The 57,671-nt window shown below is 30.6% G+C and carries 57 protein-coding genes, 1 other RNA gene and 1 riboswitch (2 of these 59 running past the window's edge); of the genes, 23 read left to right on the forward strand and 35 right to left on the reverse strand.

From position 1 onward, the window contains the following. From hisA to L0U72_RS09910, 9 genes are all read right to left on the reverse strand, one after another. Positions 1–58 carry the beginning of a 1-(5-phosphoribosyl)-5-[(5-phosphoribosylamino)methylideneamino]imidazole-4-carboxamide isomerase gene (hisA, locus tag L0U72_RS09870; RefSeq protein ID WP_233899016.1) on the reverse strand. 656 nt of this gene lie to the left of the window's left edge, so only the first 58 of its 714 coding nucleotides appear in the window; its start codon is at positions 56–58; its stop codon lies beyond the left edge, outside the window. 9 nt (positions 59–67) lie between these two features. Next, positions 68–664: an imidazole glycerol phosphate synthase subunit HisH gene (gene hisH / locus L0U72_RS09875; RefSeq protein ID WP_233899017.1), complete on the reverse strand. Its 597-nt coding sequence runs from the start codon at positions 662–664 to the stop codon at positions 68–70. A 65-nt stretch (positions 665–729) separates the two neighbouring features. Continuing rightward, on the reverse strand, positions 730–1,863 hold the full coding sequence (gene hisB / locus L0U72_RS09880; RefSeq protein ID WP_233899018.1) for a bifunctional histidinol-phosphatase/imidazoleglycerol-phosphate dehydratase HisB: 1,134 nt from the start codon (positions 1,861–1,863) through the stop codon (positions 730–732). 53 nt (positions 1,864–1,916) lie between these two features. After that, positions 1,917–2,942: a histidinol-phosphate transaminase gene (hisC, locus tag L0U72_RS09885; protein WP_233899019.1), complete on the reverse strand. Its 1,026-nt coding sequence runs from the start codon at positions 2,940–2,942 to the stop codon at positions 1,917–1,919. Next, entirely contained in the window at positions 2,935–4,224 is a 1,290-nt protein-coding gene (hisD, locus tag L0U72_RS09890) for a histidinol dehydrogenase (RefSeq protein WP_233899020.1), read from the reverse strand. Before hisD ends, hisC begins: the two co-directional genes overlap by 8 nt. Before the next feature lie 17 nt (positions 4,225–4,241). After that, positions 4,242–5,099: an ATP phosphoribosyltransferase gene (hisG, locus tag L0U72_RS09895; RefSeq protein ID WP_233899021.1), complete on the reverse strand. Its 858-nt coding sequence runs from the start codon at positions 5,097–5,099 to the stop codon at positions 4,242–4,244. A gap of 496 nt (positions 5,100–5,595) precedes the next feature. Then, positions 5,596–7,368: a translational GTPase TypA gene (gene typA, locus L0U72_RS09900; RefSeq protein ID WP_233884842.1), complete on the reverse strand. Its 1,773-nt coding sequence runs from the start codon at positions 7,366–7,368 to the stop codon at positions 5,596–5,598. A 70-nt stretch (positions 7,369–7,438) separates the two neighbouring features. Continuing rightward, positions 7,439–7,753 (reverse strand): LETM1 domain-containing protein, encoded by a 315-nt coding sequence (locus L0U72_RS09905; protein ID WP_233899022.1) that lies wholly within the window; start codon positions 7,751–7,753, stop codon positions 7,439–7,441. 141 nt (positions 7,754–7,894) lie between these two features. Next, complete coding sequence (locus tag L0U72_RS09910; protein WP_241426939.1) at positions 7,895–9,058, reverse strand: proline dehydrogenase family protein; 1,164 nt, start codon at positions 9,056–9,058, stop codon at positions 7,895–7,897. 116 nt (positions 9,059–9,174) lie between these two features. Here L0U72_RS09910 and aroB point away from each other — a divergent pair, with 116 nt between their 5' ends. Then, positions 9,175–10,233 carry a 3-dehydroquinate synthase gene (gene aroB, locus L0U72_RS09915; protein ID WP_233899023.1) on the forward strand — a complete coding sequence of 353 codons (1,059 nt, stop codon included), beginning with the start codon at positions 9,175–9,177 and terminating at the stop codon, positions 10,231–10,233. 75 nt (positions 10,234–10,308) lie between these two features. Here aroB and L0U72_RS09920 read toward each other — a convergent pair whose 3' ends face one another. From L0U72_RS09920 to L0U72_RS09935, 4 genes are all read right to left on the reverse strand, one after another. After that, a complete protein-coding gene (locus L0U72_RS09920; RefSeq protein WP_101917179.1) occupies positions 10,309–10,812 on the reverse strand; it encodes a Dps family protein in 504 nt (167 codons plus the stop codon). Between the two features lie 242 nt (positions 10,813–11,054). Next, positions 11,055–11,603, reverse strand: a complete 549-nt coding sequence (locus tag L0U72_RS09925; protein WP_233884841.1) for a hypothetical protein — start codon at positions 11,601–11,603, stop codon at positions 11,055–11,057. A gap of 124 nt (positions 11,604–11,727) precedes the next feature. After that, positions 11,728–11,889 carry a DUF1328 family protein gene (locus tag L0U72_RS09930; protein WP_101917260.1) on the reverse strand — a complete coding sequence of 54 codons (162 nt, stop codon included), beginning with the start codon at positions 11,887–11,889 and terminating at the stop codon, positions 11,728–11,730. Between the two features lie 166 nt (positions 11,890–12,055). Further along, entirely contained in the window at positions 12,056–13,090 is a 1,035-nt protein-coding gene (locus tag L0U72_RS09935) for a helix-turn-helix domain-containing protein (RefSeq protein ID WP_233861952.1), read from the reverse strand. A 481-nt stretch (positions 13,091–13,571) separates the two neighbouring features. Here L0U72_RS09935 and L0U72_RS09940 point away from each other — a divergent pair, with 481 nt between their 5' ends. Then, positions 13,572–14,054, forward strand: coding sequence for a hypothetical protein (locus L0U72_RS09940; protein WP_101917181.1), 483 nt, complete (start codon positions 13,572–13,574; stop codon positions 14,052–14,054). A 58-nt stretch (positions 14,055–14,112) separates the two neighbouring features. On the opposite strand, the gene bshA is transcribed toward L0U72_RS09940, so the two are convergent. The 4 genes from bshA to dnaB all read right to left on the reverse strand — a co-directional run bounded on the left by bshA (position 14,113) and on the right by dnaB (position 19,170). After that, the gene (bshA, locus tag L0U72_RS09945) at positions 14,113–15,240 is read right to left on the reverse strand and encodes an N-acetyl-alpha-D-glucosaminyl L-malate synthase BshA (RefSeq protein WP_101917182.1); all 1,128 of its coding nucleotides are present in this window, start codon (positions 15,238–15,240) and stop codon (positions 14,113–14,115) included. Positions 15,241–15,372: 132 nt separating this feature from the next. Then, on the reverse strand, positions 15,373–16,218 hold the full coding sequence (locus tag L0U72_RS09950) for a transketolase (protein WP_101917183.1): 846 nt from the start codon (positions 16,216–16,218) through the stop codon (positions 15,373–15,375). 84 nt (positions 16,219–16,302) lie between these two features. Continuing rightward, positions 16,303–17,562, reverse strand: coding sequence for an asparagine synthetase B (locus L0U72_RS09955; RefSeq protein WP_233899024.1), 1,260 nt, complete (start codon positions 17,560–17,562; stop codon positions 16,303–16,305). An 84-nt stretch (positions 17,563–17,646) separates the two neighbouring features. Then, complete coding sequence (gene dnaB / locus L0U72_RS09960) at positions 17,647–19,170, reverse strand: replicative DNA helicase (protein WP_101917186.1); 1,524 nt, start codon at positions 19,168–19,170, stop codon at positions 17,647–17,649. Between the two features lie 153 nt (positions 19,171–19,323). Here dnaB and L0U72_RS09965 point away from each other — a divergent pair, with 153 nt between their 5' ends. The 3 genes from L0U72_RS09965 to pepT are packed head-to-tail and all read left to right on the forward strand — an operon-like array spanning position 19,324 to position 22,316. Then, positions 19,324–20,451, forward strand: coding sequence for a DUF3810 domain-containing protein (locus tag L0U72_RS09965; protein WP_233899025.1), 1,128 nt, complete (start codon positions 19,324–19,326; stop codon positions 20,449–20,451). Between the two features lie 14 nt (positions 20,452–20,465). Further along, positions 20,466–21,050 (forward strand): hypothetical protein, encoded by a 585-nt coding sequence (locus tag L0U72_RS09970; RefSeq protein ID WP_233899026.1) that lies wholly within the window; start codon positions 20,466–20,468, stop codon positions 21,048–21,050. A 30-nt stretch (positions 21,051–21,080) separates the two neighbouring features. Beyond that, positions 21,081–22,316 carry a peptidase T gene (pepT, locus tag L0U72_RS09975; RefSeq protein ID WP_233884832.1) on the forward strand — a complete coding sequence of 412 codons (1,236 nt, stop codon included), beginning with the start codon at positions 21,081–21,083 and terminating at the stop codon, positions 22,314–22,316. An 84-nt stretch (positions 22,317–22,400) separates the two neighbouring features. On the opposite strand, the gene L0U72_RS09980 is transcribed toward pepT, so the two are convergent. Beyond that, positions 22,401–23,141 (reverse strand): CDP-alcohol phosphatidyltransferase family protein, encoded by a 741-nt coding sequence (locus tag L0U72_RS09980; RefSeq protein WP_233861962.1) that lies wholly within the window; start codon positions 23,139–23,141, stop codon positions 22,401–22,403. Positions 23,142–23,255: 114 nt separating this feature from the next. On the opposite strand from L0U72_RS09980, the gene L0U72_RS09985 reads away from it, so the two are divergent. Both L0U72_RS09985 and L0U72_RS09990 read left to right on the forward strand, forming a co-directional pair. Then, complete coding sequence (locus L0U72_RS09985; RefSeq protein WP_233899027.1) at positions 23,256–24,317, forward strand: YheT family hydrolase; 1,062 nt, start codon at positions 23,256–23,258, stop codon at positions 24,315–24,317. 99 nt (positions 24,318–24,416) lie between these two features. Then, positions 24,417–25,643, forward strand: a complete 1,227-nt coding sequence (locus tag L0U72_RS09990) for a lipoprotein N-acyltransferase Lnb domain-containing protein (RefSeq protein WP_233899028.1) — start codon at positions 24,417–24,419, stop codon at positions 25,641–25,643. On the opposite strand, the gene aroQ is transcribed toward L0U72_RS09990, so the two are convergent. Then, a complete protein-coding gene (gene aroQ, locus L0U72_RS09995; RefSeq protein WP_233897148.1) occupies positions 25,620–26,036 on the reverse strand; it encodes a type II 3-dehydroquinate dehydratase in 417 nt (138 codons plus the stop codon). The genes L0U72_RS09990 and aroQ overlap by 24 nt on opposite strands. A 135-nt stretch (positions 26,037–26,171) precedes the next feature. On the opposite strand from aroQ, the gene xerA reads away from it, so the two are divergent. Continuing rightward, positions 26,172–27,089 carry a site-specific tyrosine recombinase/integron integrase gene (xerA, locus tag L0U72_RS10000; RefSeq protein WP_233899029.1) on the forward strand — a complete coding sequence of 306 codons (918 nt, stop codon included), beginning with the start codon at positions 26,172–26,174 and terminating at the stop codon, positions 27,087–27,089. A gap of 171 nt (positions 27,090–27,260) precedes the next feature. On the opposite strand, the gene ffs is transcribed toward xerA, so the two are convergent. After that, positions 27,261–27,359, reverse strand: an RNA gene (ffs, locus tag L0U72_RS10005) — signal recognition particle sRNA small type. 185 nt (positions 27,360–27,544) lie between these two features. Between ffs and L0U72_RS10010 the strand changes: the two genes are divergently transcribed. The 4 genes from L0U72_RS10010 (at position 27,545) to L0U72_RS10025 (ending at position 32,688) form a co-directional block, all read left to right on the forward strand. Further along, a complete protein-coding gene (locus L0U72_RS10010; RefSeq protein ID WP_101917195.1) occupies positions 27,545–28,072 on the forward strand; it encodes a DUF4199 domain-containing protein in 528 nt (175 codons plus the stop codon). Between the two features lie 53 nt (positions 28,073–28,125). Further along, positions 28,126–29,082 carry a glycosyltransferase family 2 protein gene (locus L0U72_RS10015; protein ID WP_233899030.1) on the forward strand — a complete coding sequence of 319 codons (957 nt, stop codon included), beginning with the start codon at positions 28,126–28,128 and terminating at the stop codon, positions 29,080–29,082. A 63-nt stretch (positions 29,083–29,145) separates the two neighbouring features. Continuing rightward, positions 29,146–30,855 carry a phospho-sugar mutase gene (locus tag L0U72_RS10020; protein ID WP_233899031.1) on the forward strand — a complete coding sequence of 570 codons (1,710 nt, stop codon included), beginning with the start codon at positions 29,146–29,148 and terminating at the stop codon, positions 30,853–30,855. Beyond that, entirely contained in the window at positions 30,856–32,688 is a 1,833-nt protein-coding gene (locus tag L0U72_RS10025; RefSeq protein WP_233899032.1) for an ABC transporter ATP-binding protein, read from the forward strand. Positions 32,689–32,758: 70 nt separating this feature from the next. On the opposite strand, the gene L0U72_RS10030 is transcribed toward L0U72_RS10025, so the two are convergent. From L0U72_RS10030 to L0U72_RS10045, 4 genes are read right to left on the reverse strand one after another with little or no spacing between them, the layout of a single operon-like run. After that, positions 32,759–34,180, reverse strand: coding sequence for a CCA tRNA nucleotidyltransferase (locus L0U72_RS10030; RefSeq protein ID WP_233899033.1), 1,422 nt, complete (start codon positions 34,178–34,180; stop codon positions 32,759–32,761). A gap of 3 nt (positions 34,181–34,183) precedes the next feature. Next, the gene (locus L0U72_RS10035) at positions 34,184–34,741 is read right to left on the reverse strand and encodes an L-threonylcarbamoyladenylate synthase (RefSeq protein ID WP_233899034.1); all 558 of its coding nucleotides are present in this window, start codon (positions 34,739–34,741) and stop codon (positions 34,184–34,186) included. Beyond that, the gene (locus tag L0U72_RS10040; protein WP_233899035.1) at positions 34,719–35,570 is read right to left on the reverse strand and encodes a hypothetical protein; all 852 of its coding nucleotides are present in this window, start codon (positions 35,568–35,570) and stop codon (positions 34,719–34,721) included. Before L0U72_RS10040 ends, L0U72_RS10035 begins: the two co-directional genes overlap by 23 nt. Next, a complete protein-coding gene (locus tag L0U72_RS10045; protein WP_233899036.1) occupies positions 35,557–36,456 on the reverse strand; it encodes an ATP-grasp fold amidoligase family protein in 900 nt (299 codons plus the stop codon). Before L0U72_RS10045 ends, L0U72_RS10040 begins: the two co-directional genes overlap by 14 nt. Positions 36,457–36,556: 100 nt before the next feature. Here L0U72_RS10045 and L0U72_RS10050 point away from each other — a divergent pair, with 100 nt between their 5' ends. Beyond that, a complete protein-coding gene (locus L0U72_RS10050) occupies positions 36,557–37,384 on the forward strand; it encodes a glycosyltransferase family 2 protein (RefSeq protein ID WP_233899037.1) in 828 nt (275 codons plus the stop codon). A 2-nt stretch (positions 37,385–37,386) separates the two neighbouring features. After that, entirely contained in the window at positions 37,387–38,466 is a 1,080-nt protein-coding gene (locus L0U72_RS10055) for a glycosyltransferase (RefSeq protein WP_233899038.1), read from the forward strand. A gap of 79 nt (positions 38,467–38,545) precedes the next feature. Here L0U72_RS10055 and L0U72_RS10060 read toward each other — a convergent pair whose 3' ends face one another. Then, positions 38,546–39,361, reverse strand: a complete 816-nt coding sequence (locus L0U72_RS10060; RefSeq protein WP_233899039.1) for a 2,3,4,5-tetrahydropyridine-2,6-dicarboxylate N-succinyltransferase — start codon at positions 39,359–39,361, stop codon at positions 38,546–38,548. 201 nt (positions 39,362–39,562) lie between these two features. Between L0U72_RS10060 and ruvX the strand changes: the two genes are divergently transcribed. Genes ruvX through L0U72_RS10085 form a run of 5 tightly spaced genes read left to right on the forward strand, consistent with a single transcriptional unit; the run spans position 39,563 to position 42,606 of the window. Continuing rightward, positions 39,563–39,973, forward strand: a complete 411-nt coding sequence (gene ruvX, locus L0U72_RS10065) for a Holliday junction resolvase RuvX (protein WP_101917204.1) — start codon at positions 39,563–39,565, stop codon at positions 39,971–39,973. Positions 39,974–40,026: 53 nt separating this feature from the next. Next, complete coding sequence (def, locus tag L0U72_RS10070; RefSeq protein WP_233897142.1) at positions 40,027–40,614, forward strand: peptide deformylase; 588 nt, start codon at positions 40,027–40,029, stop codon at positions 40,612–40,614. Between the two features lie 33 nt (positions 40,615–40,647). After that, complete coding sequence (locus L0U72_RS10075; protein ID WP_101917206.1) at positions 40,648–41,067, forward strand: DUF5606 family protein; 420 nt, start codon at positions 40,648–40,650, stop codon at positions 41,065–41,067. Between the two features lie 3 nt (positions 41,068–41,070). Continuing rightward, a complete protein-coding gene (gene mazG / locus L0U72_RS10080) occupies positions 41,071–41,850 on the forward strand; it encodes a nucleoside triphosphate pyrophosphohydrolase (RefSeq protein ID WP_233899040.1) in 780 nt (259 codons plus the stop codon). 30 nt (positions 41,851–41,880) lie between these two features. Continuing rightward, positions 41,881–42,606 carry an SDR family NAD(P)-dependent oxidoreductase gene (locus tag L0U72_RS10085; RefSeq protein ID WP_233899041.1) on the forward strand — a complete coding sequence of 242 codons (726 nt, stop codon included), beginning with the start codon at positions 41,881–41,883 and terminating at the stop codon, positions 42,604–42,606. Here the strand turns inward: L0U72_RS10085 and priA are convergent. The 3 genes from priA to L0U72_RS10100 all read right to left on the reverse strand — a co-directional run bounded on the left by priA (position 42,603) and on the right by L0U72_RS10100 (position 46,087). After that, the gene (gene priA / locus L0U72_RS10090) at positions 42,603–45,044 is read right to left on the reverse strand and encodes a replication restart helicase PriA (protein ID WP_233899042.1); all 2,442 of its coding nucleotides are present in this window, start codon (positions 45,042–45,044) and stop codon (positions 42,603–42,605) included. The genes L0U72_RS10085 and priA overlap by 4 nt on opposite strands. A gap of 224 nt (positions 45,045–45,268) precedes the next feature. Next, entirely contained in the window at positions 45,269–45,487 is a 219-nt protein-coding gene (locus L0U72_RS10095; RefSeq protein WP_101917210.1) for a VF530 family protein, read from the reverse strand. Positions 45,488–45,541: 54 nt separating this feature from the next. After that, entirely contained in the window at positions 45,542–46,087 is a 546-nt protein-coding gene (locus L0U72_RS10100) for a TlpA family protein disulfide reductase (RefSeq protein ID WP_193706472.1), read from the reverse strand. A 180-nt stretch (positions 46,088–46,267) separates the two neighbouring features. Here L0U72_RS10100 and gcvT point away from each other — a divergent pair, with 180 nt between their 5' ends. Then, positions 46,268–47,350, forward strand: coding sequence for a glycine cleavage system aminomethyltransferase GcvT (gene gcvT / locus L0U72_RS10105; protein ID WP_233899043.1), 1,083 nt, complete (start codon positions 46,268–46,270; stop codon positions 47,348–47,350). Between the two features lie 89 nt (positions 47,351–47,439). Here the strand turns inward: gcvT and L0U72_RS10110 are convergent, their stop codons facing one another. From L0U72_RS10110 to L0U72_RS10125, 4 genes are read right to left on the reverse strand one after another with little or no spacing between them, the layout of a single operon-like run. Beyond that, positions 47,440–48,549 carry an efflux RND transporter periplasmic adaptor subunit gene (locus tag L0U72_RS10110; protein WP_233899044.1) on the reverse strand — a complete coding sequence of 370 codons (1,110 nt, stop codon included), beginning with the start codon at positions 48,547–48,549 and terminating at the stop codon, positions 47,440–47,442. Positions 48,550–48,598: 49 nt separating this feature from the next. After that, positions 48,599–49,816, reverse strand: coding sequence for an ABC transporter permease (locus L0U72_RS10115; protein WP_193706468.1), 1,218 nt, complete (start codon positions 49,814–49,816; stop codon positions 48,599–48,601). A gap of 15 nt (positions 49,817–49,831) precedes the next feature. Then, positions 49,832–51,061 (reverse strand): ABC transporter permease, encoded by a 1,230-nt coding sequence (locus L0U72_RS10120; protein WP_101917215.1) that lies wholly within the window; start codon positions 51,059–51,061, stop codon positions 49,832–49,834. A gap of 2 nt (positions 51,062–51,063) precedes the next feature. Beyond that, positions 51,064–51,774 carry an ABC transporter ATP-binding protein gene (locus L0U72_RS10125; protein ID WP_101917216.1) on the reverse strand — a complete coding sequence of 237 codons (711 nt, stop codon included), beginning with the start codon at positions 51,772–51,774 and terminating at the stop codon, positions 51,064–51,066. A 159-nt stretch (positions 51,775–51,933) separates the two neighbouring features. Between L0U72_RS10125 and L0U72_RS10130 the strand changes: the two genes are divergently transcribed. Next, entirely contained in the window at positions 51,934–52,362 is a 429-nt protein-coding gene (locus tag L0U72_RS10130; protein ID WP_193700062.1) for a thiol-disulfide oxidoreductase DCC family protein, read from the forward strand. 170 nt (positions 52,363–52,532) lie between these two features. Here the strand turns inward: L0U72_RS10130 and L0U72_RS10135 are convergent, their stop codons facing one another. The 3 genes from L0U72_RS10135 to L0U72_RS10145 all read right to left on the reverse strand — a co-directional run bounded on the left by L0U72_RS10135 (position 52,533) and on the right by L0U72_RS10145 (position 56,708). Beyond that, a complete protein-coding gene (locus L0U72_RS10135; protein WP_101917218.1) occupies positions 52,533–53,615 on the reverse strand; it encodes a YncE family protein in 1,083 nt (360 codons plus the stop codon). Between the two features lie 5 nt (positions 53,616–53,620). Beyond that, on the reverse strand, positions 53,621–55,531 hold the full coding sequence (locus L0U72_RS10140) for a TonB-dependent receptor plug domain-containing protein (protein ID WP_233899045.1): 1,911 nt from the start codon (positions 55,529–55,531) through the stop codon (positions 53,621–53,623). A 32-nt stretch (positions 55,532–55,563) separates the two neighbouring features. Then, positions 55,564–55,757, reverse strand: a riboswitch (cobalamin riboswitch). 12 nt (positions 55,758–55,769) lie between these two features. After that, complete coding sequence (locus tag L0U72_RS10145) at positions 55,770–56,708, reverse strand: ABC transporter substrate-binding protein (protein ID WP_233899046.1); 939 nt, start codon at positions 56,706–56,708, stop codon at positions 55,770–55,772. Between the two features lie 15 nt (positions 56,709–56,723). Here L0U72_RS10145 and L0U72_RS10150 point away from each other — a divergent pair, with 15 nt between their 5' ends. Together L0U72_RS10150 and cobT are read left to right on the forward strand one after the other, a co-directional pair. After that, positions 56,724–57,311, forward strand: a complete 588-nt coding sequence (locus L0U72_RS10150) for a bifunctional adenosylcobinamide kinase/adenosylcobinamide-phosphate guanylyltransferase (RefSeq protein ID WP_233899047.1) — start codon at positions 56,724–56,726, stop codon at positions 57,309–57,311. Between the two features lie 5 nt (positions 57,312–57,316). Next, positions 57,317–57,671, forward strand: partial view of a nicotinate-nucleotide--dimethylbenzimidazole phosphoribosyltransferase gene (gene cobT, locus L0U72_RS10155; RefSeq protein ID WP_233899048.1) — the beginning only. The gene runs 686 nt beyond the window's last position; 355 of the gene's 1,041 nt are visible here — the first part of the coding sequence; its start codon is at positions 57,317–57,319; its stop codon lies beyond the right edge, outside the window.

Raw genomic sequence — 57,671 nt, forward strand, 5'->3', positions numbered from 1 at the left:
CTTTTGTTAAGCGTACACATTTTCCATCAATAATATCTATAGCAGGTATAATTCTCATTTTCTTATTTTATAATTCTAAAAAGTTTTTCAATAAATTTTCACCTATACTTGCTGATTTTTCTGGGTGAAATTGCATCGCATAAAAATTATCCTTTTGCATAATTGAACTAAATGGCTGTATATAATTACAGGTTGCTATGGTGTTTTCACAAACTTCAGCATAAAAACCGTGTACATAATATACATCATCATTACTATTTAAATTTTTGATGATTTTTGATGGTTTAATTTCAGCAACTTTAATTTCTGAAAAGTTATTCCATCCCATGTGTGGTACTTTTTCTAAAGGCGGAAACTTTTTTGTAACCGTATTAAAAATACCTAAACATTTTGTATCTCCTTCTTCTGAAGATATTCCCATCAATTGTAAACCTAAACAGATACCTAATACAGGTTGGGTTAGCGATACTAAAAGTTCGTCTAATTTACGCTCTTTTAAATATGCCATTGCCGAACTAGCTTCGCCAACACCAGGAAAAATCACTTTTTCTGCTTGTCTTATTTCATCAGGATTATCAGTTATAATACTTTCATATCCTAAACGCGTAATCGCATTTTGAACTGATCGTATATTACCCGCATTATATTTTATAATTGCAATCATATTGTATTTTTCAATTATGAATTTTCAATTACAAACCTTATCTGTAATTGAAAATTCATATTTATTTATAGCATTCCTTTTGTTGATGGTAAAATCATTTTGCTACTATCTCTTTTTACAGCAACTTTTATAGCTTTTGCAAATGTTTTAAAAATAGCTTCTATTTTATGATGTTCATTATCACCTTCAGCCTTTATATTTAAATTACATTTTGCTCCATCGGTAAATGATTTAAAAAAATGAAAAAACATTTCTGTTGGCATTTTACCAATCATTTCTCTTTTAAAATCAGCTTCCCAAACTAGCCAATTTCTACCTCCAAAATCGATAGCTACTTGAGCTAAACAATCATCCATTGGTAAACAAAATCCGTAACGTTCTATTCCTAATTTGTTACCTAAAGCTGTATTAAAAACTTCACCTAACGCAATAGCAGTATCTTCAATTGTGTGATGTTCATCAACTTCTAAATCTCCTTTAACTTGAATATCTAAATCCATTTGCCCATGACGTGCAATTTGATCTAACATATGATCGAAAAAATCAATTCCTGTACTAATCTTACTTTTACCTGTTCCATCAAGATTTAATTTAATATCAATCTTAGTTTCATTGGTGTTTCTAACAATTGCAGATGTTCTTTCTTCTAACTTTAAAAACTCATAAATAGCATTCCAATCGCTACTTTCTAAGGCGATAAAATCATCTAATGCACTTCTTTTAACGGTAATTTCATCAGTACCTAAAAAAGTTTCATCATTTATATAAATCCCTTTTGCTCCTAAATTTTTTGCTAATTCAACATCTGTTAAACGATCTCCAATAACAAATGAGTTTACTAAGTCGTATTCTTCCGAAAAAAACTTTGTTAACAAACCTGTATTTGGTTTTCTTGTAGGCTGATTATCTTTAGCAAAAGTAATATCAATAATTTCTTCTGAAAAAACAATTCCTTCTTCAGCCAATGTACGCATTACAAATTTATGTACAGGCCAAAAAGTATCTTCTGGATACACTTCTGTTCCTAATCCATCTTGATTTGTAACTAAAACCAATTCGAAATCTAATTCTTTAGCTATTTTGCTTAATCCTTGAAATACCTTCGGATAAAACTCTAATTTTTCGAATGAATCTGTTTGTTCGTCTGCTGGTTCTTTAATTAAAGTTCCATCTCTATCTATAAATAATACTTTTTTCATGTGCTGATTTTCAATAAAAATACTCCGTTAATTTATTTTTGAAGTGATTATTATTAAATTGATTTTAATGCTGTGATTAATCGTTTATTTTCGTCTATACTTCCTACCGTAATTCGTAAACAGTTATCTACTAACGTATTTCTGTTTCTTGTAATTATTTTCAAATCTACTAATTTATTGTAAAGAGTATTTGCATCTGCTACCTCTATTAAAATAAAATTAGCTTCAGTTGGATATATTTTTTTTACTAAAGAAAGGTTTTTAAAATCATTAATCAATTTTTCTTTTTCATTGATAATGATATTTTTATTTTCCTCAAACTGAGCTAAATTATCTAAAGATGCTACTACTGCTTCTTGATTTAAAGTACTAACATTATAAGGTGGTTTTACTTTATTATATAAATCGATAACCTCCGAATTTGCGTATGCTGCACCTACTCTTACTCCTGCCAATCCCCAAGCTTTACTGAAAGTTTGACTGACAATTAAATTTGGATACTTTTCTAATTTAGTACTATAAGAAGCTCTTGAACTAAAATCAATATAAGCTTCATCAATAATTACTACTCCATTAAAGTTCTCCAATATATATTCAATTGTTTCGTCATCGAAACAGTTACCTGTTGGATTATTTGGCGAACAAATAAATATAATTTTCACCTCTTCCATATCTAAATATGGTTCTAATTGGTTCAAACTTATTTGAAAATCATTTACCAAAGGTTGTTTAATCAACTCAACATCGTTAATACCTGCAGAAACATCATACATACCATAAGTAGGCGAAAATGTTAAGGCTTTATCTTTTCCTGGTTCACAGAAAATTCTGAATGCTAAATCAATTACTTCATCACTACCATTTCCTATAAAAATTTGATTTTCAGCAACTTTTTTAAGTACTGATAATCGTTCTTTAATTTTTATTTGTCTAGGATCTGGATATCTATTTAAAACTCCAAAAGGATTTTCATTTGCATCTAAATATACTTCGGCAGCTCCTTTAAATTCATCTCTTGCTGATGAGTACGCCTTTAATTTCTGAATATTTGGGCGAACTATTTTATCTAAATTAAACATTTTCAATATCTTTTAATCTTAAAGTAACAGCATTTTTGTGTGCTTGTAAACCTTCGGCTTCTGCCATTAATTCTATTGCTTTTCCGATAGTAGCTATTCCTTGTTTTGTTACTTCCTGAAAAGTAATTTTTTTGATAAAACTATCTAAAGAAACACCGCTATAATTTTTAGCATATCCGTTTGTTGGCAACGTGTGATTTGTACCACTTGCGTAATCACCTGCACTTTCACAACTATAGTTTCCTAAAAATACCGAACCTGCATTGATTATTTTATCAATATATATTGATGCATTTTCAGAAGCAATAATTAAATGTTCTGGTGCATATACATTACTAAAGTCAATCATTTCATCTGAAGAATTTAAAACAACTACAAAACTGTTTTCTAATGCTTTTTCAGCTGTTTCTTTTCTCGGTAATTCTTTTACTTGCTTCGCTACTTCGACAAGTACATTTTCTGAAACCTCTAATGAAGTTGTTACTAAAACTGCTTGACTATCTGCTCCATGTTCTGCTTGCGATAATAAATCAGCAGCTACAAATGCAGCGTTTGATGTTTCATCGGCAATAACTAAAACTTCACTTGGTCCTGCTGGCATATCAATAGAAAGCCCTTCTTGCTGAACTAATTCTTTCGCTTTTGTTACATACTGATTTCCTGGGCCTAATATTTTATACACACTAGGAATAGTTTCTGTACCGTACGCCATTGCTGCAATAGCCTGAGCTCCACCAACTTTAAAAATTTTGGTAACGCCAACTAATGCCGCCGTATATAAAATTGCAGGGTGAACTTTTCCTTCTTTATTTGGAGGCGTACACAATACGATTTCTTTACAACCTGCTATTTTTGCAGGAGTTGCTAGCATTAAAATAGTTGAAAATAAAGGTGCAGATCCTCCTGGAATATACAAACCAACTTTTTCGATAGCAACACTTTTACGCCAACAAGTAACACCTGCAGTAGTAACTACTTTTTTGACTGTTTCTTTTTGAGAATTATGAAAAACTTCAATGTTACTTTTTGCTAATTGAATTGCTTCTTTTAACTCCGAACTAACTAATTTATCAGCTTCTTCGATTTCTGTAGCTGTTACTTCAAAAGAAGAAATTGCTACTTTATCAAATAATGCTGCATATTTTGTTAATGCTTCATTTTTATTGATTTTGACATCATTTAAAACATTTTGAACAGTTTCTTGTAAACTATTTTCGTTAAAAGTTGCTCTTTTACAAAGAGGTTTCCAATATTTTCTTTGAGGATACTGTATAATCTTCATTTTGTTATCTTTGCTTTTTAAACAACCATTTTTTCAATAGGACACACTAAAATACCTTCAGCTCCATTCTTTTTAAGCTCGTCTATAACGTCCCAAAATTCATCTTTATCTAAAACCGAGTGTACCGAACTCCAACCTTTTTCTGATAATGGTAAAACTGTAGGACTTCTCATTCCTGGTAAAATGCTAATAATTTTTTCTAATTTATCGTTAGGAGCGTTTAATAAAATATATTTAGAACGTCTTCCTTTTAAAACCGATTGAATTCTGAATTGTAATTTATCTAAAATTTCTTGCTGTGATGCTTCTAATTTTGGAGAAACAGCTAAAACAGCTTCCGATTTTAAGATAACTTCTACTTCTTTTAAGTTATTTTTAAATAATGTAGATCCGCTTGATACAATATCACAAATACCGTCTGCCAATCCAATATTTGGAGCAATTTCAACAGAACCGTTAATGATGTGTAATTGAGAAGTAATATTTTTTGATTTCAGAAAATTTTGAACTGTATTCGGGTATGATGTTGCTATTCTCTTATCTTGAAAATAAGATAATCCTGTGTATTCATCACCTTTAGGAATTGCTAAAGATACTTTACACTTAGAAAAACCTAATTTTTCGATAAACTCAATATCTCCTCCTTTTTCAATTAATAAATTTTCACCAATAATAGCGATATCTATAACTCCATCTTTTAAATATTGCGGAATATCTCCATTTCTTAGATAAAAAACTTCTAAAGGAAAATTACTTGCAGATGCTTTTAGTTGGTCTTTTCCATTATCGATAGAAATACCACAACTTTTTAAAAGACTTAATGAGTCTTCGTTTAATCTTCCTGATTTCTGAATTGCAATTCTTAATTTGCTCATTTTTTTTATTAATTTAATTTGAGCAAATTTTTAACGTGTAGTTTACTTTATTTTTTAGAAATAAAAAACCCGCTTGATTTGCTCAAACGGGTTTAAAATATATGTTGTTTTTAGTCAATACATCTTTATTTCGCTTGAGTGCAAATATGAAAATGATGATGATGTACTTGATTAAAATTCATGTGTTCTTATTGATGCTACAAATATTTGATTTTTTTTTAAATCTCACAAGGAAAAATTAAAACTAAACAAATTATTAACAATTGTTAAATTTAATAATATTTCAGAACTAATTTTTTAGCTGCTGCATCAAGCGTAATTATTGATATAGAAAGGGCAGACACATAGGTCTGCCCCTACAATAATAATTCCGTAGGGGCGAACCTATGTGTTCGCCCTTTTTGTCTGTTCGCTCTTTTCCCTGCCTATAAAACAACAAAAACCACCTAAAAATAGGTGGTTCTTTATATAAAAATTTTAAAATTTAATTTAAAAATTATGCCTTAAATTGAATCTTACGCATACGTAAGCTTTCAGGAGTAACTTCTAAATATTCATCAGCTTTAATATATTCCATGTTTTCTTCTAAAGAGAAATCAATTTTCGGAGCAATTTTCATAGCGTCATCAGTACCAGATTTACGCATGTTTGTTAATTGCTTTCCTTTAATTAAGTTTACAGCCATATCGTCAGATTTACTGTTCTCTCCAATTACTTGACCAATATAAATTTCTTGATTTACATCAATAAAAAACTTACCTCTATCTTGTAAACGGTTTAATGCATATGCAGTAGCTTTACCTGTTGCAGCAGAAATAATAGCTCCTTTTACCTCTTCAGTAAAATCTCCTTTGTAAGGACCATACTCACTAAATCTGTGGTTAATAATTGCCTGACCTGCTGTTGCAGTTAAAATTTTATTTCTTAAACCAATTAATCCACGAGAAGGAATAGAGAACTCTAAATGTTGTAAATCTCCTTTAGGCTCCATAATTAATAAATCTCCTTTACGTAAAGAAACTAAGTTTACAGCTTTAGAAGCAACATCTTCTGGTACATCAATAGATAATGTTTCCATTGGTTCATGTTTCTTACCATCTACCATTTTAATAATTACTTGTGGTCTTCCCACTTGTAATTCATATCCTTCACGACGCATTGTTTCAATAAGTACAGATAAGTGTAATACACCACGCCCGTAAACATTAAATTTATCTTCAGAATCGGTCGTTTCAACTTTTAATGCTAAGTTTTTCTCTAATTCTTTAAACAGACGATCACGAATGTGACGAGATGTAACAAATTTACCTTCTTTACCGAAGAAAGGAGAATTGTTAATGGTAAACAACATACTCATCGTAGGTTGGTCAATTTCAGTTCTTGGTAATGCTTCTGGATTTTCTAAATCAGCGATAGTATCTCCAATTTCGAATCCTTCAATACCTGTAATAGCACAAATATCTCCACAAGGTACTTTTTCTACTTGAACTTTACCCATTCCCTCGAATACGTGTAATTCTTTAATTCTTACTTTTTTAGTAGAACCATCAGCTTTACATAACATGTAGTCTTTACCTACTTCTAAATCTCCACGAAAAACACGACCAATAGCGATTCTACCTGTAAAAGCAGAAAAATCTAAAGATGTAATTTGCATTTGTGGCGTTCCTTCGTTGTACTTCGTTGCAGGAATAGATTCTAATACAGCATCTAATAAAGGTACAATGTTATCAGTTTCATTTTTCCAATCAGTACTCATCCAGTTGTTCTTTGCAGAACCATAAATGGTAGTAAAGTCTAATTGCTCTTCAGTAGCCTCTAAAGCAAACATTAAATCAAAAACTTTTTCGTGAACGATGTCAGGAGTACAGTTTTCTTTATCAACTTTATTTACAACTACAATAGGAGTTAAACCTAATTCTAAGGCTTTCCCTAATACGAAACGAGTTTGTGGCATCGGTCCTTCAAATGCATCAACTAATAATAAAACACCATCAGCCATTTTTAATACACGCTCTACTTCACCTCCGAAATCGGCGTGACCAGGGGTATCAATTACATTGATTTTTGTGTTCTTATAGTTTACTGATACGTTTTTAGAAAGAATTGTAATTCCTCTTTCACGTTCTAAGTCGTTATTATCTAACAATAAATCAGTACGTTCTTTACGATCGTCTAATACTTTTGCTTGATCTATAATTTTATCAACTAAGGTTGTCTTACCGTGGTCAACGTGGGCTATAATAGCGATATTTCTAATTGGTTGCATTCTTGGTCTTTATTATTAAAGTTGCAAAACTAGTGTTTTATATATAAATATAATATAAATAGGAAGTTATTTATTTTTCTTTATTGAAATTTTCCTTATTTTCCTCTTCATCTTCTCTAAAAGCAGTTGGTAATATATCTGGAATTAATTTTATTAATAACGGGAGTAATAAAGCACCACCTGGCATCATGAACACTGTAAAAGCGGGTATTGCTTTACAAATATCTAAGGTTTGTTGTTTAATTTTACCTTTTTCTTCATCAGATAATTTAGCTGTAAAAGATTTTTTAATCAAAAAAACTAATTCTTTACTTTCTTCTAGTTCTTTTGCTAAGCGTCTTTTATTAACTTTTATAGCATACTTTATTTCTCCAACTGTATTCATGTTGTTTAATTAATTACATTTAAACTATTATCTAAATATTAGATAACATTACCTAAAGTATTACTTAAAGTATTACTTAAAACAGCATTATTCAAATACTGTTTTAAGTATGTTATCAACTAAAAAAATACAGTATTAATACTACAATTTCCTACGTTTTCTTTCTGTTTTTATCAAATTAAGTTCTCTTGAAGTTTGCCCAGCTACTGAGGTATTTTCTTCCGCTCTACGGATTAAATATGGCATCACATCACGTACAGGACCAAAAGGAACATATTTTGCTACATTATAACCTTCTTTGGCTAAGTTAAAACTTATATGATCACTCATTCCGTATAATTGACCAAACCACATACGATAATCATTTGGTTTAATATTATATTCTTTGGCTAAATCCATCAATAATAATGAGCTTTCTTCGTTATGCGTTCCTGCAAAAATTGCCATATTTTTGTGTTCCATCATAAAACGAACTGCTTCATTATAGTTGTCGTCTGTTGCTTGTTTGTCTTTACATATTGGCGATGGATATCCTTTTTCTTCGGCTCTTTCACGTTCTTTTTCCATGTACGCACCACGCACTATTTTCATACCGATATGGTATCCTTTTTGATGCGCTCTTTGATACAAACCACGTAAATAATCCATACGATCATGGCGATACATTTGTAATGTATTAAAAACAATGGCTTTATCTTTATTATATAACTCCATTAATTCTTCAATTAAATCATCAGCGGCATCTTGCATCCAACTTTCTTCGCCATCAATTAACAACGGAACATCTTTTTCTGATGCTGCTTTACAAACCGTATGAAAACGAGTAATAACTCTTTCCCATTCTATTTTTTCATCAGCAGTAAGTTCTTTTTTTTCTGTTAATTTTTGATACAAAGCGAAGCGTCCAAATCCTGTTGGTTTAAAAACGGCATACGGAATTGCTTGTTTTTCTGCAGCGAAATCGATTGTTTTTAAGGTCATTTTAAGAGCGTTATCAAACTGATTTTCGTCTTCTTTTCCTTCTACCGAATAATCTAAAACACTATGCACATTTCCTTTAGTGTACATTTTTTCAATGTTTGGTAAACAATCATCTTCGGTTACTCCGCCACAAAAATGGTCGAATACTGTTGAACGAATTAATCCTTCAACAGGTAAATGTGCTTTTAACGCAAAATTAGTTACCGCCGTACCAATACGTACCATCGGTTGATTTTGAATCATTTTAAATAAGAAATATGCGCGCTCTAACTCTGAGTCAGATTTTAATTTAAAAGCAGTTTCGGTGTTATTAAAAAGTGTCATTATAGGAAGTCCTGTTATATTTATTTGTCAAACACAAATATAAATCTACTGTATGATATATTTTAATTTTTTCTATTTATTTTTGCTATAAATTTTCAAACAAATTTTCAACAAAAATGACTTCTATTCAAGCCGTAACGTATCCAATTGATTTTAATGAAAAAGGATATGACTCACTATCAACTTTAATCAGTAAAAACAACTACTCAACTATTTTTATATTGGTTGATGATAATACTTTTACGGATTGTTATCCTCGTTTTATATCGCTTTTAGCGACCGATAAAAAAATTGAAGTTATTCAAATTGATGCTGGAGAAGTTCATAAAAACATCGAAACTTGCGTAGGAGTTTGGAATGCGATGACCGAATTAGGTGCCGATCGAAAGAGTTTATTAATTACTTTGGGTGGCGGTGTTATTACAGATTTGGGTGGTTTTGTTGCTTCAACTTTTAAGCGAGGTATTGATTTTGTAAATATTCCAACGACATTATTAAGTATGGTTGATGCGTCTGTTGGCGGTAAAACGGGCGTTGATTTAGGTGTTTTAAAGAATCAGATTGGCTTGTTTGCGAATCCTGAAATGGTTCTTTTAGATCCTGAATATTTACAAACGCTTTGTTCAAGAGAAATTAGGTCGGGAACGGCGGAAATTATCAAATACGGAATGACGCACGATGTTCATTTATATAATGAAATCAAAAATAATGCTTCGTTAAATATTGTTGATTTAATTCCTCGTTCTATCGAAATTAAAAATGATGTTGTTTTAGAAGATCCGAAGGAACACGGCGTTCGTAAGGCATTAAATTGGGGACATACGATTGGTCATGGAATTGAATCTTATTTTTTAGAAAGTGAAGCGAAAGAGCGTTTAACCCATGGTGAAGCAATCGCGATTGGTATTATTTGTGAATCGTATATTTCATCAAAATTACTTGGTTTTCCTGCGGATAAAGTAGCCGATGTTAAAAATACAATTCTAACTATTTACGGAAAAACGCCTATTTTAACCGATGATTTTCTACCAATTTTAAATTTCATGAAGCATGATAAGAAAAATATCGGTGGCGAAATTAACTTTGTATTGTTAGAGGAATTTGAAAAATTCAAAATTAACTGTAAAGTTTCGAATGAATTAATTGAAGAGAGTTTAAAGTATTATACTTCTTAATTATATTTTACAAAAAAACAAGAGATTCGAATCTCTTGTTTTTTTGTTTTATGTTGATGTATCGTTATTTTTATATTAAGAAAGTACGATATCTTCTTTTAATTGTTCCACTGTTTTTTTAGACCATGCATTAAGCATCCAGCTTGTTTTTTCTAAGGATGCGATATATCCGCCAATTAAATCGATAGTTCCTTCATCTTCTGCTTGTTCTGCTTTTTTGATAATACAAGTCATTTGAACTAACAAAATTTTATGGTCTGTCAATAGGATATCAATCATATCACTATCGGTTTGAAATGGGCTTTCTTCAGAGATGTTTGATATTTTCAAATACCTACTATATCTACTTATCGGATGATATTGGAGTGTTAAAATTCGTTCTGCGATTTCATCAATTTTGGTTCTAGCATCGCCATACATTTCTTCAAATTTCCCGTGTAATTCAAAAAAGTTTTTGCCTACGATATTCCAGTGAAAATTTCTTAATTTTTGATAATAAATATGATAATCTGCTAACAATTGGTTTAACTCTTTTGCTACGGGTAAAATACTTTCATTCTGCATGTTTAAATAATTCATTTCGTTTATATTTTAGATTAATAATTTATGTACACTACAAAGATAAGTTGTTTACTAGGAGTCGTTTTGCTCATTTAAGATGTTTCCTTGCTCATTTCATTTCTTTTGGTTTTCTTTTGATTTTTAGTTAATTTTCACTTGATTTTTAATCAAAAAAAAGAACGAGATAAGCTTCGTTCTTTTTTTGATTTAATATAAATTTCAGTAGAAATAAGTATCTACTTTACTGATGATTATTTATATTATAACTTGAATGTTTCAAAAATGGCATATTCAAGTTTGTTTGATTTTTTATTCTTGTATTCGATTACAAAATTATTATCTTTATCATAATAACCTACGCCATTAAAATCATTTCCTTCTACAACATAAAAGTTATTATTAATTGATTTTATTGCTTTTGTTGAAGTAATATCTTTGTCATTTACTTTGTAAGTGATTAACAAGTTATTTTCATCAATAAAGAAGCTATACCGAATTCCTTTATATTTATAATATTTAACGCTTGTTTTTGCATCATAATTTGGATCAAGATCGTTATCAACCATAATTGTTTTTTTAATCGCCACAGGACTTTCGACTCTGTTTTGATTTAACTTATGTTTTTGGTTCGGGTCAAATTTTGTTCTTTGTGATTTTTCAGTTGTAACCTTTACTTTTGTTGTGTAATCGACTCCTTTTTTTGTTGTTTTTTGTGCTTTTTTAACTTCAGTTATTTTTATTATATCCGACTGAGAACTAACGGTTTCAACAATTCCTATTAATAATAAACTAACAATTAAATTTTTCATTTTTAATATTATTTTAAATTACAAGTAATTTTAAATGGTGATGATTAAATGATGTATACTTTTAACATCATTTTTATTAATTTTGATTCATTTTGATTCATTTTGATTCGTTTTTGTTTTGTTACTATATTTTCTTACGACCTGTAAACAATGATATTACAAAAAGAATTAAAAAGATGAAGAATGCTATTTTAGCAAATCCTGCTGCGGCACCTGCGATTCCTCCAAATCCTAAAACTCCTGCGATTAAAGCTATAATAATAAATGTGATTGTCCAACGTAACATATTTTTATTTTTTAAGATTAATACTTGATTTAAAGCACTTTTGTTGTGCACTACAAAGTTATGGCTAGTTCTAAAATATGTTTTACTCATTTAAGATTTTTCCTTGCTCATTTCGTTTTTAGTTAATTTTGATTTCGTTTTGAGTTAAATTTTCATGGGGAAAAAATCAGCTTATTTCAAGTTCTTGTTGTTTATTTTTAAGGTATTTACTTGGGCTGATACCGTATTTACGTTTAAAAATTTTAGAGAAATAGCTTCTACTAGAAAATCCGATTGAATATATAATTTGAGAAATATTTCCATCGGTACTACTGATTAAATCTTTTGCTTTTTCTAGTCTTACGTGTCTAATATATTCAATAACGGTTCTTGAGAATAGCAATTTAAATCCTTCTTGCATTTTAGCTTGTGAGATTCCTATTTCTTCGGATAATTTTTCTACATTATATTCATCTGCAACATTTTTAACAATTCGTTGTGCTATTTTTCTAACAAGGCTAATTTCTTTTTTAGTGAGTGATGTTGTAGGTTTTTCGGCTCTTTTAACGTCGTTATTATGTTGTTGCATGTGTTCGGATAGGATTTGATATACAATTCCTTCTTTTATCAAAATCCGAATAATTCCTTTTTGTTTAATTTCGTTATATTGTTTAATTAGGTTTGCTATTTTCAGGTTATAGGTTCCGTAATGTGCAAAAACGTTTTCACATTGTTTGTCGTAAAACACTTCATATAATTTTTGATTTAAGACGGAAGCATCATTTAGGCGTTTATTAATAAATTTAATTCTATTGATTTGTATTAAGTGTATTTGCACTTTTACATTTTTATCAAAATACCCATAATTGTATCCGCCTTCTTTACTTGTAATAATAACGGATTGGTACTCTGCTATTTTTCTTTTTTTATTTTCTCGTTCAAATTGGTGAAAAGAGTATCCTTCTGTGGTGTATACAAAGTGTATTGGATTAAATTCTGAAGCGTCCATTATAAGGGTAATATCATCTAAAAAAACAATATCATATTGCAGAACGCTTCCACCCCATTCGAAATTTAAAAAAGTAATGCTTCCTTTAGCTAAATCACTATCAACGTCTAACACATATTCTCCCCATCTTTCGGTAATAGTACCTCCAATAACGTGCTGTATTTGTTTAACAGTTCCAGCGGTATCAGATGCGGTTATTTTAATTGTAGTCATTTTTTTTTTTATTACTAAAATACATTATTTATCTTTTAGATAAGTTAAAAAATATGTAATAGTCTTGATTCTTTATTTGTAGCTATTTCCCGCTTTCCGCACTCGCTTTTTTTTGAAGAAAAATCAAAAAAAGAGCTCAAACAATTGCTTCAATCGGGGCTAAGTTTATTTATTTTGTGTTGTTTTTCTTTTTAATTATTTTTCATTTATTTAATTTTCGTTAAAATTTCGTTTAGATAAGTTTTATAGTATAAAAATAGAAAATCGCATCCGTCAAACTGAATTTATTTCAGTTTCGCATCCTGATTTGCCACAGTTTTTAGCTTTTTTTGTGATTTTCAGCTCCTTTTAACAAGGGGTTTTAACCCCTTGCCGTCATTTTTTGCCACTATATTTTTTTAGATGAAATTTAAACAGGCTCTAAGTGTTCTAAAACAAGAATTATCGTTTAATTTTGTTATTTAATTTTAAAACGTAGGAGATGAAAATTTTAAGAGTATTATTATTAGGTTTTTTCTTTTTGATAGCATTTAATGCTAGTGGTCAACAGATTTCAGAGAATGCTTTAGGTATTCGGGTTGGTGACAATGATGGATTTGGTGGGGAAATTTCATATCAATATTATGTAAAGGATAACAATCGTTTAGAGTTTGATTTAGGTTTTAGAAACACGGAAAAAGTAGATGCTTTTAAGTTAGTTGGTTTATACCAGTGGGTTCAAAACTTAGATGGAAATTTCAATTGGTTTGTTGGTTTTGGTGCAGGTTTGGGTTCTTTTAACGATACAAGTAAAGATTCGAGTAATGGCTTATTTGCTTTAATAGCGGGTAATTTGGGTATTGAGTATAATTTTGATATTCCGTTATTAGTATCTTTAGATATCAGGCCAGAACTTGGTTTTAACGACAATTACAGTAATGGTTTAGATTTAGATATTGCTTTAGGAATAAGATATCAATTTTAAGTTATTTAAGTGCCTGTTTAAGTTTTTAAACAGGCTTTTTTTTAAGGATTAAAGGATATTATTTCAGGTAACATTTTTTATAAATTTCTTCATATGCGGGCAATATTTTCTCTAGAGAAAACACTTTAATATGTTCTTTTGCATTCTCTTTAAACGCTGCTAAAACAGCATCATTTTTCAATATTTTGATAGCATTTTTCGCCATATCTTTCACGTCAGCTAAATCGCTTAAATAGCCTGTTTTTCCATGGATATTTACTTCAGGCAATCCGCCACAATTTGTAGAGATAACGGGAGTTCCTGCTGCCATTGCTTCTAGGGCTGCTAATCCAAAGCTTTCTGTTTCTGAGGGTAATAAAAAAACATCAGAATAGCATAATATTTTAGCGACTTCGTTACTATTTCCTAGGAATAGTACTTTATCTTCGATGTTGAGTTTTTTGGCTAAGTTTTCGGCTTTTAAGCGTTCAGGACCATCTCCGACCATCAATAATTTTGATGGAATTTCTTTTTGAATTTTATTAAAAATTTTAATAACGTCTTGTGTTCGTTTTACGGGGCGAAAATTACTAACATGTGTTACAATTTTTTCTTGAGGCGTTGCCAAAGCGATACGTTTACATTCTCCTTGATGTGCTTGGTTATATTTTTCACCATCAATAAAATTATAGATAACTTTTATATCTTTTTTGATATTAAATAAACGTAAGGTATCTTCTTTTAAGCTATTGGAAACGGTGGTTACCTCATCGGATTGATTGATACTAAATTCCACAGCAGTTTTATAGGTTGGATGGCTTCCAACAAGCGTAATATCTGTACCGTGCAAAGTAGTTACTACTTTTATATTGATGTTTTTTTCTTGAAGCATTTTCTTTGCCATATAAGCGGCGTAAGCGTGTGGAATTGCATAATGTACGTGCAAAACTTCTAATTGATATTTCTCAACTATTTCGACCATTTTACTTGACAACGCTAATTCATAGGGTTGATATTGAAATAATGGATACTCTTCTAAAACGACTTCATGAAAATGCAAGCGATGCGAGAAAAAGTCTAATCGAACAGGTTGATTATAGGTTATAAAATGAACTTCATGTCCTTTATCGGCAAGTGCCATTCCTAATTCTGTCGCTACTACGCCACTTCCTCCAAAGGTTGGATAACAAACAATTCCTATTCTCATAATTAAATTTGATGATTATAAAGTAAATTTACGGTATTTCTTATATTTTTCTGTGAATAAAAGCATAAAAAAACCCCGCTATAAAGCAGGATTTTAATTTTTAAAATAAATTTATATGTAAAAAAGGATAATTTAATAATCTCCTAATGTTTCAGGATTTTGCGCTAATGATTCCGCTAATTGTGCATCATTTGGAGCTTTACCGTGCCAAGCGTGTGTGTTCATCATAAAATCGATTCCGTTCCCCATTTCTGTATATAATAATATACAAACAGGTTTTCCTTTACCTGTGCGAGATTTTGCATCTGCTAATCCGCTTAAAATAGCCTCTATATTATTTCCTTCTTTGACTTCTAAAACGTCCCATCCAAAAGCTTCGAATTTTGCTTTTAGACTTCCCATTGCTAATACTTGATCGGTTGTACCGTCAATTTGCTTTTCGTTTACATCAATCGTTGAAATTAGATTATCAACTTTTTTTGCTGATGCGTACATTGCTGCTTCCCAGATTTGACCTTCTTGTAATTCTCCATCACCATGTAATGTATATACAATTTTATCATCTTGGTTTAATTTTTTTGCTTGTGCAGCTCCAATAGCCACGCTCATTCCTTGTCCTAAAGAACCCGAAGCAATACGGATACCTGGTAAATGATCGTGTGTTGTTGGGTGTCCTTGTAGTCGTGTATTTAATTTTCTAAAAGTCGCTAATTCTGCTACTGGAAAAAATCCACTGTGTGCTAAAACACTATAAAAAACTGGCGATATATGCCCATTTGATAAAAAGAATAAATCTTCATTATTACCGTCCATTTTAAAATCAGTAGAATACTCCATGACTTCTTGATATAAACAGGTTATAAATTCTGCACATCCTAAAGAACCTCCTGGATGTCCTGAATTTACGGCATGTACCATTCGAACGATATCTCTACGAACTTGTTGTGTAAACTCTTGAAGTTGTTGTGTTGTTGGCATTATTTTTAGTTTTGTCGTGTCTTGTTTGTCTTGTTATCTGTAGGCAAAAGTAACTGTTTATAAAACAATTGCCAATTACTTTTTTTAAGTTTTTTGCTTTTTCTTTTTTGCTGCGGGAAAAAGCACATTATTTAAAATCAAACGATACCCTGCTGATGTTGGGTGTAATTCAAGTTCAGTTTTTGGGTCGCCTATTCTATGTTGATAATCTTCAGGATCGTGTCCTGCGTAAAAGGTGAACATTCCTTTTCCTTTTGTTCCGTGGATATATTTTGCTTCGCTATTGCTGTTATTTTCACCTAAAACAAGCACGGTTGATTTGATTGTTTTGGTATCAAAAGAGGTTGTTTGTCCCATAAAACCTTTGACTAATTGCGTATGATTTTGTGTGAGCATCGTTGGTACTTGATCCCATTTTGCGGAAAATTCTTTTAACGTAAAATAATCTACTTCTTTTTTGATTTTTCTTTTTCGAGTCATATCGATGGATGAAAATTCGTAGGTTGTTGGATTTCGGATTAATTCAAAATCTTTAAAAGCGAATGTTTTATCAAAATTTATTTTTGATTGATAATTAGGTTCTGACGCATCTCCATCAAACATTCCTTCGCAAATATCTACGCCATCGGCGGCTAAAGCAATATCAAAACTATCGGTTGCCGAACACATAGCGAACATAAATCCACCACCGATTACATAATTTTTAATTTTTTTAGCAACAGCACCTTTTTCTTCGGATACTTTTTTATAACCTAATTTTGTGGCTAATTTTTCGGCATCTTTTTTCTGTTGGATATACCAAGGAGCGGTTCTAAAGGCACCATAAAAGCGTCCGTATTGTCCTGTAAAATCTTCGTGATGCAAATGCAACCATTCGTATAATAAGAGTTTATCATTTAAAATTTCTTCATCATAAAGTACATCAAATGGAATTTCGGCATAGGTTAATACCATAGTTACGGCATCGTCCCAGGGCATTTTTCCTTTTGGAGAATAGACGGCTATTTTGGGTGCTTTTTCGAGCGCTACGGCTTCTTGATTTTTAGATGGTGATGAGATTTCTTCTAAAATTAATTGTGCTTTTGTATCTGAAATTATTTGATAGGAAACGCCTCGAATTTTACATTCATTTTCTATGGAATTATTATTTTCGAGTAAAAAAGCACCGCCATCATAATTTAATAACCATTTTGATTTTAAACCATTTTCTAAGGCGTGATAAACAATTCCGTAAGCTTTTAAATGATTTTTCTGATTTTCATAACTCATCGGAATATAGACAAAAGATGCCCAAAGTGAGTTTGAAATCAATAAAAATAATACGATGTGTAGTGTTTTTTTCATCTCCTTTTTATATCAAAAACTAAAAATACACAATTACCAAATAGCAATTGTGTATTTTATATATTTTTATATTTTATTTAAAATTTAAAACGGTACATCATCATCGCTAGGTCCAAAGGCATCTTCTGCGGATGCGAAACTATTGGAAGCTATTTCGTTGTTAAAACCATCACTACCACCGTTCATACTCGATTCAAATTCACTACTAATTCCTTCATCTAAATCAGAAAACAAGGCTAAATGTCCTGTAAATTTCAAACGAATATTATCCATTCCACCGTTACGGTGTTTTGCTACGATAAACTCTCCCTGCCCTTCACATGGCGAGTGGTCGTCGTCGTCCCATTCGGTCATTCCGTAATATTCTGGACGGAAAATAAACGACACAATATCGGCATCTTGCTCAATTGCTCCAGATTCCCGTAAATCGGAAAGTAACGGACGTTTTGAACCTCCACGAGTTTCCACAGCACGTGACAACTGCGATAACGCAATTACAGGAATACTTAATTCCTTTGCCAATGCTTTTAAATTTCGTGAAATGGTCGATATTTCTTGTTCACGATTTCCTCCTGAACCTCCTGCGGTCATTAATTGTAAATAATCAATTACAATTATTTTCACATCGTGTTGCGATACCAATCGTCGTGCTTTTGCTCGTAAATCAAAAATTGATAACGCTGGTGTATCATCAATAAAAATAGGCGCATCAGAGAGTTTTTTAACCTTTACATTTAGCTGTTCCCATTCATGAGGTTCTAAATTTCCTTTTCGTAATTTTTCTGATGTTAGGCCTGTTTCCGAAGAAATCATACGGGTAATTAATTGTACTGATGACATTTCTAATGAAAAAATAGCGACTCCGTGTCCGAAATCAATCGCCATATTTTTTGCCATCGATATTACAAATGCCGTTTTTCCCATACCAGGACGGGCGGCAATAATAATTAAATCGGAAGGTTGCCAACCTGATGTTAAGGCATCTAATTTTGTAAACCCTGTTTGCAAACCGCTCATTCCTTCTTTTCCAGAAATTTCTTGAATTCGGTTTATGGATTGTTGCACTAATGAATCGGCTTTTTCGGCTCCTTTTTTAAGATTTCCTTGTGTTACTTCAAATAATTTCCCTTCGGCATCGTCTAATAAATCAAAAACATCTACGGTTTCGTTATAGGCATTTTCTATGATTTCCGAAGAAATAGTAATTAATTTTCGCTGGATATATTTCTCTAAAATAATACGAGAATGGAACTCAATATGTGCCGAAGAAGCTACTTTTTGCGTTAAACCGATTAAGAAAAAATCACCTCCAGCGAGGTCTAATTTCCCATCTTTTTTAAGTTGTGTTGATACTGAAAGTAAGTCAATCGGTTCGGAATTTTGGAAAAGCGTATAAATCGCTTGATACACTTGTTGATGTCTTTTATCATAAAAAGAATCAGGACTTAGAATATCAATAACCTCATCAATTCCTTTTTTATCAATCATCATTGCCCCCAAAACCGCCTCCTCTAGCTCTAAAGCTTGTGGTGGTAATTTTCCTTTCTCAAGGCTGATAACTCTAGCCTTCTCATTTTTTGTTCCTCTAAAAGATTGAGTTCGTTCCATGGTGCAAAGATAATTTTTTAAGCTGATATTTTTAGTAGCGTTTTGTAACTTTTCTTATGACTTAGCTTAAGATACAAATAAGCGCTAATTTTAACAAATAAATAAGGTTCTTAAATTATAAAAAAACAACGAACTTTCTTACTTTTGATGCGTATGCAAAATTATAAAAAAAAGTTATTTTTAGCATCAACCTTGCCTTTTCAAGTGATGTTTGTACAATTTTTAAGCCAAAATCCCGCATGGATAGAAGTTTTTTATAGCAACGGATTTTATATTTATATTGCTAATTTTTTGCGTATTATTTTAGGTTGGATTCCCTTTTCTGTGGGCGATATTTTAGGATTATTCTTATTTTTTTTACTGATAAAAGGAATTTATCATTTTATTAAAAAGCTGTTTCAAAAAAAAATAAAAGAGAATTTTAGTGATAATTTAAAAGAATATTTTAAAATTATAAGCTTACAATTTTTAAATTTGATTACGATTGTTTCAGTGCTTTATTTTTGCTTTTATGCCTTTTGGGGATTGAATTATTTTCGAGAACCTTTAGCTAAAAATTTAAACTTACAACAAGCAACCTATACGACAAATCAACTTGTTGAAACGACTCAAAAAATTGTCTATCAACTCAATAAAACACATTTTGAAATCACTAAAAATGATACGCTAAAAGTTCAAGTTCCGTACAATACAACAGAAATATATGATTTAGCAACAAACGGTTATCAAAATTTAGCTAAAAAATATCCACAATTGGCGTATAAAAATCCTTCCATAAAAAGTTCTTTGGTGAGTTTGCTTCAATCCTACAACGGAACGGCTGGATATTTAAATCCAATTACGGGCGAAGCTCAAATAAATAATCAAATTCCGAAAACAAGTTTCCCTGCAACAACTTGCCACGAAATGGCGCATCAAATTGGTTGGGCTGCCGAGAATGATGCTAATTTTGTCGGGTTTTTAGCATCGGTTGCCAATAATGATTTGTATTTTAAATATTCGGGATATCGAATGGCATACATATATTGTATCAACGAAATTTATAAACGAGATAAAAAATTATCAGAAAAAATAAAAAATACCGTACATAAAGGTATTTACAAAGATTTTCATGCCAGTTTTTTACATTGGAATCAGTTTAAAAATCCGATTGAACCCTATTTAAAAAAAGGATATAATTCCTATTTAAAGGCAAATAAACAAGAAAAAGGAATAAATTCGTATAGTTATGTAGTCGATTTACTTATTGCCTACTTTAATAAAATCGATAAAAACAACTAAAAAATTACCTTTAAATGAACTCTTTTTCAACTTTTTCAACACTTTTTATAAGTCTTATTTTAGGTCTTTTTATAATTACTTCTTGTGATTCTTCTTCCGAATTACAAAAAGATTTTACTTGTCAAAAAGAAACTTTCTACAACGAAAACATCCTTAAAAAACAACAAGATTTTCGAAAATATTTCACAACATATTTTCCTGAAAATTGGAAGGTAAATTTATATTATGATACTAAAAAAACATCTATTTATGCCGCAGACACCACCGTTTCGCTAACAGAAACAACACTTATAGACGTAACATTAGTACACAAAACTATTTTTATTGATAATACATTTGCTCAGAAAATAACGGAAGACAACAAAAAAATGGGCTTCACAGAACTTAAAACAAAGCACTTACAATTCTTGAAAAAACCGTCTTATTACAGTTATGCCAAAGGAAAAAAAGGCAACCATTCTTATCATATTTTAAATACCTTTACAAAAATAAATACCGATAATTTTTTACACGTTAAAACCGAAGTTTATGGCGATTCATTCGTTGAAAAACGATTCTGTAAAGCCATCGAATTAATCGAAAAAATTAACATCAATTAAAATATCAAAAAAAATTAAATTAAATATAACATGAACAAACAACACATCATCAACAGATTTTTAAAATATGTAACCATTGATACCGAAAGTAATCCTGATAATCCTGCGTTTCCAAGTTCTGAAAATCAATGGGATTTAGCAAAAGTTCTTGAAAAAGAATTGAAAGAAATAGGTATGGAAGATGTCGAATTAGACGAAAACTGTTACATAATGGCAACTTTACCAAGTAATATCGATTACGAAGTGCCAACCATCGGTTTTGTAGCACATATTGATACAAGCCCTGATTTTACAGGAAAAAATGTAAAACCGCAAATCCATGAAAATTACGATGGTAAAGATATTATCTTAAATAAAGAACAAAATATCGTTTTATCGCCAGATTATTTTGAAGATTTACTAATCTACAAAGGAGAAACACTTATTACAACAGACGGAACAACACTTTTAGGTGCCGACGATAAAGCAGGTGTTACTGAAATTGTTTCGGCAATGGAATATTTAATTCAACATCCTGAAATTAAACATGGTAAAATTAGAATCTGTTTTACGCCTGATGAAGAAGTTGGAAAAGGAGCGCATAAATTTGACGTTGAAAAATTTGGTGCAAAATGGGCATACACCATGGACGGAAGTCGAATTGGAGAATTAGAATACGAAAGTTTTAACGCCGCAAGTGCCGTAATTACTGTAAACGGACGTATGGTACATCCTGGATATGCCAAAGGAAAAATGGTGAACAGTATGTATATTGCTCAAGAAGTAATCGGAGGATTTCCTGCGTTAGAAACGCCTGAAACAACAAGTAAAAGAGAAGGTTTCTATCATCTTTGCGACCTACATGGAGAAGTTGAAAAAACCGTTTTACAATATATTATCCGTGATTTTGACAAAGAAAAATTTGCCGATAGAAAAGAATTTGTTCGCAATTTAATTAAAGAATTAAATGAAAAACATGGAAATAGTATTACTCTTGAAATAAAAGACCAATATTATAATATGGGCGAAAAAATTAAGCCTGTAATGCATATTGTCGATATTGCCGAAGAAGTAATGAAAGAAATGAATATTACGCCAATTATTAAAGCAATTAGAGGAGGTACAGACGGTTCTCAATTATCATATAAAGGATTACCATGTCCTAATATTTTTGCGGGAGGTCATAATTTTCACGGACGTTATGAATTTGTATCTGCGGAAACAATCGTAAAAGCATCGGAAGTTATTGTTGGTATCGCCCAAAAAGTAACCGTGAATTTTAAGTAAATTTTATCTTTAAAACAAGTAAAATGACCTAAAGTTTTTTAAGCTTTTAAATCATTTTACTTGTTTCTTCTACTTTTTTATTAGTTAAGATTTCTTCACATTCTGAATTACAGAAAGCGCCACATACAATATAATTATTAAAGGAATCGCGACTAATTTTAGTACAATTAATAATAAAACACAAATTGCTAAAAACATATATTTTAACGCATTTTCTTTAAATCCGAAGGTTTTGAATTTCAACGCAAATAACGGAATTTCAGCATTCATTAAAAAAGTTAAAACAGCCGTTATCATCACTAAAAAATAAGGGTTATTAATTAAATCAACAAAAAAAACTTGATTTGAATATTCCGCAATTAATGGCAACGAAATTACAAATAACGCCATTGCAGGAGTTGGAAGTCCTATAAAAGAATCTGATTGGCGAGTATCAATATTAAAATTAGCCAAGCGATAACAAGCTCCCAACGTTAATAACAAACCGATATACGGCAAATTACTACCCGTTGCTCCATAAACATCTACGCCAAAATAACCTACCGCATCAACATCTAAAGCCGTTACGAAAAGTTGTAACATCACAATTCCTGGCACTACGCCACTAGTTACCATATCGGCTAAACTATCTAATTGCTTACCCAATTCGCCCTGAACACCTAATAATCGAGCTAATAATCCATCAAAAAAATCAAAAATAATTCCCAAAATAACCAAAATTGCTACGCCAAAAAAATCACCTTTTATCGCAAAAATTGTTGCTATCGTACCGCATAATAAATTCCCTAATGTTACTAAATTAGGAATATGTTTTTTAAAATTCATTTTCAAATATTTATAGCGAAAATAAGAAACTTATATCATTTTTGAGCTTTTAATTTTGATGCTGTTTTTATAAAATTTTTATATTATTTTTGATAAATTCCTTTATTTTAAACTATGCCCATTCTTTCCTCCCACTTTACGACTACTTTTACAAATAATTTTAATGATGCTATTATTACTGATTTTAAACCTTCTTTTTTACTTAGAAATGCCCATTTTAACACCATATATCGTCCGTTATTTGCAAAAGATGCTATAACATATCAACGAAAAAGAATTACCACTTGGGATACCGATTTTATCGATTTAGATTTCTCTATAATAAATCCCATAAACTCACAAAATTCAAAAACGCTAGTTTTATTGATTCACGGATTGGAAGGAAGTTCGCAATCTAATTATATAATTACGACTTCAAATCACTTAAATAAAGCAGGGTTTGATACCGTTTCCATGAATTTACGAAGTTGTAGCGGGGAAAATAATTTACTTTTAGAAACCTATCACAGCGGAAAAACCGATGATGTTCATTTTATAACAGAATATCTTGCTAGTAATTATGCTTATGAAAATATGATTATCGTTGGTTTTAGTTTGGGAGGAAATTTAACCCTAAAATATTTGGGTGAATATGAAAATATTTCATCAAAAATAAAAGGAGGCATTGCCATTTCTACACCGATTGATTTAACAAGTTCACAAGCAGAATTATCAAAATTTAAAAACAGGCTCTATTTAAAGGAGTTTTTACGAACCTTAAAACCAAAAATACTCGCTAAATCTCGTCAATTTCCTGACTTTAAATTAGACAAAAAAAAAGTGCAAAATGCCACCAAACTTTGGCAATTAGAAGCACAATATACCGCACCAATATTCGGGTTTAAAAGCCCGCAAGATTATTGGACAAAAGCAAGTTCAAAACCGTATATTAAAAACATTACGCTTCCTACATTGCTTCTAAATTCACTTGACGACCCTTTTTTATCCGAAGCATGTTTTGCTTTTGAAGAAGCCAAAAATATGACTAATTTTTATCTATCGACTCCAAAATATGGCGGACACGTAGGATTTATTTCTTCTTTTAAAACTTCAAAAAATAATAAAAACATCAAAAATAAATGGCTCGAAGAAACTATTCTGAAATTTATTCAACAAAAAATAGGCGTTTCTTCTTAAAATAATACCTCCACAAAAATGACATTTTTTTAATCTTAATTAAGATATTTGTAAAACTTGTGAAACATACAATTTACTCTATTTGCTTAATTTATGATGATGAAAAAAAACACACTTATTCGCTTTCTTATTTTCTTTTTCCTTTTCTTTTTCGTTGGAATTACTTCTTTTTTCGGACAAATCAAACAAATTGAGAAAATTGAGCCAAAAAAAACGTTCAAATTATCAAATAACGCACAAATAAGTATCATCACTTCAGGACCTGGCGAAGCATTATATGAAAAATTTGGACATACCGCAATTCGTGTAAAAGACCCTATTTTACAATTCGATTTAATTTACAATTACGGAATTTTTGATTTTGAAAATCCTACTTTTTATGCCGATTTCACCAAAGGATACATGAAATATAAATTGGCGAAATATCCATTTTATTTGGCTTTAAAAAATGCACAACATGATAAACGCTGGGTAAAAGAACAAATTTTAAATTTATCGCAATCGCAAAAAAATGATTTTTTTACAATTCTAGAAATCAATATTTTGCCCGAAAACGCAGGCTATTTATACGATCCATATTTTGATAATTGTGCTACAAAACCTCGAGACATTATCAAAAAAGTTTTAGGCAAAAATCTAATTTTTAAAGATGATTTTGTTACTAAAAACACTTCTTTACGTCAATTAATGAATAACGAAATTCATCAAAATACTTGGGGAAGTGTAGGAATTAATATCGCTTTAGGAAGCCGATTAGATAAAATTACAACGCCAAGCGAATACCTATATTTACCCGATTATGTTTTTGAAGCCTTGGAAGTTTCCAAAATTTTAAAAGATGGAAAACAAGAAAATATCAGTTCAAAAACAACTATTTTATTAGATTTTGATGAAAAAGAATCTAAAGAAGATAAAATTAGCCCTTTTTTAATCTTTTTAATCATTGCCATATTAGGATTAATCATCACCTATAAAGATTATAAAAATGCTACAAGAAGCAAATGGCTCGATTTTATCATCTTTTTTATATCAGGAATAACAGGCGTTTTAATTGTCTATTTATGGTTTTTTACGAATCATTCAACCGCTCCGAATAACTTTAATTTCTTATGGGCTTTTGCACCAAACTTAATTATTTCTTTCTTTTTAATTCAAGAAAAATTACCAAAATGGCTTTCAAAATATATGCTACTTTTACTAGCCTTTTTAGTGATATTAGCTATTATTTGGATAACAAAAACGCAATTATTTGCACTTCCTTTGCTTCCTTTATTCATTTTATTAGCCGTGCGTTATTGGTTTTTACAAAAAACTTTGAATCGCTAAATGATAACTTTGCAAACCAAAACCTAAAATTACGCCTTTTGCATTTGCCGATAAATAACTTTTATGACGAAACGATTCACGAGCGTGTACATTTGAAATATGCACTTCAATAACAGGGGTTTCGATTCCTTTTACAGCATCAGCAATTGCAATTGAAGTGTGTGTGTAAGCTCCTGCATTTAGGATAATTCCATCATATTGAAAACCAACTTCATGTAATTTATTAATAAGTTCACCTTCAATATTCGATTGAAAATAATGTAATTCAATCGTTTTATAGGTTTGTTTTAATTCTTTAAAAAAATCTTCAAAAGAACTCGTTCCATAAATTTCTGGCTCCCTTTTTCCTAATAAATTTAAGTTTGGTCCGTTTATGATTATAATTTTTTTCATCAGAATATATTTAACTATTTTATTCGGTAAAAATACTATTTTAACTTTTAAGCATAAAAAAGAAAAATTAAATTACTTCTTAAAGTATTACTTTTACATTATTGCGTTTCGATTATTACTTTTAAATTACTCATAATGAACTGGCAACAAGCAACAACAGATTATATCAATTATTTAAAAATAGAAAGAGGACTTTCTAAAAACTCTATTGATGGTTATTCAAGAGATATAAAAAAACTAGTATTATTTGTTGATACACTCGAAAATTATAGCACTCCAATTGATATTACTTCGGAAATAATTAAGCAATTTATATACGATAGTGGGAAAAATTTAAATGCAACAAGTCAAGCACGATTAATTTCAGGATTGCGAAGTTTTTTTGATTATTTAATTTTTGAAGATTATAGAAAAGACAATCCTACCGATTTAATTGAAAGCCCAAATACAACACGAAAACTGCCCGATACGCTCGAAAAAGAAGAAATTGACAACCTAATTAATGCTATTGATTTGAGTCATCCGCAAGGCGAACGCAATAAAACCATTATTGAAACCATTTTTAGTTGTGGTTTGCGAGTTAGTGAATTAATTAATTTACAATTATCTGATTTATTTTTCAATGAAGGTTATATTCGAGTATTAGGAAAAGGAAATAAATATCGTTTTGTACCGATTCACAGCACTACTATTTCCCGCTTAAATTTTTATATAAATGATATTCGTCCAGCAATAATCCCGAAGGAAAAAGAAGAAGATATTATTTTCTTAAACAGACGTGGAAAACGACTAAGCCGTCAAATGATCTTTATGATTTTGAAAGAATTAGCGGTAAAAACAAATCTTAAAAAAAGTATCGGACCACATACTTTGCGTCATTCTTTTGCGACTTATTTATTAAAAAATGGTGCTGACTTGCGTGTTATTCAACAACTATTAGGACATGAAAGTATCACAACCACAGAAATTTATGTACATTTAGATACCAGTTATTTAAAAGAAGTCGTTGACTTACATCATCCAAGAAGTGCTATGAATATTAATGACCAATAAAAATTTAAAACTGTCAGTTCGAGTGATTTTTATATAAATTAAAATTTAATCGAATTGATAAAAATAAAATATTGTAAAAAAAAACTCTAATAAGTTTTAGATAAATAATTTAGATGAAATAAAAAAATAAGGATAGTTAAAGAAAAGTAAAACGAAAATAGAAGATACAAAAAATGGCAAGCTACCTACATCACACTGCTACAACCTAATACCCTTGCTGCGTTCCCGCCCTGGGGGGTTCAAAGGGAGCTAGTTGTGTAGGACTTGCCGAGGCAAATTTACACTCTTTTTTGAAACTAACAATATAAAAAAGAACTTTTTTTTGTGAATTTTCTGTAAATTTACAGTAACTTTTTTAACTATCTGACTACTAATATATTGTTTAGAATCTTTTTTTTTAATAATTAGAATCGAAAACAAAATAATATATTTGTAGCACTAATTACATAAATGAAATGGAAAATCAAGTACAAAGTAGGCGTATTATTTTAAATTACGGATTGGTTTATGGTGGTATTATCGTGTTTATCAACTTATTAATTTACGCTCTAGGTATGACTTTTGATACCCTTGGAGGAATTATTAATATGATTGCACTAGCCGTTTGTATTATAGCACTGCCTATTCTAGCGATTAAAAAATTTAAAAAAGAAAATAACGGTTTCTTAATTTGGGGACAAGCATTAAAAATAGGCGTTGGTATCGTTGCCGTTGGAGCAGTTATCAGTATTGTATATACGCATCTTTTTACAGGAATTATTGAGCCAGATTTTTACAATCAACTTACCGAATTTCAAACTGAAAAATTTTTAGAAGCAGGATTAACAGATGATCAAATTGAAAGCCAATTAGCGATGCAAGCGAAATTTCAAGGAACAATTATTGGCGATTCTTTGGGCTTATTATTTTATGTTTTCTTAGGATTTATTGTATCTGCAATTGCCGGTGCAGTTATGAAACACACACAAGAAGATGAATATTAATTGATTTTTTGTGTATATTTTCACAAGAAAAGATAGCATAAAACACCAATAATATGGATATATCGGTAGTTATACCACTTCTGAATGAAGAAGAATCTTTACTAGAATTACACGATTGGATTGCAAAAATTATGCAATCCAATGCTTATTTATATGAAATTATTTTTATTGATGATGGTAGCTCCGATACTTCTTGGCAAGTAATTGAGCAATTATCCGAAGAAAATAGCGCCGTAAAAGGAATTCGTTTTCAAAAAAACTACGGAAAATCGCAAGCTTTAGATGCTGGTTTTGGTTTATCAAAAGGAGAGGTAGTGATTACTATGGATGCCGATTTACAAGACAGCCCCGATGAAATTCCTGGTTTATATGAAATGATAACAAGCCAAAATTTTGATTTAGTTTCTGGATGGAAAAAGAAACGCTACGACAATGTTATCACCAAAAATATTCCGTCTAAATTATTTAATTGGGCGGCTCGAAAAACATCAGGATTAGAATTAAACGATTTTAACTGCGGATTAAAAGCCTATAAAAACGAAGTTATTAAAACCGTAAAAGTTAGCGGAGAAATGCACCGTTATATTCCTGTTTTAGCCAAAAATGAAGGTTTTAATAAAATTGGAGAGAAAATAGTACAACATCAGGCACGAAAATATGGCGTTACTAAATTTGGAATGGATCGGTTTGTAAATGGTTTTTTAGATTTAATTACGATTTCTTTTTTATCAAAATTTGGAAAACGTCCAATGCATATTTTTGGATTCTGGGGAACATTAATGTTTTTATTTGGATTTCTAGCAGCGTTTTTTATCGGTTCTATGAAAATCTATTATTTATTTGCAGGCGTAAAAGCTATTTTAATCACCAATAATCCGTGGTTTTTTATCGCTTTAACATCCATGATATTAGGAACGCTCTTATTTTTAGCAGGATTTTTAGGAGAATTGATTATCAAAAGTAATCCGCAACAAAAACACTACACAATTAAAGAAAAACTGAACTTTTAAAAGAATATTACACCGCTAACCATGTTAAAAGTGTTACTATTTTTTATATAACTTATTATTTTTATGCAAGAGATTTTAAACAATGCTAAAGTATGGCTTTCGGATATTTTTGATACCGAAACCAATAATGAAATTGAACAATTAATAAACGAAAAATCGGATGATTTAGCCGATAGGTTTTATAAAAATTTAGAGTTCGGAACAGGTGGAATGCGTGGAATTGTTGGCGCAGGAACGAACCGAATTAACAAATATACCTTAGGAAAAGCAACCCAAGGATTGAGTAATTATTTACATCAAATACATCCGAAGAAAGAATTAAAAGTAGCGATTGGTTACGATTGCCGTCATGACAGTAAATGGTTGGCAAAAGTTGTTGCCGATGTATTTTCTGCAAATAATATTAAGGTTTTTCTTTTTGAAGACCTCCGCCCTACTCCTGAATTATCATTTGCGGTAAATCATTTAGGTTGCGATGCTGGAATTGTATTAACGGCTTCTCATAATCCGCCAGAATATAACGGTTACAAAGTGTATTGGTCGGACGGAGGACAAATTGTGCCACCACAAGATACCGCAATTATTAACGAAGTAAATTCGTTAGCTTTTACTGATGTTAATTTTAAAGCAAAGGAAGAATTAATTTCGAGTATCGGAAGTGAAATTGATGAAGCTTTTTGGAAAGCATCTATTAAAAATGGAACTTTTAATGTAAAAAATCGTAAAGATTTAAAAATTGTTTTTACCAATTTACACGGAACGGCAATTAAATTAATTCCTGAAGTTTTAAAACGTGCTGGTTATACCCAAGTTCATATTGTTGATGAACAGGCCGAACCAGATGGAAGTTTTCCAACGGTAAAATCTCCAAATCCTGAAGAACCTGCTGCCTTAAAAATGGCGGTTGATTTAGCCAATAAAGTAGGTGCTGATATCGTTTTAGGAACGGATCCTGATTCTGATAGAATTGGTATCGCTGTGCGTGATTTAGAAGGAAACATGAAGTTATTAAACGGAAATCAGACCATGAGTATGATGACCGATTTTTTAATTAACGATTGGAAAAATAAAGGCAAATTAAACGGAAAACAATTTGTAGGTTCTACCATTGTTTCGACCAATTTAGTAAACGAAATAGCGAGTTCTTACGGTGTGGAAACCAAGGTTGGTTTAACTGGTTTTAAGTGGATTGCTAAAATGATTAAAGATTTTCCTGAACTTGATTTTATTGGCGGTGGTGAAGAAAGTTTTGGTTATATGGTTGGTGATTTTGTTCGTGATAAAGATGCTGTAACCGCTGCTTTATTGGCTTGTGAAATTGCAACAAATGCCAAAGAAAATAACAGTTCTTTTTATAAAGAATTATTAGAATTATACACCCGTCATCATTTTTACAAAGAGCATTTAATTGCTATCGTTAAAAAAGGAATGGACGGTGCGCAACAAATCAAGCAAATGATGGCTGATTTACGCAACAATCCGTTTACAGAAATGGACAATGCGAAAGTGGAATTTTTATACGATTATCAATCATCAATAAAAAAGAATTTACTTACGGGTGAAGAAATACTTATGGATATTCCAAAATCGAATGTATTGATTTATCAAACTACCGACGGAACAAAAATGGCAGCCCGCCCAAGTGGAACAGAACCAAAAATAAAATTTTATTTCAGTGTAAGAACAGCATTAGATTCAATTGAAAATGCCGTTGAAATTGAACAAAAATTAGACACTAAAATTCAACGAATTATCAAAGAATTAAATTTATAAATGAATTATTTCAAACGCTTTTTTAACTATGCACGCCCCTATAAATCATTAGGGGTTTTAAGCATTATTCTTAATATTTTGTACGCTTTATTTACCACATTATCGTACGTAATTTTAATGCCTACTTTAAATATATTATTTGGAGAAACTCCTAAAGAATGCGTAAAACCTATATACCCAGGCTTTATCGATTCTTTAGATAAAGACTATTTAAGTAATTTATTAAATTATTATGTTACCTACATCAATGAGACTTATGGACAGGAAAAAACCTTATTATATGTCGTACTATGTGTAATTATTGTCTTTTTATTGAAAAATTTATTTAGTTATTTAGGGCAATTAACCATGGTTTTTTTAAAAAACAATGTATTAAAAGACCTTCGAACTATTATTTATCAAAAAATAATAACATTACCGCTTTCTTTTTTTTCAAAACAGAATAAAGGCGATATTATAGCACGTAGTACCAATGATGTAAATACCATTAATAATTCGTATCTTAATTTGGTTGTAACTTTTATTAGGGAGCCGTTAAATATTATTTTTACGCTTTTTGTGATGGTTAAAACAAGTTGGGAATTATCTATTTTTATCTTCACTTTTATTCCTGTTTCTGGTTTGGTAATTTCATTTATCAGTAAAAAAATAAAACAACAATCGGGTGAAATATCTGAAAAAATTGGTGGTCTTTTAGGAATTTTAGAAGAAAGTATTTCTGGTTTAAAAATAATCAAAGCTTTTAATGCGGAACAATTATTTTCATCAAAATTTAATAGGCAAACGGAAGAAATTAGGCTTTTATCAAACAAAATGAGCAAAAAAGAAACCTTAGCGAGCCCGATGAGTGAATTTCTTGGAATCGTTACGATTGCTGGGCTTCTTTGGTATGGTGGTAAAATGGTTTTAATTGATCATACTTTACTCGGTGGAACTTTTATCGGTTTTATGGCTGCTGCTTACAATATTCTTACGCCTGCAAAAGCGATTGCAAAGGCGAATAATCAGATTAAAATAGGAAATGCCGCTGCGCAAAGAATTTTTGAAGTTATTGACACGCAAAACAATGTGAAAGAACTCGATAATCCGAAAGAAATAACCGATTTTAAAAACGAAATTCAATTTAAAAATATCTCGTTTAAATATAATGAAAATTATGTGTTAAAAAACTTTTCACTAACCATTCCTAAAGGAAAAACAGTTGCTTTAGTCGGGCAATCTGGAAGTGGAAAATCTACTTTAGCAAACCTAATTACACGTTTTTATGATGTTAATGAAGGAGAAATTCTTATCGATGGAAATAATATTAAAAATATTTCTAAAAAATCATTACGAGGATTAACGGGAATTGTTGCACAAGATTCAACATTATTTAACGATACTGTTGCCAATAATATCAAATTAAGCAAACCTTCTGCGACTGATAAAGAAGTTGAAAAATCGGCAATTATAGCAAATGCTTCGGATTTCATCAATGATTTATCGCTAAAATACAACACCATAATTGGCGATAGAGGAAGTTCATTATCGGGCGGGCAACAGCAACGAATTGCCATTGCAAGAGCGGTTTTAAAAAATCCGCCGATTATGGTTTTAGATGAAGCAACCTCAGCTTTAGATACCGAATCGGAACAATTAGTGCAAGTTGCTTTAGAGAAAATGATGAAAAACAGAACTTCTTTGGTTATTGCACACCGATTATCGACCATTCAAAATGCCGATAAAATTGTTGTGATGAAAAAAGGCACAATCGTAGAGCAAGGAAAACATGAAGAATTATTAGCTAAAAAAGGTGAGTATTATAAATTGGTTACGATGCAGTCATTAGCATAGATAATCACATAAAATAAAAGAGGGAAAGTTTTTAAAACTTTCCCTCTTTTATTTTATGTATATGTTTTAATTACGCTAATTCTAAGCCTAATTTTTTTCCTTTTGATATCATAAAATCGTAACAAGCTTTATGTTCATTAGGAATTTCACCTTCTAAAATTGCTTCTTTTATCGCTTCTTTTATCTGACCTATTTCTCTACAAGGTGTTAAATTAAACGCTTTCATAATTTCTTCACCTGTAATTGGCGGTTGAAAATTACGCACTTTATCGCGCTCTTCAACTTCTTTAATTTTTTCACGAACAAGCTCGAAATTTTTATGATAACGGCTAAATTTCTTAGGATTTTTTGTGGTAATATCTGCTTCGCAAAGCGTCATTAATGAATCTACATCATCGCCAGCATCAAAAACCAACCTACGCACGGCAGAATCTGTTACATCACTAGCCAACACAATTGGTCTAGAACTTAACATGACCATTTTTTGAACAAACTTCATTTTATTGTTCAAGGGCATTTTTAATCGCTTGAATAATTTATAAACCATTTTAGAGCCTACAAATTCATGCGCATGAAACGTCCAACCTTGTTTTTTATGATAACGTTTTGTTGGAGCTTTTCCAATATCATGTAATAAAGCAGCCCAACGCAACCAAACATCATCTGTATTTTCAGAAATATTATCTACAACCTCTAAAGTATGATAGAAATTATCTTTATGTTTTTGTCCTTCTACTTCCTCTACTCCTTTTAAAGCAATCAATTCAGGAATAATTCTTTCTAACAAACCTGTTTCTTCTAATAATAAAAATCCAATAGAAGGTTTATCCGAAGCTAATATTTTATTTAACTCAACAATTATTCGCTCTTTGGTGATAATATCAATACGTTTTGCATTTTTAGCAATAGCACTTAAAGACTCTTGCTCAATAACAAAGTTTAATTGAGAGGCAAAACGAATGGCACGCATCATACGTAAAGGATCATCAGAATACGTAATATCAGGATCTAACGGTGTTTTAATTATTTTAGCTTCTAAATCAGAAATACCATCAAAAGGATCTAATAATAATCCAAAAGTATCTTTATTTAAACTTAAAGCTAATGCATTTATAGTAAAATCTCGTCTATTTTGATCGTCTTGTAAAGTACCTGATTCTACTTCTGGATTTCTACTATCTTCGGTATAAGATTCTTTACGTGCGCCTACAAACTCTATTTCAACATCTTTAAAACGTAACATTGCTGTTCCATAGGTTTTAAAAACTTGAACTTTTGGTTTATTTGGCAATAAAGAAGCTACTTTTTTTGCTAATTCGATACCGCTACCAACAGCAACTACATCGATATCTTTAGCGGTGCCTCGTTCTAAAATAAAATCACGAACAAAACCACCAATTACGTAGCTTTCTAGTTGTAATTCTTCGGATGCGTTGCTTATATATTGAAATATTTCGGCAGAAATTGCCTCTTTATAGTATTGATTTTGCATAAATTATTCTCTTATCACATTCACAGAAGTACCCACTACTTTTAATATTGTAGAAGATTTTTCAGTTGTCTTATCTTGGTGCAAAGCTACTACATAATCTACACTTTGTAAAATTGCGGTACTTATTTCTGAAAATGTTTTAGGAGTTGGTTCTCCACTAACATTAGCCGATGTAGATACAATGGGTTTTCCAAAGGCTTTTATGAGTTGCAAACAAAAATCATCTTTAGGTATTCTAATGGCAATGGTGTTATCCGAAGCAATGGTATTTTTTGCTAAGTTTTTAGGATTCGGATATATAATTGTTGTTGGTTTTTTAGCATTTTCAATAAGCTGAATTGCTAGTTTTGGAAGTACCTCAACATAATTTTTTAACATTTCTACGGAATCAACTAAAATAATTAAGCTTTTAGATTCAGCCCTATTTTTTAGTTGATATACTTTTTGAACAGCCTCAAAATTTGTGGCATCACAACCGATTCCCCAAACGGTATCGGTTGGATAGAGGATTGTTTTGCCTATTTTTAAAAACGAAACGCTATTTTTTATCTGCAAATTCATCTTTTAACAAAATATCATCTAATTTAAAAAAATTTGATAAAGCCAACCACTGTACTTCATTTTTATTTTTCTTTATATTCTCATCTTTTAAAGAAACCTTTTGAGAACCAATAATAGGAATTGGCTCAGCAGGTTTATTTGATGATTGTCGAGAAATAACATTATTGGTTAATGCCATGGCTTTAAACCATAAATCATCTGCTTTTGGGGCTAATTTCATAAATAAATCAACATCATGAATTTGCGGTGGCATTGCATTTACAGGATACAAAATACCCCACGCACCAATTGGCAATAATCTATCCGAAGGTTTATTTTCATCTACAATTCGCCAATCAACAAACGGTTTATACGTTCCGTCAGCATTAATTTTTATTTGTGTGGTGGTATTTCCGATAATATCTTTCGGGTATTTTAAATGCTCTTTATATAATTTTGATAACCAATCTTCCTTGTAAATTAAGTCATCATCGCAAGTTATTATCGGCATATCAGGATATTCAATTAAAGAATGTATTAATTTTCTATGTGAACATTTTAAATTGGAATATTTTATCTCAAAAAAAGCGCCTTGTAAATTTGATAATCTTTTAGGTAACTTATTTTTTAAGCCATCATGTAGCCATAAAACAATTTTAGAAGGCAGTACTTTATCTTGATTTAAGATGCTTTTTATTACTAAATCTAAATTATTTAATCGCTCTGGAATCGATGTTAAAGATACTATTACGGGTAATTTTGTTTTATTTTTAACCAAACTATCTGCTGATCGTAGCCGTAAATAACAAGAATAAAAGATCGATTTAGGTAATTCTTTAATAACTTTCATTTAAAAGATGTTTTTTGATTAATTTTTCGCCAGCAGGTATTTTAGGTAATTCAAAATAATCGCCAATAATTTTATTGTATTTTGCTGGATAAAAATCATTCCTTGCGTCTCCTGGATAAAAGGTCATTTCTCCAAAAGTAATTTTATCTTCTACTGAATAGAAATCAACTCTAACAAAAGGAAATCCTTCAGATAACTTCCCTGCAAGTTCTACCATTTTTGATAATGTTTGCGGTTTTTCAAAATCTTCTTGAATCAGTTTATCCTTTGGCGAATCTGAAAAAGGTAATTTTTTAAAATCAAAATCATAAAAAGCACTTTTGTGGTTTTTATCTCTATCTAAATGAACTTCTAAAAATTTAGGCGTTCCATTAAAACAATAAAATTTATAATCCGTTAGAGAATCTCTTTCATCTTTTATAAATTTTTCAGCAATAATACGAGGTTTTACATCTTTATAAGCCCATTCTTTTCCTGTTCTTTTATATTGATTTTTACGTAACCACTTCGCCATTAAAAGCTTGGTTTTCTTTTTATCTAAAGTAGTTTTATCTTTTACAACTAAGTTGATATTACAACCATGCGTACCTTTTAACACAAATTGATTTGGTAATTTTTCAAAATCTACTTCCGCAGGTTTCTTATAAACGCCATAACATTCATTTAAATATTCTTCTCCTATTCTCTCTTTTATAAAATCTCTAACGGCATATTTATCGACTAAAACATGTAATATTTTAGGTTGATAAAATGCTTTATACCAAGATATTTTTTCATTAAATTCTACAGGTTTTTCTAAATTAAGTTTTTTACCTGAATAATATTCATAATAATGCTTTATATAATAAGGAGCAGATAAAAAATTTAATTTTTTAATTATTTTCAACCATATTTTTCTTAGAAACATAAAAATCTGTGATTTTTTTGTTCAAAAATAATATAAATTAAAATAATCATGATTACTTTTGAGGTAAATATTTTTTTTCATGAAAACTATTGAAATATCTATAATAATAACTACGTACAACGCAACAGCCTGGTTAGAAAAAGTTATTTGGGGATACCATCAACAGACCTTTACTAATTTTGAATTAGTAATTGCTGATGACGGTTCAAAAAAAGAAACCAAAGAACTTATTGATACCTTACGTAACGAAGTTTCTTTTCCAATTACCCACGTTTGGCATGAAGATAATGGTTTTCAAAAGACAATCATTTTAAATAAAGCACTTTTAAAAAGCAAAGGCGAGTATCTTATTATTTCTGACGGAGATTGTATTCCTAAAAAAGATTTTGTAGCAACCCATTATGAAATGCGAGAAAAAGGACGTTTTTTATCTGCTGCTTATTTTAAATTACCTTTAAATATTTCTGAATTAATAACCAAAGAAGATATTATTACCCAACGATGTTTCGATATTAATTGGCTTACAAAACACGGTTTAAAAAAAAGTTTCAAAAATAATAAACTAACTGCCAAAGGATTAAAACAAAAATTATTAAACAAATTCACACCTACAAGACCCACTTGGAATGGTGCAAATTCATCGGCATGGAAAAAAGATATTATTGCGGTAAATGGTTTTGATGAACGTATGCAATATGGCGGATTAGATGTTGAACTTGGTGAGCGATTATGCAACAATAACATCAAACCAAAACAAATACGATATAGTGCCGTTACCGTTCACTTAGACCATCCTAGAGGCTATGCAAATCCTGAAAGTTGGAAGCTAAATAATACTATTAGAGAAAATGTTAGAACAAAAAAAATAACATGGACAGATTACGGTATTATTAAAAAAAAGCAATAAAGATGAAAAGTTGCGTATTGTTTTGCCCTACCGATACTTGGGGTGGAATTGAAAAAAACGTAGTTGTAAGAGCTAAATTTTTAATAAAAAAAGGCTACAAGGTTTATGTCGTCATTTTAAAAGAAAAATTTCGTGAAAAATATGAAGTAATTCCTTATATTAACATCATTAATGTAAATGTTAGAGGTGGTGATATTAATGCATTTGTTATTTTTAATTATGCAAAAATATTAAAAAAAATAAAACCAGAAGTTGTTTTTGTTGCCTTAAAAAAAGATTGGTTTTTAGTTTCTTTTGCTTCAAAAATAGCGAAAGTTCCAAGAATCGTTTTATATTTAGGGATTTTACGAAAAATTAAAAACAATATTAAATATAATTTTGTTTTCAACACCTTAAAACCAATTGTTCTTGTTAATAGTAATTCTCTTAAAAATGATTTATTAAAAAATACACCGTTTTTTAATGATAAAAATTTATACAGAATTTATAACGGCTTTAATCTTCCAGAAATAAAAGGAGCAGCTTCCTTAAATTTAAAAGAAAAATTTAATTTATCTGAAGATAGTATTATTATTGGCTGTGTAGGAAGATTAAGTAATATGAAAGGTTTTGATTTGTTGCCTGAAATTTTAAGTAAATTACCCGACAATGTTCATATTGTAATTGCAGGTGAAGGAGATGAAAAACAAGAAATTGAAGCTAAAATAAAAAATAAAGGTCTTGAAAATAGGATACACTTTTTAGGACAACTTTCTGATATTCATACTTTATTTAGAAGTATCGATTTATTTTTATTATGTTCGAGAAAAGAAGGTATGGCAAATGTTCTTAATGAAGCGCTTAGTCATGGTTTACCTACTGTTTCAACAAAAGTATCTGGTAGTGAAGAATTATTAGGATATGGTAAATACGGTATTTTAACAGAAATCGAAGATGTTGATGCCATTGCAAAAGGATTACAAAAAATTATTTCAAAGGAAATTGTTTTTGATAAAAATGAATTGAGAAAATGGATACAAGATTCTTTTTCTATGGAACTTTTAGAAACAAAAACCGAAGAATTATTTTTTGAAAAACTTTAAGTATACTCAAGTAAAAAACGCACAAATAACTAATGATTTGTGCGTTTTTCATTATAAATAAGCCCCTTCAAAAAACATATTAAACCGCAACATCATACTCTCTCAAAGCATCATTTAACGACGTTTTTTTATTGGTACTTTCTTTACGTTTCCCAATAATTAAAGCACAAGGAACTTGAAATTCACCTGCTGGAAATTTCTTGGTATAACTTCCAGGAATCACTACCGAACGCGCAGGAACAACGCCTTTTGTTTCCACAGGTGTATCGCCCGTAACATCTATGATTTTAGTACTCATTGTTAATACAACATTTGCCCCTAAAACAGCTTCTTTTTCTATGCGAACACCTTCCACAACAATACAACGAGAACCGATAAAAGCACCATCTTCAATAATTACGGGAGCTGCTTGTAATGGCTCTAAAACACCACCAATTCCTACACCTCCTGATAAATGTACATTTTTACCAATCTGCGCACAAGAACCTACCGTAGCCCAAGTATCAACCATAGTACCTTCATCAACATACGCACCGATATTTACATAACTAGGCATTAAAATTGTTCCTGATGCAATGTACGCTCCATGACGTGCAACCGCATTTGGAACGACTCTAATTCCTTTTTCTGCAAAGTTTCTCTTTAATGGAATTTTATCATGATATTCAAAAATACCCGCCTCTAAAGTTTCCATTTTTTGAATCGGGAAATATAAAACAACCGCTTTTTTTACCCATTCATTTACTTGCCATCCAGAATCGGTTGGTTCTGCTACACGTAACGCACCAGAATCTAATAAATCAACCACTTTTCTAATAGCGTTAATAGTTGTTTCTTCTTGTAATAAAGCACGATTTTCCCACGCTTTTTCTATAATATCTTGTAATGCTGTCATCCTTTAATTATTAAATTTTTATGCAAATATAAAGCCTCTATAGCTATTGTATGCGAAGATACATTTTTTAAACAAATGCTTTTTTCTTGTTTAAATTATAGGGTTGCCTTTTTTATCCGAAGAAAAAAAATTGTAAAAAAATTATATCAGAATAATATTTTATAAAAAATTAAACTTTATGTTTGTGAAAAATAAAAACATTTGGGACGAGTTTTAGCCATCGATTTTGGTAAAAAAAGAACAGGAATTGCTGTTACTGACGAATTACAAATTATTGCATCAGGATTAACCACCGTTAATACAAAAGAACTAATTCCTTTTTTAAAAGACTATGTAAAAAAAGAAAATGTAAGCTTATTTATCATCGGAAAACCAAAGCAAATGGATAATTCTGATAGCCAAAGTGAAGCCTTAATTCTTCCATTTTTAGAAAAATTAACAAAAGCGATTCCAAATATCCCTGCAAAAAGAGAAGACGAACGTTTTACTTCAAAAATGGCGTTTCAAACCATGATTGATAGCGGACTCAACAAAAAACAACGTCAAAACAAGGCTTTAGTCGATGAAATAAGCGCTACAATCATCTTACAGTCGTATTTATACAACAAATAATTTTATACATAAACGATTCTTTGTATTTTCGTACTCTTAAAATTTAAAAACACATGATTTTACCCATTGTTGCTTACGGAGATCCCGTATTACGTAAAGTAGGAACAGAAATCGATAAAGACTATCCGCAGTTAGAAAAATTAATTGCCGATATGAAAGAAACAATGTACAACGCACAAGGTGTCGGATTAGCAGCACCACAAATCGGAAAAGATATTCGTTTATTTTTAATCGATGCCTCTCCTTTTGCTGATGATGAAGATTTATCCGAAGAAGATAGAAAAGCCTTAGAAAACTTTAATCATGTATTTATAAACGCTAAAATAATTAAAGAAGAAGGCGAAGAATGGACTTTTAATGAAGGCTGTTTAAGTATTCCGAATGTTCGTGAAGATGTTTCTCGTCAAGAAAAAATTACCATCGAATATCAAGATGAAAATTTTGACAAACATACCAACGTTTTAACAGGTTTAGCGGCACGTGTTTTTCAACATGAATACGATCATATTGACGGAATTTTATTTACGGATAAATTATCAACGTTAAAAAAACGATTGATTAAAAAGAAATTAGAAAACATATCAAAAGGAAAGGTTGACGCAGGTTACAGAATGCGTTTTCCAAATGCTAAGAAAAAATAGTCTTTTATATAAAGACACTAAAAACACCATAATATGGAATTTAATAAAGTTATAGCAGTTACTGGGAAACCAGGATTATTTGAAATTATTTCTCAAACAAAAACAGGCGTAATCGTTCGTTCAATTGTAGATGGAAAACGTTTTCCTATTGCAGCAACTCACAACGTGAGTTTATTAGAAAATATTGCAATTTATACCTATGAAGAAGAAGTGCCTTTAGCAGTTATTCTTAAAAGTATGGCTGAGAAACAAGAAGGTAAAGAAGCGCTTTCTCATAAAGAAAGTAACGATACTTTAATGGCTTATTTTGAAGAGATTTTACCAGGTTTTGATAAAGAACGTGTGTATGCTTCTAACATTAAAAAGGTTATTCAATGGTATAATACTTTAGCAGCAGCTAATTTCGATTTTAATACCTTACAAAAAGTAGCAACTCCAGAAGAAACTAAATAAATTATGAATACTCGTAAGCAACAATTAGACGCTTTTAACCGTTTGTTAGATATTATGGACGAGCTTCGTGAGAAGTGTCCGTGGGATAAAAAACAAACTTTAGAGAGTTTGCGTCATTTAACAATTGAAGAAACTTACGAATTAGCAGATGCTATTCTAGACAATGATTTAGAAGAAGTTAAAAAAGAATTAGGCGATGTGTTATTACACATCGTCTTTTATGCTAAAATTGGAAGCGAAAAAAAGGCGTTTGATATTGCCGATGTTGCAAATTCAATTTCTGATAAATTAATTCATCGTCATCCGCATATTTATAGTGATGTTGTGGTTAAAGATGAAGAAGAAGTAAAACGAAACTGGGAAAAACTAAAACTTAAAGAAGGTAAAACTTCTGTTTTAGAAGGTGTTCCAAAAAGTTTACCTGCCTTAGTAAAAGCAAGTAGAATTCAAGAAAAAGTTGCTGGCGTTGGTTTCGATTGGGAAGAACCTCAACAGGTTTGGGAAAAAGTTCAAGAAGAAATTTCAGAACTAAACGAAGAGATAAAAGCCGATAATAAAGAAAATATCGAAAAAGAATTTGGAGATGTTTTATTTTCAATGATTAACTACGCTCGTTTTATTAAAGTAAATCCAGAAAATGCTTTAGAAAAAACGAATAAAAAATTTATCAATCGTTTTCAATTTTTAGAAGAAGCAGCTAAAAAAGAAGGTAAAGAACTTTCTGATATGTCATTAACAGAAATGGATGTTTATTGGGAAAAATCAAAAGAATTTTTCAGATAATTATTATAGTTATTCTTTATATTTACCTTTATGAATATAATTATTATTACTGGCGGAAGTAAAGGAATTGGAAAAGCATTAACTAAAAAATATGCTTCTGAAAATTATCAGGTAATTTCTTTAGCTAGAACTTCATCCAAAGTAAAAAATGCACAACATATTTCTGTTGATTTATCTGATATTAAAGTAACTGAAAATGTCTTTAATACACTTTTAAATACAATAATCAATCAGAAAATCACTTCAATCACCTTAGTTAATAACGCTGGAAGATTAGGTAAAATAGCTAATTTAGAAAATTTAGAAGCCAATGACATTTCTAAATCTATTCAATTAAATGTTACTACGCCACTTATTTTATCGAGCTTATTTATCAAAAAGATACAATATTTAACTTGTAAAAAACAAATCATTAATATTTCATCTGGCGCAGCCAAAAAACCGTATGAAGGTTGGAGCGTTTATTGTTCTTCAAAAACGGCAATCGATATGCTAACAAAAACCATCGCCTTAGAACAAGCCGAACTTCAAAATGGCGTAAAATGTATAGCAATTTACCCTGGCGTTGTTGCCACGGATATGCAAATACAAATCAGAAACACCAACGAAACTGATTTTAAAAATGTACAGCGTTTTATCGATTTAATGAAAAATAAAGAATTATATACGCCTAAATTTGTTGCCGATACTATTTATAAAATTGATATTGAAAATCAGTTGAGTAATGGCGATGTTTTTGATATTCGGAATATTTAATACGCATCTACATCTATAATAAAACGAATCGACCTAAAATCTTTCACACTTTCAAAAGAATTTTTCACCCTAATAATTTGTTCTTTTGTTTTTACTAACGATTGTTTTGGCGGAATTTTAATCACTAAATTTTTAATATACAAATTTCGAACACGCGATACTGCTGGCGTTGTTGGTCCTAATACATTTTCAGCAAACACATTTTGTAATGATTTTACCAGCCAATTTGCACCCGTTTCTACACGAACAGAATCTTTGTGTTTTAGCGTAATTTTAATCAATTTAAAATATGGTGGATACTTAAAATTCCAACGTTCCTGCAATTGTTCTTTGTACATTTCGGCGTAATTAGTAGTCGAAACTTGCTGTAATATTTGATGATTCGGATTATAGGTTTGTATCGCAACATTTCCTTGTTTTTTGCTACGTCCTGCCCTACCCGACACCTGAACCATTAATTGATACGCTCTTTCGTGGGCTCTAAAATCAGGAAAATTTAACATAGAATCGGCACTTAAAATACCTACTAACGATACATTTTCAAAATCCAAGCCTTTCGATAACATTTGTGTTCCTACTAAAATATCAATTTCTTGCGCCTCAAAGGCACCAATTATTTTTTGATAGCCGTATTTTCCTCGTGTGGTATCTAAATCCATTCTTCCGATGTTATAATCAGGAAATAAGGTTTTTAGTTCTAGCTCAATTTGCTCTGTTCCAAAGCCTTTTGTATCAAGCGTTGTACTTCCACAAGCACCGCAATTATTAGGCATCGCTCGTTGATAATTACAATAATGACATTTTAATTCTCGTCTAAATTTATGGAATGTTAAACTCACATCACAATTTGGACATTCTGGAGAAATACCACAGGTTGTACATTCGACAACGGGAGAAAAACCACGCCTATTTTGAAATAAAATAACTTGTTCTTTTTGCTCCAAAGCTTCGGAAATCATGGTTAATAATCTATCCGAAAAATGCCCTTTCATTTGCTTTTTCCGTTGCTTTTCTTTGATATCAATCAGTTCGATTTTTGGCAGTTGAATATTTCCAAAACGACGGGTTAATTCAACAAAACCATATTTATTTTGCTGGGCATTAAAATAACTTTCTAACGATGGCGTTGCCGAACCTAACAATACTTTTGCCTTATGTAAATGTCCTAAAACAATTGCCGAATCTCGGGCATTATAACGCGGCGATGGTTCAAATTGTTTGTAAGAAGTTTCATGCTCCTCATCAACCACAATTAAACCTAAATTTGAAAAAGGCAAAAACCCTGATGAACGAGCGCCTAAAATAATTTGTGCTTTTGGTTTATTTTCTAAGACATTATTCCACACTTCTACCCGCTCATTCATCGAATATTTTGAATGAAATACCGATATTAAATTACCAAAATAACGTTCTAATCGGCTAATTATTTGTGTTGTTAACGCGATTTCTGGCAATAAAAACAAAACTTGCTTGCCTTCTGCGATTACTTCTTTTATCAATTTTACATAAATTTCTGTTTTTCCAGAACCTGTAACGCCGTGTAATAAAGTTACATTTTGGGTTTCAAAAGATGTTTTAATTTCTTTAAAAGATTGCTGTTGAAACTCGTTTAATTCTTTTATTTGATTGGTTGTTCCTTCAAAATTAATTCTATCAGTTTGAATTTGATAAAACTCAAAAATATCTTTATCGACTAAGGCTTTTAAAATTGCCGAAGATACGCCTGATTTCTCTTCTAAATCTTTTACTTTGATGGGTTTTTTACTACTTGCTAATTGAAAATAAGTTAGCAATGCTTCTCGCTGTTTTTTTGCTTTTGATAACTTTTCTAGTAATTCCTGAAGTTCTTTATTTGATTGATATATCGTATTTAAACGAACATATTTTACTAATTTCGGTTTGTAGGTTTGATAAATTTCTTCTTTGATAAAAGCGACTTCTTTCTGAATTAAAGAATCAATAATTGGTAAAACTGTTTTTTTACTGATGATATTTGCAACTTCATGAATTGTCAATTCGGAGCTATTTTGTAGGGCTTCAAAAATTAAAAATTCATCATCGGTTAAAACGGTTTCATCGGTAAAAGTGTCATTTTTATAGATAATTGTTTCACTTTCCAACATAAAAGCCGACGGCAACGAAGCTCTATAAACATCGCCTAACGAACACATATAATAACTCGAAATCCATTGCCAATGCATTAATTGACGCTCATTTACAATAGGCGTTTCATCTAAAATTTGATAAATATCTTTAGCTTTATATAATACTGGCTCATTTTGATGGATATCAAAAACAAGTGCCGTATAAATTTTACTTTTTCCGAAAGGAACTGCGACTCGCATTCCTTTTTTTAGAAACGAAAACTCTGCTTCATTTACAGAATACGTAAATGTTTTCTCTAATGGTCTAGGCAATATAACGTCGATGAAATACATGGTTACTTCTAGTAATTTTTCGGTTGAATTAGTTATATAATTTACACTTCACAGGTTTTTAAAAGCTGTGAAGTGTTATTATGCTTATTATATTCGCTATTTTTCTAAATTAGTAAAAAACCTAGCCCCGATTGAAGCAATTGTTTGAGCTCTTTTTTATTTTTTCCTTCAAAAAAATAAAAAAAGCGAGTGCGGAAAGCGGGAAATAGCTCCAAAAAATAAAATTAACTTATAAATTTCAAGTAAAAATTCTCTACTTTGGTTCTAGCCCAAGGCGTTGTTCTCAAAAATTTCAAACTCGATTTTAATGTCGGATTATTTTTAAAACAGTTTAAATTTAAAATTTCTCCTAATTCTTGCCAACCATATTCTAAATATAGTTCTTCTAACATGGTGGCTAATTTTATTCCGTGAAGCGGATTATTTGGTTGTTCTTGGCTCATATTTTGCTCCTAATTTTATCTGAAAAAGCAAAAATAACGGTTCTAGTTGATTAATTACTTGATTAATTCATCTAATAATGTTCTTACTTTCTTACTATTCCAGTTTGATGCGCCTTTTTTATCGGCAATAATATGTCCTTTTTTATCGATTATAAAAGTCGCAGGAATCGAACTACTTTTTAATTCTGGTGGCGTATCGGTAATGCCCGTGTAGGTTGGTAAATTATAGTTTTTTTCAACGTAAAAATCTGAAATAGTATTCCAATTTTCATTATTTACAAAAATAAAAGTTACCTCATCTTTGTAATCATCATATAATTTTTGAATACTTGGCATTTCTGCGATGCACGGCGGACACCAAGTTGCCCAAAAATTAACGAAAATAACCTTGTTTTTTGTTTGATTAAAATCTAAATCCGAAGTATTTAATCCTTTTAAATTCCAATGATAATCTTTTAATTGTACGCTATTTTCAACCGAAATTACCGATGGTGAAAAAGAAATTAATCGAATAAAATAAACTTTTGTCGGCGGATATAATAACAAGCCAATTACGATTACAAATAAAATATTTGTACTGTTTTTTTTGATGAAATTCATTGTTGTTCTGTTTATTTATTTCGTATTTATTTTTACTTTGTCTTATTTATGATATTCTTTTTAAGCCTTTTTTAAAAAATAAAGATAAAAAATATTATATCTAAAATTAGATAATATAAAGCTATTTATTTTGTCATTTTTTCAATATTTTAGCAAGACTTTAAAATAAACAATTTTAGAATGAAAAATACTGCATTAACACATATTCACGAAGCTTTAGGAGCAAAAATAGTTCCTTTTGCTGGTTATAACATGCCTGTACAATACGATGGTATCAATATAGAACACGAAACGGTTAGAAAAGGCGTTGGTGTTTTTGATGTAAGTCATATGGGTGAATTTTTCTTAAAAGGAGAAAACGCCTTGGCTTTAATTCAAAAAATTGCTACTAATGATGCTTCAAAATTAGTTCCTGGTAAAGCGCAATATAGCTGTATGCCAAATGCTGATGGCGGAATTGTAGATGATTTAATTATTTACATGATTGCTGAAAATGAGTATATGTTGGTGGTAAACGCATCTAACATCGAAAAGGATTGGAATTGGATTTCTAGCCATAACGACTTAAATGTTGAAATGGAAAACCGCTCTGATGATTGGTCTTTATTAGCGATTCAAGGTCCTAAGGCTGTAGAAGCAATGCAATCGTTAACGGATGTAAATTTATCAACTATTAAGTTTTACACTTTTGAAATTGCTGATTTTGCAGGGATTCCTAATGTAATTGTTTCGGCAACAGGTTACACAGGTTCTGGAGGATTTGAAATTTATGTAAAAAATAAAGATGTAGAAGCACTTTGGAAAAAGGTTTTTGAAGCTGGTGCAGACTGGGGAATTAAACCAATCGGTTTAGCGGCGCGTGATACCTTACGTTTAGAAATGGGATATTGTTTATATGGTAACGATATCGATGACACAACTTCTCCGTTAGAAGCTGGTTTAGGTTGGATTACAAAATTCACGAAAGATTTCGTAAATGCAGAAGCGTTAAAAGCTCAAAAAGAAGCGGGTGTTACTAAAAAATTAGTGGCTTTTGAATTAACAGAACGTGGGATTCCTCGTCATGATTATGAAATTGTTGATGCTGATGGAACTGTAATTGGTCGTGTAACTTCTGGAACGATGAGTCCTTCTTTAGGAAAAGGAATCGGTTTAGGATATGTTACTGTTGAAAATTCAAAAGTAGATACTGCTATTTTTATTCAAGTTCGTAAAAAACAAATTCCTGCAAAAGTGGTTAAATTACCTTTTTACAAAGGATAAAAAAATTTAAATTTCATACATTTTTTATAGTATCAAAAAGCAACTCTTTTAAGTAGGAGTTGCTTTTTTTTATGATTTTTCATGATTTTTTAGTCTTTGAAATCTTTTTCTTCTTTGGTTATTTTATTCCAGATTTTAAGTTCATCAGAAGCAGTTACACCGTCTAAAATTTCGACATTGATACCATCAGAAATTCCTAACGTAATATTTTTTCTTTCAAACTCTTGTTCGCCTATTTTTACTTCTACGTATGGTTTCTCTGTTTTTTCATCAAACTGTAACAATGCTTCTTTAATGGATAAAACACTATCTTTTTTAGCTAAAACAATTTCGGCATTTGCACTGTATCCTGCTCTAATAAAATACGTATCATCTAGGGTTACAGATGCTTTTATTTTAAATTGTACCGCACCTGCTTCATCGGTTCCTTTTGGGGCGATAAAATTCAATACAGCAGGGAATTTTTTATTTTCGATAGCTCCTAAAGCGATGTCAATTTTCGTTCCTTTGACTAATTTTCCAACTTCTGATTCATCTACTTTTCCTTCGAAAATCATTTTTGTCATATCGGCAATTCGAGCGATTGTTGTTCCTGCATTAAAATCGTTTGCTTGTGTAACTTGCGTTCCTTTTTTAACAGGGATTTCGATAATCATTCCTGAAGTTGTCGCTCTAACACTTGTATTTGCTTGTGTTCCTAAGCCTTTTGTTGTTCCTTTTTTGATAATATCTCTATCTGATTTTGCATTTGATAGCGACTGTTTTGCATTATTATAATTTAGTATTGAAGTTTCAAATTCTTGACGAGCAATCACTCCTTTTTCCAATAGATTTTTATTTCTATCGAATTGAATTTTGGCATTATTAAAGGAAATTTGAGCATTTTTGATGCGACCATTTGCACTATTCAGCGCAGATAAATTTGGCACAACGCTTACAGTTGCGATTAAATCTCCTGTTTTTACAATCGTACCTTCTTGGACTAGTATTTCTGATAAAATTCCTGCAATTTGCGGTTTTATTTCTACTTCATCTAAAGGTACAACGTTTCCTGTTGCCACTGTTTTTTTGATAATGGTTGCTTTAAAAGGTTTTTCGGTTTCGTACTTTATAGGAGATTCGCTATTTTTTTTACCAAACCATATCAGTACGATAACCAATGCAACAGCTATTGAGCCAAAAATGAGTATTTTTTTCATTTGAATTTATTATTTTTAAAGATTGCTAAATTTAGTATTGATTTATTATTTATTCTTCTCTTAACGCTTCAATAGGTTGAATTATAGTCGCCATATACGCTGGAATAAAACCGATACACGTACCTAAAATAATCAGAACGGCATAGGCGATTAGTACAATTGGAATATCAACCGTTGGATTTGTTAATAAATCTAAGGCGTCAATAATCATCAAAATTACACCGCCTGCAATAATTCCTAATGAACCTGCTAAAAGTGTCAAAAAAACCGATTCTAAAACGATTTGTTGGCGTATTTTCAAGGGTGTTGCTCCTAATGCTCTACGGATTCCTATTTCTTTGGTACGTTCTTTTACGGTAATCAACAAAATATTTCCGATTGCAAAAACACCTGCAATTAACGTTGCGATTCCTACAAACCACGTTAAAAATTGCATTCCAGTTAAAAAACCTGTTACTTTTGCTATTTCTTTTCCTAAATTAAAACCATTAAATGCGCTAGTATCTTGAGGATGAATTTTATGAATAGTTCGTAATAATCCTTTTACATCCGCTTCGACTTGTTCAATATCTGCTGTTTTCTTTGCGGTAACGACCATCCATTCAAATTTATTTCCTTTATTATAGACCAATTTAAAAGTACTAAAAGGAAGATGAACATTATTGGTTCCTTCAAATCGACTTGGTTTATAAATACCGATTACTTTATAATTTATATTATTTATTTTCAGATAATTACCAACAGATTCTTCATTTTTATCATATAATTGTTTGTAAACTTCGGAGCTAATCACGCATACTTTTCTATTTTCATCAATATCATTTTGATTGATAAAACGTCCTTGTGTTAGGTTTTTCTTTTGAATTTTATCTAATAATGGAAAATCGCCATAAATACTGAGTGTTGCTTTTTTCAATCCATTGATAACCAATCCTGCGGTTACATTTCTAGGTACAACAATTTCAATTCCTTTAATTGCTGTTCTAATTTTTTGAACATCGTTGGTCGTTAGGGTGATTTGTCTTCCTTTTTGAAATCCTTTAAATGCTTTGGATGTTTTTCCGCCTGTCATAAAAAAACTATTGGTAGCAAAATCTCCAAATAGATTATTAAAACCATTTTCAATTCCTTTGGCTGCGCCTAGTAAACCGACTAATAATAAAATCCCCCAGAAAGCACCAAAAATAGTAATTACGGTACGTGTTTTATTTTTACGAATACTTTCGTATATTTCTTGCCAACTATCTTTATCAAATAAAAATTTCATTTTTTCGGGGCTTTTTTAGCTAGCATTTAAAGCGATTATTGGTTTAATTCTAGCGGCTTTTTTTGCGGGTAAATACCCTGCAATAACGCCTGATATAATTAGCGTAATGGTTGCTCCAATAACAACGGGCGTTGAAACTCCAGGGTTTACAATAAAATATTTTTCTAAACTTGGCGATGCTATTTTTAAGATTCCAATTCCCAGAATTAATCCTAAATATCCCGATAGCGTTGTTATAAAAACGGCTTCTAGCATAATCATCGAAATAATTGCTTTTGGCGTTGCTCCTACTGCCTTTCGAATCCCTAATTCCTTAGTGCGTTCCTTTACAATATACACCATAATATTACTAATTCCGACCACACCAGCAATGAGCGTTCCCAAACCGATAATCAAAATTAAAATACTTAAAACAACCATCATCGTGGCTACTTTCTTGTTGCTTTCTGCATAATTATTTACTGAAATTCCTCTTTGATCATTTGGAGAAACATGGTGTTTCTTTTTTAATTCTTTATGCATTTTTGTACTAAAAGCAATCGCTTGTTCAACGCTTAATGAAGGATTATAGGTCATTCCAAACATATCAACGTTATCATTATTACCATAAATTTGTTGCATTGTTGAAAAAGGCAGATAAATAAAACGTTCATCAGTATCGCCTCCTGCATCAGCAAAAACACCGATTATTTTATACATAACGCCATCAATATTGAGTAATTTTGTGTAGGCTGGTATTTCTCCAAATAAATCTTTTGCGACCATACGCCCAATAACGGCTACTTTTGTTTTTTGATGAATATCTTTTAAATTCAAAAAACGTCCTGCTGTAATGGTTGCAGATTCTAAGAAATCATACTTCGGATAGACTCCTCGAATGGCGTAATTATTTTCAGTTGTTTTATACACTACCGATGCGGTTCTTTGCAAACGAGGGCTTATCATTTGAATTTTATCGGCATATTTTTCTTTTAAAAAATCAAAATCATCATTTTTAAATTGAATTTTGCGTCCTATTTGGTTTCCTTTAAATGCTTTTGTTGTTTTATTGGAAGTGATATAAATGGAATTAATTGCATCTTTAGCAAACTGATTTTTAAAGGTATTTTCAAGTCCGTTACCGATTCCGAAGAGCAAGGTAAAAAGTAGAATCGCAAAAGCCACGGTAAATCCAGAGAGTATCGACCTTAATTTATTTTTACGGATGCTTTGTAATATTTCTTGCCAACGGTCTAAATCAAACATATTTAAATTGCTTTAGATTTAACGTTATTTTCCGATTTTCCCGTTAATTCATCGCTGATAATAACGCCATCTTTTAAACGTACGATTCTCTTAGTTTCTGCTGCAACTTCTTCTTCGTGCGTAATTACAAAAACGGTCATTCCTTCTTGATTTATTTCTTTTAATAATGCAATAACGGCATCGGTTGTTGTCGAATCTAAAGCTCCTGTGGGTTCATCAGCCAATATCACTTTTGGTTTTGTAACCAAGGCTCTAGCGATTGCCACTCGTTGTTTTTGTCCTCCAGAGAGTTCATTAGGCAAATGATTTGCCCATTTTTTCAAGCCTACTTTATCTAAATATTCCAAGGCAATTTTGGCTCTTTCTTTTCTTCCAATTCCTTTGTAATATAAAGGCAATGCTACATTTTCTAATGCTGTTTTGTAAGCAATTAAGTTAAACGATTGAAAAATAAAACCTAAGAATTTATTGCGTAAAAGTGCGGCTTTTGTTTCGTTTAAATTTTCGATTAACTCGCCATTTAGATAATACGTTCCTTGGTCATGCGTATCTAACAAGCCTACGATATTTAATAACGTTGATTTTCCTGAACCAGAAGATCCCATAATTGATACAAATTCACCTTCTTTAATATGTAAATTTAATCCTTTTAAAACATGGAGGGATTCTTTACCAATTGGATACGATTTATGTAAGTTTTCTATTCGAATCATTCGAGGAATATTAGTAGTTGATTTTTACTAAACAACAAGACGTTGAATTTTGATGAATGTTACAAAATATTCTTGTAATTTTACATAAATCTTGCATAAGATTCTTTAATATCTTAAAGATTCTTAAATTTCATTTAATATTCATCTAATTTACTAAAAATGTTTCGTGATTATAAAAATCATAAAAAAATAATTTTGTTTGATGGCGTTTGTAATTTTTGCAATTCTTGGGTTTTAAAAGTCATCAAATTAGATAAGAAAAATCAGTTTGTTTTTGCGTCTTTACAGTCTGAAATTGGCAAAAAAATAACCACGCATTTAGGAATTGATGCTACAAAAATTGATTCGATTATTTTGTACGAACCGAATATTTCGTATGACATAAAATCGACAGCGGTTTTAAAAATCATGGTTTCTTTTGGTGGTTTTTGGCGATTATTTTCAATTTTGACTTTTCTCCCTGAAGGTTTTCGAAATTATTGTTATGATTTTATTGCCAAAAATCGTTATAAATGGTTTGGAAAAAGGGAAAAATGTATTCTTCCTAGTGAAGAATTCAAAACCGAAATAAAGCAAAAATTTTTATAAAAAACAACCCCACTTAAAAAGCAAGCGGGGTTGTTTAAATCGGGGGATTAACTTGTAAAAAAAATGGGGGACTTCTTACACTCTTTTTCTTTTATTCGCTTTTTTCTTCTTCCCTCTCTTCTTCTTTTATTTTTTTAGCTTCTTAATTTTTATAAAAAAAAGAACTTTTTTTAGTTATTAAAATAAATTTTTGAAGCTCCTAAACCAACAGGAGAAGTATATATTTCTGATTTCGTGTTTACATCAAATACTTTTAATTTACTTAATTTTGTAAATGCGTATTCCACGGTAAATAATTGATTTTGTTTTACATTCATTCCATAAATTGCTCCAACATTGATACCTTCTGTTGCTAATTTTGTAGCAGTTTCATTTATTGAATGTACTTTTTTATCTTTACCAGTATAATAATATACATTTCCATTTTGATACGTCATTAAACTCGCATTTTCCATTTTCGGGAATGCTAATTCTTTAACTACCTTTTTAGTTGATACATTAATAAACGAAATTGCAGCAGTTGTTCTGTCAATAACTTTTGACCAATCGGCATTATAAACAGGTTTTCCTTCTGATAAAACAATTAAATTTCCAGCGTTATCAAAAGCCATTTCATCTGGATTATCTTTTACGATAATTTTTGAAACACTATTTTTAGCATTTAAATCAACTACAGAAATAATATTACTTGACGACCAAGCTCCTTTGTGAGAAACATATAATTTATTATCTTTATTTAAAATTTGTTCTACACCATTTTCTAACGAAATAGTTGTTGGTTCAATTTTATTTGTTTTTAAATTGATAATTGCGATATAATCATCTTTGGTATTTCCACCATCACCCCAATTGGTAACGTATCCTTTATCGCCTACAACCGTCATATATCTAGGATTTTTTAATCCTGATTTAATTTCGGCTTTTTTCTTAAAAGTTGTTTTATCAGCAATAATAATCGTATTTACATCATTTAAAATAATATAAGCTTCTGTATCGGTAAATGTGATTGATTGAATTAATCCACCTAATTGTGCATTATTTTCGCCAGTATAAATAAAATTTGTGGCAACGTTTGACAAGGCATTATCTACGTACGCAATCGAGCCGTCTTTGTCTCCAAAGTTCCCTTCCGAACTTATAATAATTCCTTTTTTATATTCAACAAGAAATTCTTTTTCGTCTTCATCTTTAGCACAAGAAGTAAGCAGTAAATTTGCTAAAAAGAGGGCTAAAAGTAGTTTTGTAATTTTCATTTTTTTTAAAATTTATAGTTAATATTGATGTTAAAATTTGTTCCAGGCATCGGGCGTAAGTTTGAGAAATAATACACTTTATTAAAGATATTATTTACGGTAATCCCAAGTATTGGAAGTTTTGTTGTTTTTGTTGATAAGTTAAAATTAAGTCCTATATTTTGCACATTTACTTTTTTGAGTGCATAAAAATCTAAATTTATTTCGTTGGTATATACTTTTGTTTGATATAAACTTTGTAGAAAAACGCTAATTTTATTATAGGAATAATCGGCTGTAAAATTCCATAAATGCTTGGGGGCGTAGGGCAAAATTTTATTATTTTCGATATTTTTAGCAGTTGTAAACGTGTAATTTGATGAAATAGCAAATCGATGGTCTGCTATTTTTTTTTGAAAACTGATAAAAGATTCTATTCCTTTATGAACTACGTCGTTTACATTTTTTGGTCGCCATAAATTACTACCTCCAGCGGGCAACCAAAGAATTTTATCATTAATATGAATATAAAATAAGGTTGATTTTAACTCGATATTTTTATTTTTATAAGAGATTCCTGTTTCTCCCTGAACCGAATTTTCTGGTACTAAGTGTAAGTTTCCTACTATCGGCCAATACATTTCGTTATACGTTGGCACTCTGTAATTGGTGGAAAAATTAGCTAGTATTTTCAATTCTGAAGCTATTTGATATTCACTTGCGATAAATACAGAAAATGGCACATTAAAATCAGAATTAAGTTCTTTTCTTAGTTGTAAACTTGTTTTTATTTTTTTGATAGGTTGATATTTCACACTTCCGATAAAGGCTAGTGAATTTCTTTTTTTTGTTCTTTCTGAATTATTTGCTGAATTATTTGCTGAATTATTTCCAATAATATTTTCAAAAACAGTTTTATAATTGAAGGATAGAATATTTGATGATTTATAGGTTACATCATAATTAATATGCGTTGTTTTTGATTTTCCATAACTAAAATCGGTAGCATTTTTATTGGTATAATATCGATATTCTTGGGTTAAATAGGCGATATTTAGTAGCTGTTTAAACTGTGAAGAATACTTATAATTCCATTGTAATAAATTACGTTGATTAAAATCTTCATTTCGTTCACTTCCTGCTGATGGATTTGGTAAACCATCTGAAAATAACCGATTTCCGTAATATTTTGTGGTATAAAAAGCGAGTTTATTTTTTGAATTAAATTGATGTGCGATATTAAAATTAACGCCATAATTTTTATAATTTCCATTTTGATTTTTCAACAAATCACCATTTATATCTTTATATCGTTTATCGATAAATGTATAATCGTTTTGAGAATAATTAAAGGTTGATGCTAATTTTACGCTCCATTTTTGATCACCAAAAGAACTTTTAAAAAAATTAGAAGTCGTATTAAAACTTCCATAAGAAGAGAATAAATGAAATTTCTTGTGTTTCTTAAAATTAATTTCATCATTTAAATGTACAGTTCCTCCAATAGCTCCTGAACCAAACTCTGTACTATTTCCACCACTTTGCACAACTATATTATCACTAATACTTGCTGATAATGCATTAAAATCTGTTTGACCGCTACCAATTGAATTAATAGGAATACCATTCCATAAAACTAATGTATTAGAAGCTGATGTTCCTCTAAATCGGGCGGTACTAACTCCTCCATTTCCGTAATCTCTAAAGGCTATCGGGCTATTATAACGTAAAAGATTGGTTAAATTAAGTGGATTTTTAACACGTTGTTTATCCGTAATTTTTATTGATTTTACGCTTATTCGATTACTATTATTACTTTTAATTTTTCCTTTATCGGCAAGCACGACCACCTCAGCTAAAACATTCGTTATCGAATCTTTTTGAGCAAAAGAATAAAATGTAATAAAAAATAATATAAAAAGTGCGTATTTTTTCATAAATATATTAAAAACCTTTATCCCGAAAGTTTGAATTATTTAAAATATAGGCAGGTCTCCTGGCTTGCGTCTTGTAATTTGTCTTCCCATTTAAAAAACAGTGACTTAAAGAGTAATTACAAGCTTAATAGCTTACAGTTGCGGGAACAGCTTCGGTATTTAACCGAATTCCCTTTTAATTTGATGTTACTAATGAAACATCAAAACCTAAAATTTTGCGCAAATTTATGCTATTTTATTAAGAATCTAGCATCAATAAATCATTATAGTTCGAAAACTTAACAGTAAGCTCACTTGATACCTCAAAATAATTCGGATGAATCATTGCTGCTAAACACGCAATACCATCAACTAAAGTACTTGCTGATGATTGGGTAAACATGGCAAAATCAGCAATAAAAACCTGTTTATTTTTAACAGCTTTTAAAGAACTCCATTCTGGTTTATCCTCTAAAAATCGCATATCTTCCATTGTTCGTGAAATTCCGTAACCACACGGAGCAATTATTAATATCGCTGGATTATATTTTACAATTTTATCCCAAGAAATAACAATACTATCTCCTGACGGATGCGATAATAAATCGATACCACCAGCATATCCTATTTGATGAGGAATCCAATGTCCACAATTAAACAACGGATCAATCCATTCTAAAAGCATTACACTTTTAGATTGTATGCTGTTTGCTCGTTGTGTATCGACTATATTGTAAATACGCTCTTTAAGTTTTTGTACATATTTAATTCCTACCGATTCTTTTCCCATCGCTTTGGCTATAGTTAAAGCATTCTCAAAAACATCGTCTAAAGAATTTGGAGTTATAGAAATTAAAGTTGGTTGTTTTGCTAATTTACAAGCAGATTTTGCAACAGATTCTGTATCTATTTGACAAACATCGCATACATCTTGCGTAAAAATTACATCTGGAGCAATACTTTCTAAAACAGGTTCATCAACATAATACAATGTACCTCCTTCTGCTTTTGTTTTAGAAAATATGGTGTTAATTTCATCACTAGTTAAAGTTTGTCCTTCTAACTTATATTTAACAGCTACCTGTTTTTCTTTTAGTGCAATTGCAGGACATTCAAATGTTACACCTTCTAAATATTCTTGTAATCCCATATCATAAATCATTTGGGTTACTGCTGGCATAAATGAGGAAACTTTCATGAAAATATATTTTAAGTGGCTAAATTACATAGTTATCAAGTATTATTCTCTTTTTCTAAAAAATGTTTACAATCTTTGCCGTCAATTTATTTCTTTACTATGATGTATTATATCTCTGGCGGAGAACGTTCAGGAAAAAGTAGCTATGCGCAACAATTAGCAGAATCATTATCTAACAATCCTTATTATTTAGCAACTTCAAGAATTTGGGATGCCGATTTTAAAAAACGTGTAGACAGACATATTTCTGATAGAGATGAACGTTGGACTACTATTGAAGAAGAAAAAAACATTAGCAATGTTATTCCTAAAAATGCAACTGTCGTTATTGATTGCGTTACTTTATGGCTGACTAATTTTTATTTAGATACTAAAAATGATGTTCAAGAAAGTTTAAAATTAGCAACCAATGAAATTGACAAACTAGTTGAAATTGATGCAACTATTATTATCATATCTAATGAAATAGGAATGGGTTTACATGCCGATACTCAAATTGGCAGAAAATTTACCGAATTACAAGGATGGGTAAATCAATATATTGCTAAAAAAGCAGATAAAGCTACTTTTATAGTATCTGGTTTACCACTAACTTTAAAATAAATAAAATGTATTCTACGGAAATAACACCACTTTCAGAAACGCTAAAAACAGCACTTGAAGATAAAATTAATTTTAAAACAAAACCAATTGGCTCGTTAGGAGTTTTAGAAGAAATTGCCTTACAAATAGGACAAATTCAAAACAGCCTTACTCCTACTTTATCAAAACCAAGTATTGTTGTTTTTGCTGGTGATCATGGAATTGTGAAATCGAACCCTGTAAGTCCTTATCCGCAGGAAGTAACGCAACAAATGGTGTTAAACTTCTTAAGTAACGGAGCAGCAATTAACGTTTTTTGTAATCAGAATGATATCAATTTAAAAATTGTTGATGCAGGTGTAAATGCTGATTTTGAATCAA

The organism is Tenacibaculum piscium (assembly GCF_021390755.1).
Classification (GTDB): Bacteria; Bacteroidota; Bacteroidia; order Flavobacteriales; family Flavobacteriaceae; genus Polaribacter; species Polaribacter piscius.

What these genes read in the sequence shown, in the direction of transcription:
- hisH (WP_233899017.1), bottom strand. Translation starts at nt 664, where the DNA reads ATGATTGCAATTATAAAATATAATGCGGGTAATATACGATCAGTTCAA.
- hisB (WP_233899018.1), bottom strand. Translation starts at nt 1,863, where the DNA reads ATGAAAAAAGTATTATTTATAGATAGAGATGGAACTTTAATTAAAGAA.
- hisC (WP_233899019.1), bottom strand. Translation starts at nt 2,942, where the DNA reads ATGTTTAATTTAGATAAAATAGTTCGCCCAAATATTCAGAAATTAAAG.
- hisD (WP_233899020.1), bottom strand. Translation starts at nt 4,224, where the DNA reads ATGAAGATTATACAGTATCCTCAAAGAAAATATTGGAAACCTCTTTGT.
- hisG (WP_233899021.1), bottom strand. Translation starts at nt 5,099, where the DNA reads ATGAGCAAATTAAGAATTGCAATTCAGAAATCAGGAAGATTAAACGAA.
- typA (WP_233884842.1), bottom strand. Translation starts at nt 7,368, where the DNA reads ATGCAACCAATTAGAAATATCGCTATTATAGCCCACGTTGACCACGGT.
- L0U72_RS09905 (WP_233899022.1), bottom strand. Translation starts at nt 7,753, where the DNA reads ATGAATACAGTTGGAGAAATAAAGTATGCTATAAAAGTTAATAAAAGA.
- L0U72_RS09910 (WP_241426939.1), bottom strand. Translation starts at nt 9,058, where the DNA reads ATGACACTTTTTAATAACACCGAAACTGCTTTTAAATTAAAATCTGAC.
- aroB (WP_233899023.1), top strand. Translation starts at nt 9,175, where the DNA reads ATGACTTCTATTCAAGCCGTAACGTATCCAATTGATTTTAATGAAAAA.
- L0U72_RS09920 (WP_101917179.1), bottom strand. Translation starts at nt 10,812, where the DNA reads ATGAATTATTTAAACATGCAGAATGAAAGTATTTTACCCGTAGCAAAA.
- L0U72_RS09925 (WP_233884841.1), bottom strand. Translation starts at nt 11,603, where the DNA reads ATGAAAAATTTAATTGTTAGTTTATTATTAATAGGAATTGTTGAAACC.
- L0U72_RS09930 (WP_101917260.1), bottom strand. Translation starts at nt 11,889, where the DNA reads ATGTTACGTTGGACAATCACATTTATTATTATAGCTTTAATCGCAGGA.
- L0U72_RS09935 (WP_233861952.1), bottom strand. Translation starts at nt 13,090, where the DNA reads ATGACTACAATTAAAATAACCGCATCTGATACCGCTGGAACTGTTAAA.
- L0U72_RS09940 (WP_101917181.1), top strand. Translation starts at nt 13,572, where the DNA reads ATGAAAATTTTAAGAGTATTATTATTAGGTTTTTTCTTTTTGATAGCA.
- bshA (WP_101917182.1), bottom strand. Translation starts at nt 15,240, where the DNA reads ATGAGAATAGGAATTGTTTGTTATCCAACCTTTGGAGGAAGTGGCGTA.
- L0U72_RS09950 (WP_101917183.1), bottom strand. Translation starts at nt 16,218, where the DNA reads ATGCCAACAACACAACAACTTCAAGAGTTTACACAACAAGTTCGTAGA.
- L0U72_RS09955 (WP_233899024.1), bottom strand. Translation starts at nt 17,562, where the DNA reads ATGAAAAAAACACTACACATCGTATTATTTTTATTGATTTCAAACTCA.
- dnaB (WP_101917186.1), bottom strand. Translation starts at nt 19,170, where the DNA reads ATGGAACGAACTCAATCTTTTAGAGGAACAAAAAATGAGAAGGCTAGA.
- L0U72_RS09965 (WP_233899025.1), top strand. Translation starts at nt 19,324, where the DNA reads ATGCAAAATTATAAAAAAAAGTTATTTTTAGCATCAACCTTGCCTTTT.
- L0U72_RS09970 (WP_233899026.1), top strand. Translation starts at nt 20,466, where the DNA reads ATGAACTCTTTTTCAACTTTTTCAACACTTTTTATAAGTCTTATTTTA.
- pepT (WP_233884832.1), top strand. Translation starts at nt 21,081, where the DNA reads ATGAACAAACAACACATCATCAACAGATTTTTAAAATATGTAACCATT.
- L0U72_RS09980 (WP_233861962.1), bottom strand. Translation starts at nt 23,141, where the DNA reads ATGAATTTTAAAAAACATATTCCTAATTTAGTAACATTAGGGAATTTA.
- L0U72_RS09985 (WP_233899027.1), top strand. Translation starts at nt 23,256, where the DNA reads ATGCCCATTCTTTCCTCCCACTTTACGACTACTTTTACAAATAATTTT.
- L0U72_RS09990 (WP_233899028.1), top strand. Translation starts at nt 24,417, where the DNA reads ATGAAAAAAAACACACTTATTCGCTTTCTTATTTTCTTTTTCCTTTTC.
- aroQ (WP_233897148.1), bottom strand. Translation starts at nt 26,036, where the DNA reads ATGAAAAAAATTATAATCATAAACGGACCAAACTTAAATTTATTAGGA.
- xerA (WP_233899029.1), top strand. Translation starts at nt 26,172, where the DNA reads ATGAACTGGCAACAAGCAACAACAGATTATATCAATTATTTAAAAATA.
- L0U72_RS10010 (WP_101917195.1), top strand. Translation starts at nt 27,545, where the DNA reads ATGGAAAATCAAGTACAAAGTAGGCGTATTATTTTAAATTACGGATTG.
- L0U72_RS10015 (WP_233899030.1), top strand. Translation starts at nt 28,126, where the DNA reads ATGGATATATCGGTAGTTATACCACTTCTGAATGAAGAAGAATCTTTA.
- L0U72_RS10020 (WP_233899031.1), top strand. Translation starts at nt 29,146, where the DNA reads ATGCAAGAGATTTTAAACAATGCTAAAGTATGGCTTTCGGATATTTTT.
- L0U72_RS10025 (WP_233899032.1), top strand. Translation starts at nt 30,856, where the DNA reads ATGAATTATTTCAAACGCTTTTTTAACTATGCACGCCCCTATAAATCA.
- L0U72_RS10030 (WP_233899033.1), bottom strand. Translation starts at nt 34,180, where the DNA reads ATGCAAAATCAATACTATAAAGAGGCAATTTCTGCCGAAATATTTCAA.
- L0U72_RS10035 (WP_233899034.1), bottom strand. Translation starts at nt 34,741, where the DNA reads ATGAATTTGCAGATAAAAAATAGCGTTTCGTTTTTAAAAATAGGCAAA.
- L0U72_RS10040 (WP_233899035.1), bottom strand. Translation starts at nt 35,570, where the DNA reads ATGAAAGTTATTAAAGAATTACCTAAATCGATCTTTTATTCTTGTTAT.
- L0U72_RS10050 (WP_233899037.1), top strand. Translation starts at nt 36,557, where the DNA reads ATGAAAACTATTGAAATATCTATAATAATAACTACGTACAACGCAACA.
- L0U72_RS10055 (WP_233899038.1), top strand. Translation starts at nt 37,387, where the DNA reads ATGAAAAGTTGCGTATTGTTTTGCCCTACCGATACTTGGGGTGGAATT.
- L0U72_RS10060 (WP_233899039.1), bottom strand. Translation starts at nt 39,361, where the DNA reads ATGACAGCATTACAAGATATTATAGAAAAAGCGTGGGAAAATCGTGCT.
- def (WP_233897142.1), top strand. Translation starts at nt 40,027, where the DNA reads ATGATTTTACCCATTGTTGCTTACGGAGATCCCGTATTACGTAAAGTA.
- L0U72_RS10075 (WP_101917206.1), top strand. Translation starts at nt 40,648, where the DNA reads ATGGAATTTAATAAAGTTATAGCAGTTACTGGGAAACCAGGATTATTT.
- mazG (WP_233899040.1), top strand. Translation starts at nt 41,071, where the DNA reads ATGAATACTCGTAAGCAACAATTAGACGCTTTTAACCGTTTGTTAGAT.
- L0U72_RS10085 (WP_233899041.1), top strand. Translation starts at nt 41,881, where the DNA reads ATGAATATAATTATTATTACTGGCGGAAGTAAAGGAATTGGAAAAGCA.
- priA (WP_233899042.1), bottom strand. Translation starts at nt 45,044, where the DNA reads ATGTATTTCATCGACGTTATATTGCCTAGACCATTAGAGAAAACATTT.
- L0U72_RS10095 (WP_101917210.1), bottom strand. Translation starts at nt 45,487, where the DNA reads ATGAGCCAAGAACAACCAAATAATCCGCTTCACGGAATAAAATTAGCC.
- L0U72_RS10100 (WP_193706472.1), bottom strand. Translation starts at nt 46,087, where the DNA reads ATGAATTTCATCAAAAAAAACAGTACAAATATTTTATTTGTAATCGTA.
- gcvT (WP_233899043.1), top strand. Translation starts at nt 46,268, where the DNA reads ATGAAAAATACTGCATTAACACATATTCACGAAGCTTTAGGAGCAAAA.
- L0U72_RS10110 (WP_233899044.1), bottom strand. Translation starts at nt 48,549, where the DNA reads ATGAAAAAAATACTCATTTTTGGCTCAATAGCTGTTGCATTGGTTATC.
- L0U72_RS10115 (WP_193706468.1), bottom strand. Translation starts at nt 49,816, where the DNA reads ATGAAATTTTTATTTGATAAAGATAGTTGGCAAGAAATATACGAAAGT.
- L0U72_RS10120 (WP_101917215.1), bottom strand. Translation starts at nt 51,061, where the DNA reads ATGTTTGATTTAGACCGTTGGCAAGAAATATTACAAAGCATCCGTAAA.
- L0U72_RS10125 (WP_101917216.1), bottom strand. Translation starts at nt 51,774, where the DNA reads ATGATTCGAATAGAAAACTTACATAAATCGTATCCAATTGGTAAAGAA.
- L0U72_RS10130 (WP_193700062.1), top strand. Translation starts at nt 51,934, where the DNA reads ATGTTTCGTGATTATAAAAATCATAAAAAAATAATTTTGTTTGATGGC.
- L0U72_RS10135 (WP_101917218.1), bottom strand. Translation starts at nt 53,615, where the DNA reads ATGAAAATTACAAAACTACTTTTAGCCCTCTTTTTAGCAAATTTACTG.
- L0U72_RS10140 (WP_233899045.1), bottom strand. Translation starts at nt 55,531, where the DNA reads ATGAAAAAATACGCACTTTTTATATTATTTTTTATTACATTTTATTCT.
- L0U72_RS10145 (WP_233899046.1), bottom strand. Translation starts at nt 56,708, where the DNA reads ATGAAAGTTTCCTCATTTATGCCAGCAGTAACCCAAATGATTTATGAT.